Genomic DNA, 43263 nt, shown 5'->3' with positions numbered 1-43263 from the left:
CGGCCTTGTGTCGCGAACGGGCCGCGTAGCGGCCCCGGCTATTTATGCGGCGAAGCCGAAATCCTGGGGCCGCTGCGCGGCCCTATCGCGACACAAGGCCGCTCCTACACGCAACTCTGAGCCACAACTGTGCTGGTCCTCACGAAAGGAATAGCCTTATGCTGTAACGAAATATGTCTATAAAAGCCTGTAGAAGGAAGTCGCAATGCCGCTCAAGGACCTGCTCATCGCCCTGGTGGTGATTGTCGCCTGGGGAGTCAACTTCGTGGTCATCAAGGTTGGCCTCGACGGTTTGCCGCCGATGTTGCTGGGGGCATTGCGCTTCTTGTTGGTGGCGTTCCCGGCAATCTTGCTGGTCAAGCGGCCGAAACTGCCGTGGCGCTGGTTGATTGCCTACGGCGCAACCATCTCGCTGGGCCAGTTCGCCTTCCTGTTCCAGGCCATGTACAGCGGTATGCCGCCCGGGCTGGCCTCGCTGATCCTGCAGTCGCAAGCATTTTTCACCCTCGGTTTTGCCGCATTGTTCCTCGGTGAGCGGCTGCGCCTGGCCAGCGTGCTGGGGTTGCTGGTAGCGGCCAGTGGCCTGGCCCTGATCGGCAGCGAAGACGGCGGCCACGTGCCGATACTGGCGCTGGTGCTGACCTTGTGTGGCGGCGCCATGTGGGGAATGGGCAACATCATTACCCGGCGCTTTGGCTCGGTTGACCTGGTGGCGCTGGTGATCTGGGGCGGGCTGATCCCGCCACTGCCGTTCATGGCGTTGTCCTGGTGGCTGGAAGGGCCGGAGCGCATTGGCCATGCCCTGGCCAATATCAGCTGGAGCTCGGTGCTGGCGCTGGCCTACCTGGCTTTTGTCGCCACCATGTTGGGCTACAGCCTGTGGAGCAAGCTGCTGTCGCGCCACCCGGCTGGCAAAGTGGCACCGTTTTCGTTGCTGGTGCCGGTGATTGGCTTGAGCTCGTCGGCATTGCTGCTGGGCGAACGCCTGACTGCAACACAAGGCTGGGGCGCCTTGCTGGTGATGGCCGGTTTGCTGGTGAACGTGTTTGGCGCGCGTATCGGCCAGCGTTTGCGGGCAGCCAGCGCCTGATTTGACTATTACGCGGGCGATGACGGGATCTCTGTGGGAGCGGCTTTAGCCGCGAACACCGGCAAAGCCGGTGCCATCCAACGCATTGGATTCTTCGCGGGTAAACCCGCTCCCACAATGGCGAGGCATGTCCGTCGGAATCAGGCGCTCTGCTAGACTCGGCCTCTTTTTGTCACCAGGCCAACGGAGCACCCCCATGATCATTTCCACCACCAGCCAGCTCGAAGGCCGCCCGATTGCCGAATACCTGGGCGTGGTCAGCTCCGAATCGGTGCAGGGCATCAACTTCGTGCGCGATTTCTTCACACGTGTTCGCGATGTCTTCGGGGGCCGTTCGCAAACCCTGGAAAGCGCGCTGCGCGAGGCCCGCGAGCAAGCCACCGAAGAACTCAAGGCGCGGGCACGGCAGTTGCAAGCCGATGCGGTAGTGGGCGTGGATTTCGATATCAGCATGCCGTCGGTTCAAGGCGGCATGGTCGTAGTATTTGCCACTGGCACGGCAGTGCGCCTGAAGTAGAGCATTTAGCCACTGGTCGGCTATCTGCTTCTTGTCCGGGTGGTCCGCAAATGACCGGCTAGTCTCAGTCTCACGGGCCGCGTTTGTTGGGCAACTCTTCTGGTTGCCGGCGCGACCGCCACTGGAGGGACACAGGGCATGAGCGAATCCTTTTTCGAAGACCTGAACGATGCGTTCCCGATCAACAGCCAGGTGCGTTGCGGCCAGGCGGCATTTCGCCTGGGGTTCGCCCACATGACGCTGGATGATTCCGAACAGCTCCAGCCTGCACACCTGCAGCGCAGCAAAAAGGGCCGCTTCATGCCGCGGGTACCGCTGAAGAAGTGACCCCGCCCCAACATCACCCCGCCCAATGGCGGGGTTTTTATTGCCATTCGTTGATCCGCCTCATGGTAATGCCGGGTAGCACTCGCCGAATGGTCGAGGCTGTGGTTTTCTGGCGCGGCATTCCTGCAACGGAGGATTGAATGCTCATGCGAGTCAGGGAAGAGACCTATTGGCAGTGGGCTGACGCCCATTTGCACAGCCGCAGCCACGACGAAGCCCTCAGCGATGGCACCACACTGGATGTGCAGGTGCGCCTGTCGCGCCTGGGTGCAACGCAGTTGTTCCTGGGGCTGTACGGTGGGGATGGGCGGGCATTGCTGGAAGAGTATTACCCCGCACGGCCAGGCGAGACCATGACCCGCGCGCTGGTGTGGGGCGTCGACCGCGCCCGGGCCATGGCAACGGGGGCCTTGCCCTTGCCGGAAAGCCGCCAGCGGCGGCGTCAGGCATGAAAAAGCCCGGCCTATGCAGGCCGGGCTCTGGTAAGGGTGCGAACCCTCAGTTCAGCGGCTCGATCACCTTGACTGCCTGCTGCTCACGGGCAGCGGGCCATTCTTGTTGCAGGGTCTGCAGCACGCGGCCAACGAACTCGGTGTCGGCGGCGGCCTTCTTGCCGACGTAGCCCTGGCCACGGCGGTAGACCTTGAAGCGGGCACGCATGCTGGGCAGGTGCTCTTCAAATTCATCTTCGATGGTATTCGGTGGCAGGCGGTCGAGGCGCACTTCACCGGTTTGGCTAACCCACAGCAAATGGTCGTCAAGGCTGTCCTTGCGTACGGCGAACAGCTGGGCCAATTGGTCGAGAGTCGGATTGTTGTTCAAGTTCATCATAAAGCCCCCATTACCCATTCGTAGGTGATTTTCACAGTTGGCGCTACCACGGTGTAGCGCACTACCAAGGCTGCTACAGCAGCATCGCAACAGGGGCTTTCTCACGCTGCCTTTTGGACAGTTCCCTCTCCACGGACGGCCTGCGTTACCGCGCAGGCCGCCTGGAACACCCTTGCCACCGCTCCCGATCAGGGAGACGGCCTCATCATGCACAAGGGCGATGAACGGCGTCAACCATTTTGTAGTGAATATTTTTTGGCACTACAAAGTGTTGTTTTGTTCGACAATCAGCCTGCGCACTACAAGCCGGAGAGGATGTCGAAGGCCGCACGTACGCGTGCTTCGTTGGGGTAGTTTCGATTGGCCAGCAATACCACGGCCAGCTGTTCCTTGGGCACAAAAGCGGCATAGGCGCCGAAGCCGTTGGTGGAGCCGGTCTTGTTGTACCAGGCTGCCGCCAGTGCTGGCAGGGCAGGTTGCAGGCGTGTGGTTGCCTGCGGCTCACGGATCAACCGTGGGCTGTTGCCATCGACCAGCGTGCCCAGCGTGACCGGGTAGGGGTAGCGCTCCCAGCCCAAGCCTTGGGTCATGGCGCCGACCTGGAAGTAGCCTTGCCGGGTAATGGCCGTGGCTTTCACCAGCGCCGCGGGCAGACCCTGCGGCTGCATGTACAGGCGCACGTAGCGCAGCAGGTCGCTGGCGCTGGTCTTGATGCCGTAGGCCTCGTCGGCGTACGGGCCGGGGCCTACGCGCACTGGCTTGTCGGCGGCGTCGTAGCCCTGGGCATAAAGCCCTTGGGCACTGGCCGGAACCTGCAGGTAGGTGTTTTCCAGGCCCATTTGCGCCAGCAGCCCCTCGGTCATCAGCGTGGCAAACGGTTGATGCTGGGCGCGGGCGGCCAGGTCACCGAACAGGCCCAGGCTGGGGTTCGAGTAGCAACGCTGGGTGCCGGGTTTGGCGCGAGGTTGCCAGTGGCGAAAGAAATCAACCACTTGTTGCGGTGTCTGCACCGCATCCGGGAACTGCAGCGGCAGGCAGTCGGCGCTGTAGGCGCCCAGTTCCAGTACGGTTGCATCGCCGATGGGCGCCCCGGCCAGTGCCGGATGATAGCGCTTGGCCGGGGCTTCAAGGTCCAGCTTGCCTTCGGCGCTGGCCAGCGCGGCGAGGGTGGCGGTGTAGGTCTTGCTCAGCGAACCGATTTCGAACAGCGTGTCACGGCTTACCGGCACGTTGTCCGCCTTGCTGGCCACGCCATAACTGAAGTAGTGCGCGTGGTCGCGGGCATAGATGGCCACGGCCATGCCGGTGATGCCTTGTTCCTGCATCAGCGGGCGGATGATCCGGTCGACCTTGGCCTGCAATTGGTCGTCGGCCTGGACGCTGGCATGGCCCAGGGTGAGAGTGATGGCAGCTGCAAGAGCAGCCAGGCGGGAGCGGGGCATGGGCAGGTCCTTATGTGGCGCGTGTCCGTTGAGCGATACCGTCGGGAGTTCCGGCGTTAGCGGCGAAAAGCCGAAAACCTTATCGTCTGCCCTTGCACAATGACAAGACGGAAACTGTGATGAAGTATTTGCGCATGTTATTCGACAATTTCACGCTGGCCTTGCTCGGGGTGGTCTTTATCGCCACCGTGCTGCCTTGTTCGGGCGACGGCGCGGTGTATTTCGGCTGGCTGACCAACCTGGCCATTGGCCTGCTGTTCTTCCTGCACGGCGCCAAGCTGTCGCGCGAAGCGATTATCGCCGGTGCCGGGCACTGGCGCCTGCACCTGCTGGTGTTCTCCTGCACCTTCGTGCTGTTCCCGCTGCTGGGCCTGGCGTTCAAGCCGCTGTTCGTGCCGTTGGTGGGCAATGAACTGTACCTGGGCGTGCTCTACCTGTGCGCCTTGCCGGCTACCGTGCAGTCGGCCATTGCCTTTACTTCGCTGGCCCGCGGTAACGTGCCGGCTGCGATCTGCAGTGCGGCGGCCTCCAGCCTGCTGGGCATCTTCCTCACCCCGCTGCTGGTGATGATGTTGCTGGGTGCCAGTGGCGACACCGGCTCTGGTCTGGATGCGGTGCTGAAGATCACCCTGCAACTGCTGGTGCCGTTCGTGGCCGGGCAGATTGCGCGGCGCTGGATCGGTGCCTGGGTCAAGCGCAATGCCCGCTGGCTGAAAGTGGTGGACCAGGGTTCGATCCTGCTGGTGGTGTATACCGCCTTCAGCGAGGCGGTGGTGACCGGGCTGTGGCACACGGTCTCGGCGCAGCACCTGGCCGGGCTTTTCGTGGTGTGCGGTATTCTGCTGGCGGTGGTGCTGTTTGGCACGCGTCTGCTGGGCAGGGCGCTGGGCTTCGACCTTGAGGACCGCATCACCATCCTGTTTGCCGGCTCCAAGAAAAGCTTGGCGACTGGCGTACCCATGGCCCAGGTGTTGTTCGTGGGCAGTGGCATTGGCGCGATGATCCTGCCGTTGATGCTGTTCCACCAGATCCAGCTGATGGTCTGTGCGGTGCTGGCGCAGCGTTATGCCAGCCGTGAACAGGCGACAGAAGAGGCTTCGGCGGCATCCTGATCACACCAGTGGCCACTGGAGCGGTGCCCGTGTAGGAGCGGCCTTGTGTCGCGATAGGGCCGCACAGCGGCCCCAGCAGTGTTTGCGCTAACGCTGAGATCGTGGGGCTGCTATGCAGCCCTATCGCGACACAAGGCCGCTCCTACACGGGATCGTGCACTGGCTAGCCTATCGGGCCTGCCCAGAACCCCGCTCACGCAACGCCTTGCCCACTTCGGCCTCGATCTTGTAGGCCGGCCCCTCTAGGTCGTCGTAGTTGCGTGTATAGCGCCGGGCAAATTCCTCTACGCCCAACTGCTGATACTGCTGCACATGCTTGAGCTCATGCGCCCACAGCGCAACGTTGTCCTCGGCATCACTGCTGCGCCGGAAGATGATCGTGTCGATCAGCGTCACAGCGTTCACGTCAGGGTTCTGCAGCAGTGCATTGGCTGCGCTCATCTGCTGTTCGTCACCCACCCGAAAGCGAGCCGCATCCAGCACGGCAAAGTCATACCAGGGTTCGAGCTGCGCGCGGATATGCAACGGGATCGGCTGCACACCGCTGGCCGTCGCTTCGTCACGGGCCTGGCGCAAGGCGTAGGTCAGGCTGGAAGAGGCCATGACCTCGACATCCTTGAGGATCTGCCCGGCCTGGCCGGGGTCGATCGGGGCGCAAAAACAGCCCATCAGGCACACCTGGTATTGCCCGGGCGGGCAGGCTTGTTCGGCAAATGCCGGTACAGCCAGCAACAAGCCCAACAAGGCGCTAATCCGCTTCATGCAGCGCATGTTCGACAAAGGCGCGGCTAGCGTCCAGCACCTGCGCCTGCACGCTTTCGCTAGCGAGCATGCGCCCCACCAGCAATGCCCCTACGCACTGGCTGATCAGCACCCAGGCCAGTTGCTCATCCTCCAGGGTGGTGCTCCAGGCCTGATGCAGTTGCAGTAACCAGTGTTCGGCCACTTCACGCACCGGTGCTTCGGCGCGGGCGATTTCCACCCCAAGGGGCGGTAGCGGGCAGCCATGCTCGGCATTGTGCAGATGCGCCAGGCTCAGGTACTGCTGCAGGCAGCGGGCCAAGCGCTCGCGGCTGGCACCCTGGCTGGCCAGGCGCGCCAGCGGGCTGTTGCAGAGTTCCTGGCGCACCACTTCGGTGAACAGGTCGTCCTTGGACGGGAAGTGGTTGTAGAAGGCGCCGCCGGTCAGGCCGATCGCCTTCATCAGCCCGGCCACCCCGGTGCTGGCAAAGCCCCCGCGCTTGGCCAGCGCGCCGCTGCTGGCCAGCAACCGTTCGCGGGTTTGCTGCTTGTGTTCGTTCGAGTAGCGCATTCACATGCCTCTGCAGGCGGGCTTGACGATGACCGCGATCATAACATAGCGTTCGTTTACTAAACGATCATTCACCAATGGAGACAGGCATGGCAGAACAACAAAAAGTGGTGCTGGTGATCGGTGCAGGGGACGCCACCGGCGGCGAGATAGCCAAGCGCTTTGCCCGTGAGGGCTACACCGCCTGTGTCACCCGGCGCCAGGCGGGCAAACTGCAGCCGTTGCTTGAAGAGATACGCGCCGCTGGCGGCCAGGCCCACGGTTTTGGCTCTGATGCCCGCAAGGAAGACGAAGTGGCAGAATTGGTGGAAACCATCGAGCGCGATATCGGCCCGATCGAAGCGTTTGTCTTCAATATCGGCGCCAATGTGCCATGCAGCATCCTTGAGGAAACCCCACGCAAATACTTCAAGATCTGGGAAATGGCCTGCTTTGCCGGCTTTCTCACTGCCCAGGCGGTGGCCCGGCGTATGGTGCAGCGTGAGCGCGGCACGCTTTTGTTCACCGGGGCGACTGCCGGCACCCGTGGCGCGGCCGGTTTTGCCGCCTTCGCCGGGGCCAAGCACGGCTTGCGTGCTTTGGCCCAGAGCATGGCGCGCGAGTTGGGGCCACGCAACATTCATGTTGCCCATGTGGTGGTGGACGGCGCCATCGACACTGCCTTCATCCGTGACAGTTTCCCCGAGCGCTATGCCCTCAAGGACCAGGATGGCATCCTCGACCCGGCGCACATTGCCGACAGCTACTGGTATCTGCACGCCCAACCCCGCGACGCCTGGACTTTCGAGCTGGACCTGCGCCCGTGGATGGAACGTTGGTAAACCCTCATCACCACGCAAGGACCCTGAGCATGCACAAGACTGTCGACTTCCATTTTGACCTGGGCAGCCCGGCCAGTTACCTGGCCTGGACCCAACTGCCTGCGCTGTGTGCCCGCGAGGGTGCCACGCTGCGTTACTGCCCCATGTTGCTGGGCGGTGTGTTCCAGGCTACCGGCAATGCCTCGCCGGCAATGATCCCGGCCAAGGGGCGCTACCTGTTTACCGACCTGGCGCGGTTTGCGGCGCGCTATGGCGTGCCGTACGGTTTGCCGCCCGGCTTCCCGGTCAATACCTTGACCCTGATGCGCGGATTGGTAGGTACCCAGCTGCGCGCGCCGGAGCGCTTCGAGGCCTTGCTGGCGGTATTGTTCAATGGCCTGTTTGCGCAGCGCCGCAACCTGAGCGATAGCGCCGTGCTTGATCAGACACTTGTCGAGGGTGGCTTCGACCCCCAGCTATTCCGCGCACTGGCGGTGGATGATGAAGTAAAAGCAGCACTCAGGCAGGCGACCGAGGCGGCCGTGGCGCGCGGGGTGTTCGGCGCGCCCACCTGTTTTGTGGGCGATGAGATGTTCTTTGGCCAGGACCGCCTGGACTTTGTCGAGGCGGCACTGCGTCAGGGCGCCAGCAGCGTTTCCAGCTGAGTGCGTTCCCACAGGGACCGTGGCAATTCACGAACGCGGCGATCAACCCGTGGGAGCGGGCGCGCCCGCGAAGGGCTGCAAGGCAGCCCCATTCAATCAGAAGTTCGCCGGGGTATTGGCGCTGATGATCTCGGCCTCGTCCGGGCCGATATTCTTGAAACTGTGCGGCAGGGTAGTGGGGATGTAGTAACCATCGCCCGAGTTGAGTACGCTGACCTGGCCATCGACCCACAACTCGACTGTGCCACGGGTGACCAGGCCGCACTCTTCGCCTTCGGCATGCACGATCGGCTCGCCCGAGTCGGCACCCGGTGCATACAGTTCACGCAGCATGCGCATCTGCCGGCCTTCGACGCTGGCGCCTACCAGCAACATGCGCAGGCCGTTACGGCCCAGGTCTGGCTGTTCGCCGCCACGGAACACGTAGCGCTCTTCGCGCACCGGCTCGTCGAAGCTGAAAAACTCCGCCAGGCTCATGGGAATGCCTTCGAGCAGTTTTTTCAGGGAGCTGACCGAAGGGCTGACGCGATTCTGTTCGATCTGCGAAATCGTCGAATTGGTCAGCCCGCTGCGGCGGGCCAGTTCCCGTTGGGAGAGGTTGTTGCGTTCACGCACCAGTTTGAGTCGCGTCCCCGTGTCCATAGCCGCCTTGTAATCAGAGGTGTTTAAAATAATGAGCGATGCGCATTAAAACACACTCTGCACGGTTGCGCGCTGTGCTTCTCAAACCCTTTGTTCACGCGGCATTGGCCACAACCCTACCAGCAGCAACAGTGCCGCCACGGCCAGGAATGGCAGGCGCGGATCAACGGCATACACCAGGGTGCCGGCCAGCGGCCCGATCACCGCACCCATGCCCTGGGCGGCACCAATGGAGCCGGCGGTGGCGCCTTGCTCGGAAGCCTGCATGGCATTGGCCGCCAGTGCCGAGAACGCCGGGAACACAAACCCCATGCCCGCAGCTGCCACAAAGTAGCAAGCCCATAGCCAAGGGGCCGTGGTGGCCAGCGAGCCACACGCAAAGCCCAGCGCCGAGACCGTCGCGCCAACCCGGATCATCTTCAGCGGCGGCCATTCCAGCTGGCGCAAAATCACCTGTGCCAGTATCAGCGCCACGCCCACCGTGGTCAGGGCAATGCCGGCGGTCTGAGCGGCTTCGGCCGGCCCCAGGTGCAGGCGGTCAAGGGCGAAGAAGCCGACGATGATTTGCGAAACGGTCACGCTGAGCATGGCGCTGAATGCCACCAGCAATGGCCGGCGCAGGCGTGGGTCGTTCAGCCGTACCGGGCTGGGCGCATGGCTGTGGGGGAGCGCCTGGGGTTTCAGGGTGAACAGCAGCACAACGAAGGTGCAGGCCGGCAGCAGGGACATGATATGAAACGGCAGGCTCAGGCTATGCCGTGCCAACAGCGCAGCCAGGGCAGGGCCGACCACCAGGCCGATGGCGTTGGCCGCCCCGAGCGAGGCCATGGCCCGCGCGCGGCGTTGAGGCTCGACATGGTCGGCGATCAGCGCGTTGCAGCCCACCGGGATGGCGGCATAGAAGGCGCCGATGCAACCGCGTGCGACCATCAGGCCGATAAACGCCAGGGTCGCCCCCGGCATCCAGCGCAACGCGCCCTCGATGAACAGGCACAGTAGCCAGTAGGCCAGGGTGAAACCGGCGCTGCCCAGCAGCAGGATGCGCCGTCGGCCAAGGCGGTCTGCCGCACGGCCCCAGGGGCGGGCCAGCAGCACCCAGACCACGCCGGCCACGGTAACGGCAGCGCCCGCTTGCCAGGTGGCCATGCCAAGCTGGCGGGCGATCGGGCCGATGAGGGCGACGAAGGCCATCATCGACATGGTGCAGGCCATGTTGGCCAGCAACAGTGGACGCAAGTCCAGGGTGCTGGCGGGTAGAAGGGTTGCAGGATCCTTTGCGACGTTCATTGGTTAGTCCAGGGCAGTTCGGCAAATAGAAAGCCGATCTTATTAAGAATTATTATCGATTGTCGAACCCCTGGGCTGCTGCAGGTCATTCACTGCGGCGCAGGGGGCCAGGCCACATGCTACGCAACACGCCGTCCCGGCGCACCCATGCGTGCATCAATGCCGCGCCCACATGCACCAGCACGGTAGCGAACAACAGGTAGCCGGCCCAGCCATGGGCCTGGCGCAGCACGGCATACAGCTGCAGGTTGTGCGGGGCGATGGCGGGCAAGCCCAGCGGGCGTGGGTAATCGCCGGCCGACAGCATGGCCCAGCCCAGCAGCGGCATGGCCAGCATCAGGCCGTAGAGCACCAGGTGCGAGGCGCCGGCGGCCCAGCGTTGCAGCGCTGGCAGGTCTTGCGGCAGGGGTGGGTGGGGCACGGTCAGGCGCACGCCGATGCGCAGCACCACCAGCACCAGCAGGGCCAGGCCGGTGGCCTTGTGCAGGCTGATCAGCACGGGGTGGCGCGTTGACAGGTCGGCAACCATGCTCACACCAATGAACAGCATGGCCAGGATCAGTATTGCCATCAGCCAGTGCAGCAGGCGGGCGAAGGGGTGGAAGGCTTCGGGTTTCATGGGTGGGCTCCGGTGCTCAGCGACTCACGGCTGCGGCGGTTGAAGGATTCCGAATAGGCGGCGGAACGGGCGGCGAGGATCGGGTCGCCGGAGGCTTCGATGCCTTTTGGCAGGATCAGCGGGTCGAAGTTGATGTCACGGCAGGCCCCTTGTTCCGGGGCGTCGACCTGCTCCAGCACCAGGGTGCCGGCGTCGACGCTGCGCCGCTCGGCTGGCCAAGGGCGGGCAGGGTCATCCACGGCATCGCCCGGCTCGGCCAGTACCAGGCGCAAGGTCCAGCGTAACGGGCCTTGGGCCAGGCGTTGCTGCAGGTCGTGTTGCAGGAACTGCTTGTCATCCACCTGGCCAGGCAGCGCGGCAAACGCGGTTTGTGGCTCAAGCTGCCAGCGCACCGGGTGGGCTGCGCCGGTGGCATCGATCAGGCGAAACGCATTGATGCTGTGGTACTGCGTGCTGGCGAAGCTGTCGCTGGGCTTGTAGCTCGCTGCCCACTGGCGGAACGCCGCGCTTTCCGGGTGGGCGGCGAAAAACGCCTGCATTTTGGCCGGGTCCGGTTTGCCGGTGGCCGGCACCGGGGCGCCGGCCAGCACCTGCTCGTAGAAGCCTTGCGGCGTGCTGACCGCGAGCACTGGCGGGTTGTTCATGCCGGTGCGCCAGACTTGGCCATCGTCGGTGCTCAGCTGAATGGCCAGGCTACGTACTGGTATGCCGGTGTCCGGGGCGAAGGGGTTGGCGCCACCGATGGCGAAACGGCCGATCACAGGCACCCGTTGCTGGCTGAAGGCGCGTGCCGTGGACAGGTTGGCGGCCTGCCCGCTGGGCTGGAAGTAACCGCTGACACACAGGCCCTTGGCGTGGTTCTTGCGATAGCCCGGGTAGTGCCCGGCCTGGGCTTCGAAGGTATCAATGATGCGCTGAGGCGTCAGCCGGGGTTCGCCGAGCCAGCCGGCGGCATAGGCAAAGCCGGCGCCTGCGGCCAGCATCACGGCGCCGATGGCGGCCAGGCGCAAGGCCTTGGCCGGGCCGTGCAGAGGTGAGTTCATGGTCATCGTCCGGTTCAGTGAAGGTGCCAGTACGACGCGGCAGGTAAAAACTTATTCCCTCAGCGGGAATAGAATGTGTTCACAGGCGTCTGCCCCTTACACTGACAACCCCTTAGGCTGGGACCTCGCCATGCACGACCTGGACGACCACCAATGGCGCGAACTGCTTGCGCGCCTGCGCCGCTTTGCCGTGTGGCTGACCCGCGAGCCGGGCAGCGCCGACGACCTGGTGCAGGCCACTGTCGAGCGGGCGCTCAGCCGGCGCGACCAGCAGCGCGACGTCGATGCACTGCGCGCCTGGCTGTTCACCATTCTTTATCGGTTGTTTCTCGACGGTAAGCGTCGCGAGCGCCTGCATGCCCGCTGGTTGTCCTGGTTCGGCCGTGCCGAGCGCGATGACGAGCCGGTTGGCGACAACCTCGAAGCCATCGTCCTGGCCCAGGCCGACCTGCAGGCGTTTGCCCGGTTGACGGCCGAGCAGCGTGCCTTGTTGCTGCTGGTCAGCATCGAAGGTTTGAGCTACAAGGAGGCCGCCCAGGCCTTGGGTATTCCCATCGGCACTGTGATGTCGCGCCTGTCGCGCGCGCGCAATGCCTTGCGCGAACTGACCGAGGGCAATCCCCAGCCACCGGCCTTGCGGAGACTGAAATGACGCGCCTGATCCCCAGCGAAGACGAATTGCACGCTTACGTCGATGAGCGCCTGGAGCCTGTGCGCCGTGCCGAAGTGCACGCCTGGCTGGCTGCCAACCCGCAGGCGGCGGCACGGGTGGAGGGCTGGCGCGCCGATGCCCGTCGGCTGCGTGCGGCCTTGGCCGGGTTTGGCGAACTGCCCGGGGCCCCGCCACTGGAGCTTGGCCCGTTGCGCCGGCAGTTGCGCCAGCGCCGCCAGCGGCGCTGGGCGAGCGCTGCGGTGTTGGTGCTGGCGGTAGGTATCGGTGGCCTGGGCGGCTGGCAAATGCGCGATGCGGCGCTGGCGCAGGTCGATATGCCGATGGCCGATGCCGTGCAGGCGCACCGGCTGTTCGCCGCCAGCCAGGCGCTGGATATCCAGGCCAGCGACCCGGGGCAGTTGCGCGACTGGCTGGGCCGGCATTTCAGCCGAGTGGGCCAGTTGCCGGACCTGGCGGGCTATGGTTTCAAACCGGTGGGTGCGCGTTTGCTCAGCAACGAACAAGGGCCGGCGGCGTTGCTGGTTTTTGAGGATGGCAAGGGCCAGCGGATCAGCCTGTTCATGCGTTCACCTAGCGAGCAGTACCAGCGCATGCCGGACGGGCAGCGGGTCGATGGCCAGCTGGAGGCGAGGTATTGGTCGCATGGGGATTACAACTTTGCGTTGGTCAGCGCTGCGGACGATGCGCGCGGGGCGGGTTTGGGGCAGGCGTTGCGGTTGGGGTTGTGACCTGCAGGAGCGGGTTCATCGAGGTGTCGAACCGCCGCGAATGGTGGCGGTGGCAATGGTGAACGGCCGGTGGTACTTGGCCGGCAGGCCCGGCCCTTTCGCGGGTAAACCCGCTCCTACAACGAACGTACTGCCCTTGTAGGAGCGGGTTTACCCGCGAATAGGGTGGCAGCGGCAACGCTGAACGGCCGGTGGTACTTGGCCGGCAGGCCCGGCCTTTTCTGGCGCGCTGCCTGGCTCAGCTCAACTCCAACCAGATCGGTGCATGGTCCGACGGCTTTTCCATTCCGCGCAGCTCATAGTCCACACCCGCTGCCTTGATCCGCGGCACCAGTGCCTGCGAGGCCATGATCAGGTCGATGCGCAGGCCGCGCTTGGGGTCGTCTTCAAAGCCGCGGCTGCGGTAATCGAACCAGCTGAAGCGGTCGCTCACGTCCGGGTACAGGTGGCGGAAGCTGTCCACCAGGCCCCAGCCTTTCAAGCGTTCCATCCACTCACGCTCTTCCGGCAGGAAGCTGCACTTGCCGGTCTTCAGCCAGCGCTTGGCATTGTCCGGGCCGATGCCAATGTCGCAGTCCTGCGGCGAGATGTTCATGTCGCCCATCACCAGCACCGGCTGATCATTGCGGAACTGGCCCTCCAGCAGCGCTTGCAGGTCGCTGTAGAAGCGTTGCTTGGCCGGGAACTTGGTGGGGTGGTCGCGGCTTTCACCTTGGGGGAAATAGCCGTTCATGATGGTGATCGGGTTGCCATCGGCATCGGCGAACGTGCCCCAGATGAAGCGGCGCTGGGCGTCTTCCTCATCGCTGGCAAAGCCCTTGTGCAGGCTCAGCGGTGCCTGGCGCGACAGCAGGGCTACGCCGTAATGGCCCTTCTGGCCGTGATAGTGCACGTGGTAACCCAGTGCCTGCACATCGGCCAGCGGGAACTGATCGTCGCTGACCTTGGTTTCCTGCAGGCCGATCACGTCTGGCTGGTGCTTTTCGATCAGCGCCGCCAACTGGTGCGGGCGGGCACGCAGGCCGTTGATGTTGAAACAGACGATCTTCATGGAAAGACAATCCCGGTAAAAGGCGCGATGCTAGCCGACATTGCCCTGCATCACCAGCGTGGCGGGTTTGCAAGCCGGCTGCTAACGTGCTGTGGGGGGGAACGAAGCGCGGTGGCGAACCTCCAAGGCACAGTACGCCCATTCCAGGAGGTCTGCCCGCAATGCCCGAAACCACAGCCGCCCCGGCCCGTGTCTGCCTGCTCGATGATGGTTACAGCCGCGAGGCGCGTTCACTGCTGTACAACGCCTACCGCCACGAGCCTACCTTTGCCTATATCTTCGAGGGCCAGCGCCCTGGCTACGAGCGGCGCTTGCGGGTAATGGTGCGCGAATGGGTGCGGCAGCACTTCTACCTGCAACTGCCCGCCATCGGCCTGCTGGTGGACGATCGCCTGATCGCGGTGGCCCTGATCGTGCCGCCGCTGCGCCGCCTGGGTGTGGCCGACAGCTGGGCCTGGCGCCTGCGCATGGTCCTGGGTACCGGCCCGCGCTGTACCCGGCGCTACATGGACTACCAGGCCGCCCTGGCCACCTGCCTGCCTACCGATCAGGTACATGTACTGCCGTTGCTGGGGGTGCACCCGCAGTTTCAGGGCAAGCACTACGGCGAGCAATTGTTACAAGCTGTGCACGACTGGTGCGCAGAAGACCCCGGTACCCAAGGGGTGGTGCTGGACACGGGCAATGAGCACTATCTGGCGTTTTACCAACGTCAAGGCTATGAGGAAATTGGCGAAGTGGCTGTAGGACCAATCCGAGAGAGGGTGTTCTTTCATCCAAACCCGGTCTCTTCGAATTCCGCTTTTGCCTGAACAGGCCGCAAGGCGGCTCCCTTGAGCGTTCGGGTCTGGTAGCATTTGCCGCATGACGTATTCAGGAAGATTGACCTGGGGCCTGGTTTTCTGGGTCGCCAGTTTTGCAGCATGGGGCCAGAGCGAGTTGCTGGTGAAGGTAAAACCGGCCAACAAGGCGCTCAAGGCCAATGTCGAAGGCTATATAGGCACTCTGGGGGACCGCGATGAAGAAGCGCTGCTGCGCTTTAGTCGCGGGGCAGAGGAGCAGGCGCGCAAAGCCGCGCAGGCACTTGGCTACTATCAGGCGCAGATCGATACCGAGGTCAAGGCCGCCAAGGACGCTGACCATTCCCCCCAACTGATCATCAGCATCAACCCGGGCGAGCCCATTCGCCTGCGCAATGTGACCGTGCGCATCGAAGGCCCGGCCAGCGAAATGAAGGCCTTTCGCGTACCCGACAGCAAGGCGCTGCGCGCCGGCGAGCAACTCAACCACGGCCTGTACGAAGATGCCAAGCGGCTGATCCAGAACCAGGCATCGCGCTACGGCTTCTTCAGTGGCCGCTTCAGCAGCCAGCGCCTGGCGGTCGACCCTCAGGCGGGCGTGGCCGATATCGAACTGGTCTACCAGAGCGGCCCACGCTATCGCCTGGGCGCTGTCACCTTCGGCGGCGACACGCCGCTGGATGACGACCTGCTGCAGCGCATGGTGTCGTTCAAACCCGGTACCCCCTACGACTCGGAACTGATCGCTGAACTGAACAACGACCTGCAGTCGAGCGGCTATTTCGAAGGTGTGCGCGTCGATGCAGCCCCCACTGCCGCTGTCGGTGAAGAAGTGCCGGTGGATGTCCACCTGGAAACCCGCAAACCCCGTACCATGGGCTTGGGCCTGGGCTTCTCGACCGACGTCGGGCCGCGCGGCAAGGCCAACTGGACCCGTCACTGGGTCAACCCGCAGGGCCACAGCTATGGCTGGGAAACCGAACTGTCGGCGCCGCGGCAAAACGTCGGCCTGTGGTATGACATCCCCCTCGACCCGCCGCTGACCGACAAGCTGCGCTTTGCCGGTGGCTACCAGAATGAGGAGCTTGCCGGTACCGACACCCTCAGCAAATTGCTGACGGTTGGCCCCGAGTGGCACAGCAAGCTGCCCAGCGGCTGGCAGCGAGTCATTTCGCTCAAGTACCAGCGCGAAGAATATCGGTTGGGTGATGACTCCGGGTTAAGCAACCTGCTGATGCCCGGCATCAGTTACTCGTTCCTGCGCAGTGACAACCGCATCGACCCGCATAACGGCTACCGCCTGCAGTTCGACGCACAGGTGGCCAAGGAAGGGCTGGTCTCCGATACCAACCTGTTGCACGGCAACGTATTGCTCAAGGGCCTGACCACGCTCGGCCACAACCACCGCTTGCTTGGCCGCGTGCAGTTTGGCGGCAGCGCGACCAATGGCTTCAAGAACAACATTCCGCCGTCTCTGCGTTTCTTCGCCGGTGGCGACCAGAGTGTGCGCGGTTACGACTACCAGACCCTGTCGCCGAAAAACAGCGACGGCGACCGCATTGGCGGGCGCTACCTGGTGGCCGGCAGTGTCGAGTACCAGTATTCGCTGACCGAAAAGTGGCGGGTTGCAACCTTCGTTGACCAAGGCAACTCGTTCAACGACCTGGAACTGCCCACCCTCAAGACCGGCGTCGGTTTTGGTGTGCGCTGGGTGTCGCCGGTGGGGCCGCTGCGCCTCGACCTGGCCAAGGCACTGGATGACGACGGGGGCATTCGCCTGCACTTTTCCATGGGGCCTGAGCTGTGAAACGCGTGATCAAATACATTCTGCTGGGCCTGCTTGGGGTTGTCGCGAGCCTGGGCCTGGTGCTCGGCCTGCTGCTGGGCACAGAGGCCGGCAGCCGCTGGGCACTGGGCAAGGTGCCCGGGCTTGAAGTAACTGACTTTCAGGGGCGCCTGGCGGGCAGTTGGCAAGCCAGCCGGCTGAGCTGGGCCGATGCTGGCAGCAAGGTCGAGGTACAGGCGCCCCTGTTGGCCTGGTCACCCGCCTGCCTGCTGCGCGCCACCTTGTGCATCGACCGCTTGCAGGCACAACGCATCGACATGGCGTTTGCCCCGAGTGCCGAGCCGGCCGACAGTAGCCCGCTGCAATTACCGAGTCTGCGCCTGCCACTGGCCATCGAACTGGGTGAGGTCAAGGTTGGCCAACTGCGCCTGGATGGCAGCGACCTGCTGGGCGACGTGCAGCTGGCGGCGCACTGGACCAACAGCGGCATGCGCATCGACAGCCTGCACCTGCAGCGCGACGACCTGCAACTGAACCTTCAGGGCGATATCCGGCCTGAAGGTGACTGGCCGGTACAGCTTCAGGCTCAGTTGCAGCTGCCCGCGGTAGAGGGCAAAGCCTGGCAGCTGGCGTTGAATGCCGAAGGCGAACTGCAAAAGACCCTGAAGCTTGCCGGTACCAGCAGCGGTTACCTCGACGCCACGCTGAGCGGGCAATTGCAGGCGTTGGCCGAGCACCTGCCAGCGACCTTGCAGATCCGCTCGGAAGCATTCAAGCCGGCCGGTTCCCTGCCTGATACGTTGCAACTGAACCAGCTCAAGCTCGACGCCAAAGGCGACCTGCTCAAGGGCTACCAGTTGTCGGGCACGGCCAGCCTGCCGGCTGAACAATCGCCGATCGCCTTGGCGTTGTCAGGCCTGGTCGACAGCAAGGGCGCAAAGCTCGATGCCCTGGACCTCGCTGCCAGCGACACCCAGCGCGTCAAGCTGCAAGCCACGGCTGACTGGCAGCAAGGCCTGACGGCTGATGCGCAACTGGACTGGCAAGACTTTCCGTGGCTGCGCCTGTACCCCCTGGAAACGCCGCCGGAGGTCACCCTCAAACGCTTCAATACCCAGGTGCATTATCGCGATGGCAATTATACGGGCACCTTCAACGGCGACCTGGACGGCCCGGCCGGGGCGTTCAGCCTTGCCAGCCCGTTCGAGGGCGACTTGAGCCAGGTGAAACTGCCGCAACTGGCGCTGACGGCAGGCCAGGGCAAGGCTGCCGGTAGCGTTGCCGTACGTTTTGCCGACAACCTGGCCTGGGATGTCGACTTGCAGCTCTCTGCACTCGACCCGGCCTACTGGCTGGCCGAATTGCCCGGTTCGCTGGCAGGGCCGCTGCGCAGCAAAGGCGAAATGAAGGGGGATGTGCTCTCTCTTGAAGCCCAGCTTGACCTCAAGGGGCGCCTGCGCGGCCAGCCGGCCGTATTCAAGGCCGAGGCCCAAGGGGCAGGGCAGAGCTGGACCCTGGGCGCACTGGCGATCCAGTTGGGTGACAACCGCATCAACGGCAGTGGCAGCCTGCAGCAACGCCTGGCCGGGCGGATCGACCTCGACCTGCCGCGCCTGGGGCAGCTGTGGCCACGGCTGCAAGGCCAGGTCAAAGGCCGGCTGGATGTTGCCGGTACCTTACAGGCGCCACAAGGCACGCTCACCTTGCAGGGCCAGCGCTTGGCGCAGGCGGAAAACCGCTTGCAGCAGCTGGACCTGGATGCCCGCCTGGACAACGCCCAACGCGGCGTGATCGACCTCAAGGCTACCGGTATCCACTTGGGTGACACGGCACTGGGCACGTTGCAGGCCAATGGCAAAGGTGACATTCGCCAGCAGGCCCTGAGCCTGGCGCTGGACGGCCCGCAACTCAAGCTCGACCTCGGCCTGGATGGCCAGTTGAGCAAGGGCGACTGGCGCGGGCGCCTGGCCAGTGGGCGTATCCAGGCCGGCGGCCAGGACTGGCAGTTGCAGGCGCCGGCGCGGCTGCAGCGGCTGGCCAGCGGGCAACTCGACTTTGGCGCCCACTGCTGGCGCTCGGGGCAGGCCAGCCTGTGTGGTGATGACCAGCGCCTGGCGCCCGAGCCGCGCCTGCGCTACCACCTCAAGCAGTTCCCGCTGGAAAGCCTGGCGCAATGGTTGCCGAAGGACTTTGCCTGGCAAGGTCTGCTCAATGCCGACATCAACCTGGACATCCCGGCCAGTGGCCCCAAAGGTACGGTGGTGGTCGATGCCAGTGGCGGCACCCTGCGTGTGCGCGACAAGGGTCGCTGGATCGACTTCCCGTATCAGGCTTTGCGCCTGGACAGTACGCTGGCTCCTCGGCGTATCGATGCGCGCCTGGCGTTTCGGGGTGAGCGCCTGGGCGAGTTGAACGTCAATACCCGGCTCGATCCACTGGGCAAGAACAAACCGCTGTCGGGTGATTTCCGCCTGGCCGGGCTGGACCTGTCGGTGGCCAGGCCGTTTGTGCCGATGGTCGAGCGCCTGGGCGGGCAGCTCAATGGCAGTGGCCAGCTGTCGGGCACGTTGCTGGCGCCGCAGGTCAACGGCAACCTCATGCTCAGCGGTGGCGAAGTCAGCGGCGCCGAATTGCCTGCCAGCCTGCAGGACTTGTCATTGCAGGCGCAGATCGCCGGCGAGCAAGTGCAACTCAATGGCAACTGGCGCAGTGGCGAGGCAGGGCGTGGCCAGTTGAGCGGCAACCTGACCTGGGGCCAGGCGCTGGGCATGGACGTGCGCGTGCAGGGCCAGCAACTGCCGGTCACGGTCGAACCCTACGCCACGCTGGAGGTAGCCCCGGACCTGACCTTGCGCCTGATTGACGACAAGCTGGCGATCACCGGCAAGGTACAGGTGCCCAAGGGCAAGATCACTGTGCGTGAGCTGCCGCCGTCCACTGTCAAGGTGTCGGATGATACGGTAATCGTCGGTCACCAGACCGAAGAGGGCAAGCCACCCATGGCGATGGCCATGGATATCGATGTCGAAGTGGGCCGCGACAAGCTGTCGTTCAGTGGCTTTGGCCTTACCGCCAACCTGCTTGGCCATGTGCACATTGGCGATAACCTCGACACCCGCGGTGAACTGAGCCTGGCCGATGGGCGTTACCGTGCCTATGGCCAGCGCCTGACCATTCGCCGGGCGCGCCTGCTGTTTGCCGGGCCGATCGACCAGCCGTACCTGGACATCGAAGCGATTCGCCAGGTTGACGATGTGATTGCCGGTATTCGCCTGAGCGGCAGTGCCGAACAGCCAACCACCAAAGTATTCTCGGAGCCGGCAATGAGCCAGGAGCAGGCATTGTCGTACCTGGTATTGGGGCGGCCATTGGGCACTTCTGGCGAAGACAACAACATGCTTGCCGAAGCGGCATTGGGCCTGGGCCTGGCCGGTAGTGCCGGCATTACCGGCAGCCTGGCGTCGAGCCTGGGCATCGACGACTTCCAGCTGGATACCGAAGGCTCGGGCAATACCACCAGTGTGGTCGCCAGTGGCAACCTCACCGAGAAGTTGAGCCTGCGTTACGGGGTAGGGGTGTTCGAACCGGCGAACACCATCGCGTTGCGCTACAAGCTGAGCAAGAAGGTCTACCTGGAGGCGGCCAGCGGGCTGGCCAGCTCACTGGATATCTTCTACAAACGCGATTTCTAGATTGTCAGCGGGGCGGCAGTCAACGGACGGTGGCCGCCTCGATGAACTCATTGGTATCGGGCGAGGGTGACGTGGCGGGGGTACGTACGGGGACGATCAGGCTGGTGTACTCCTCGATCAGCCGGTTCAGTGCTTCGGGTGGTTCACTGGCCTGGAACTGCATGCGGATCTGGACTTCATCAGGGTCACGGCTGTCACCTTGGCGGCCCTGGCCTCCGATGGTGACCTTGAAGCTGGCGGCCTTGTTCTCGCTGGCAGTCAGCAGCGCCTGCTGCGCTTCGGTGCCTTTGACCCGCACCGACAGGTCGACCTGCATGCGCTCCAGGGCCAGGCCCTTGGGCGACACCAAGGCGAACAGGGGCACACGCATGATGTGCTGGCCATCCATTGCCACCTCGACCATCTTGGCTTTCATGGGCGCGCCCAACGCTTCGGTGTCACACTCGAAGAACTGGTCGAACAGGTTGATGTACTGCTGCGCGATCAGGCTGTTGGTGGCACTCGCGGCCTCTTGCAGGCCGCGGGTGATCTCACGCAGGTCGATGGAAGTCATGGGCGCGGGGGACTTGTCCATTGATTAGATTCCTCAGTCCGGCGGGGCCCCTCAGGCTGCTGGCCTGAAGGGCTGTTTCGGGGGGGGGGGGCGAATCAGCTCAAGACCTTGTAGGCGGCGCGTCGGCTGCCGGATCTTTCAAGGTGTCTTTCTGCGAAATCTCGTCCGGGCTCTCGAGTGTGGCGGAGCTGACGACGGTTGGTTTTGTCGCCGCGTCGGTCAGGAATTCAATCACGCGCATGATCGCCTCAGGTGGTTCCTGGCGGCGCAAGGTCGTGTTGAAAGCGTAACGTGCGCGGGTATCGGTCTTGCGGGTTTGCGTGGACTTGTGGCTGACGCTGCCTTTCACGTTCAGCCTGAAGGGGCCCCAGCCCAGTGAACCGGTGGCTTCTGCGCTCATGTCCTTGCTGGAGACATCTTCCGACATCTGGTTGATAACCAGCTCGAACTCGACATTGCCCTCTTCGATGGAGATGTTCGGGTGGGTGATAGCCGCCAGCAGCGGCACTTTCATGGTCTTGCTGACCACGCCCTTGTACTCGCCCTGTTCGTCGACGATGGTCTCGTCGTAGTCGAACTGGATGGCGACTGCCTTGCCGTCCTGCACGCACACCTGCATCAGGAAGTCGGCATACGATTTACTGGCGGTAACCTGCGCCTGGACCATGGCCTGCAACGGGCCGGCGATCATGCGGTCCATTGGCAGGGCATTGATGACGGAGCCAATAAGGCTGTTGTCTATCGACATATCGGAATGTTCTCTCTAGTGGGTAAGGGGCCGCCATGGCGGCCAGGGTGCCTGGTTGTCAGCGAGCGCAAGGCTCCTGGCGCCGGATGTTGCCGATCTGGCGCAGGCTCAGGCCGTACTTGTTGGCCAGCAGGCTGCGGGACAGGCCATTGGCGCTTTCTTTCTGGATCTGCTGGTTGCGCAATTGGCGCAGGAAGTGGTCAGCCTTGGGGATCTCCAGGGCGACGCCGGCAAAGCGCTTGATCAGTGCATCGAGTGCTTCGGCCGGTAGCACGTCGGCGAGCTTGGTACGCTCGCGGTGTTTGGGGATGTACTTGGGCCTGCCGCCGAAAGCGCAGGTCAACTGGTAGGCGTTGTCGATGCCGATGCAGTCGATCAGTGCCTGCAGCGAGTGGGGCAGTTGGCTGATATCGATCTGGCTCAAATCTGGCAGTTGCATATGGCGCTCCTTCGGGATGGGTGCGATGTGCGACCCGATCACCCGCGGCGTTATGTCGAAGGTGTGAGCAAATTCTGTGCGACAGCCAAGGTCCGTCGCTAGGCGGCATATGGGTTGGGCGTTGTAGCTTCGGCGAACAGGTTTTGCAGGCAACGATATCCACGCGTGTAGGAAACGGCGTCGACTGCTGGCTGCGCCCGGCGATTTCTCATCTGCTCACTCCCTTGTTTGTGTTCAGGGTTCAGAAACCCTTAGTCGCACGGATAGCTGTTCAGCAGGCTGGCGCTATGCAGGTAGGCCTGAGGCGTGGCGTGCATGCCTTGAGGCAATGTTCGCCAGTCAACCAGCAGGCACAGGGTATGCAAGGGTTGCCCGTTACGCTGGCCGATGACCTGCCCGGCAAAGCTGCGCCGGTACAGGGCCTGGGTCTGGCGTAATGCGTCTACCTTGTCAGCCTGGGCCAGGGTTTGCTTGGCCAGGTCAGGTAACCGGGCCACAGGCACGGTGAAGCTCACAGAGGCTCCACTGGCTTGCAGGTAGCCAGCTTGGCGTACGCGTTGCCACAATTGTTGCCACTGGCTGCTGCCAGCATGGGCCGCCAGTTCGCCGCCCAGTTCGAGCAAGTGCTCGGCAGGGGTCTGCTGGGTATCCAGTGCATGGGCGGTGAAGGGGGAAAGGATCAGCGATGCGAATAGCAGGGGTTTGTGCATGGTGCCTCCGGCATGGGTGCTTGGAAGCCCCATGCTTTCAGGCTGATGCCGCCTTACCCAGCAGGAAATGCAGCGCTGGCGCCAGTGGCCGTTGTATCATTGCCGCGGCTCGTTGCGAGCCATTTGCCCCTGATGTTGCAAGGAACTTTCGATGACACACGTGCAGCGCCTCAAATATTCACTTCTGATCATCCTGGTCGTACTGGGCCTGATGCTGGGCCTGTCCCACCTGCAGAAGCAGGGCACGATCAGTGAACAGACTTTCCAGATGCTGGCCATTGCCATCGCAGTGGTGGTCGTGGTGATCAACGGCATTCTGCGGCGCAAGGTCAAGCCCTGACCTGTGCGGGCCGGCCAGGCATGGCCGGCCATGCGCTCAGCGCGAAGGTGCCTGGTCCAGTATCGCGCGCGCCTGCGGGTCGAGGCTGTAGCACTTGTCGCTACCCAGCTGGATAACGCCTTCGGTGCACAGGCGTTTGAGTACTTCGCGCACGCTGAGGAACGACAGCGGAATGTCCAGCTGTTCCAGCTGTGCATGCACGCCGCGCACGCCAATGCTCCGGCCATTGCGGTCGGCGGCGTGCAAGGCGTCGATCACCTTCAGCCGGATCAGGCTGGTGCGCAGGCCGAAGGTGCGTAGCAGTTCGCGGATCTGCTCGTTGCCGATGCGTTCGTCAGCAAAAACGTCCTGTCCCTTGGGCGCTTTGCCTGGGGCACGCCCAGCCTGGGTTGAGGGTTGCGGGTTGTACATGTGAATGCTCCTTTTCGTGGACGAACCCGAAATGTGGGTGCCTCACTTACTAGGACGAATGAGAACGCAAAAACTGCAACCCATTCGTAAAAAATATGCCTGTTTCTCTTCAAGACGTTCCATCGCCTTGTAAACCGTAAAATTTTCATCTGGCCATTCGTCTGATCGGGATAACCCCCGAAGCCGAGGAGTGCCCGTGTTTCCACTTTCCCGTCCCCTGTCTTGCGCCGGCCTGGCCGCCGCCCTGGTGGCCTTCAGCGTCGGCGTACAGGCACAGCCCGTCGGCGTCGATGCCAGCGCACAGATTCGCCGCACCAGTTACGGGGTGCCACATATCGTCGCCAAGGATGAGCGCGGCCTGGGCTATGGCATCGGCTACGCCTACGCGCAAGACAACCTGTGCCTGCTGGCCAATGAAGTGCTGACCGTGAGTGGTGAGCGCTCACGCTACTTCGGTGCCAAGGGCAAGACCCTGGAGCAGCGCGATAACCTGGCCAGCGACCTGTTCTTCACCTGGCTCAACAGCCCGGCGGCGGTCGATGCGTTCCTGCAGGCGCAGCCGGCGCCGGTGCAGGCGCTGCTGGCCGGTTACGCCAGCGGCTACAACCGGGCGTTGGCCGAGCGTCGCAGCCAGGGGTTACCCGCTGAGTGCGGCAATGGCGAGTGGGTGCGCCCCATCAGCAGCCAGGACCTGGTCAAGCTGACCCGCCGTTTGCTGGCTGAAGGCGGTGTTGGGCAGTTCGTCGAGGCACTGGCAGGCGCGCAACCGCCAGCGCTGACTGGCCAACGCTCGACAGCTGGCTTTGCCACTGCGCTGGCCCGGCAGGAGCGCTTTGCTTCTGAGCGTGGCAGCAATGCCGTGGCCGTGGGCGCGCAACGCTCGGCCAATGGCCATGGCCTGTTGCTGGCCAACCCGCACTTCCCGTGGATGGGCGGCATGCGCTTTTACCAGATGCAATTGACCATACCCGGCCAGCTCAATGTGATGGGCGCGGCGTTGCCGGGCCTGCCAATGGTCAATATCGGCTTCAACCAGCACCTGGCCTGGACCCACACCGTTGACACCTCGAACCACTTCACCCTCTACCGCCTGCAACTCGACCCCAAGGACCCGACGCACTACCTGCTCGATGGCAAGTCGCTGCCGCTGGCCCGGCAAACCGTCAGCGTCATGGTCAAGGCCGAGGATGGCAGCCTGAGCCAGGTGCAGCGCCAGGTCTACAGCTCGCAGTTCGGCCCGGTGGTGCAATGGCCGGGCCGCCTGGATTGGGACACGCGTGCAGCCTACAGCCTGCGTGACGCCAACCTGGACAACACCCGGGTGTTGCAGCAGTGGTACCAGATCAACCGGGCCGACAGCCTGGCGGCATTGAAGGGCTCGGTCGAACAGCTGCAAGGTATCCCTTGGGTCAACACCCTGGCCGTTGATCAGGCTGGCCGCGCCTTGTACCTGAACCAGTCGGTAGTGCCGTATGTGGACCAACAGCTGCTCGACAGTTGCAGCAACCCAAAGGCGCAAGGGCGGCTGGTGGTGCTGGATGGCTCGCGCAGCGCCTGCCAGTGGAAGGTCGACGCGCAGGCGGCGCAAGCGGGTATCTTCCCGGCACGGTTGCTGCCAAGCCTTGAACGCCAGGACTTCGTGCAGAACTCCAACGACCCGGCCTGGATGGCCAACCCGGCACAACCGCTGACCGGTTATTCGCCACTGGTTAGCCGCAATGACCAGCCGTTGGGCATGCGCGGCCGTTTTGCCCTGCAGCGCCTGCAGGGCTCGGCCCGGTTGGGTGTCGATGACCTGCAGCGCATGGTTACCGATGACGAGGTTTATCTGGCCAGCCTGGTGCTGCCGGACCTGCTGCAGTGGTGCAAGGGCGCTGGGGCCGATGTGCAGGACGTGTGTGTCAGCCTGGCCGCCTGGAATGGCAAGGCCGACCTCGACAGCGGGATTGGCCTGGTGCATTTCCAGAACCTGTTCAATGCCCTGGCCGAGCACCCGCAAAGCTGGCGGGTGGCGTTCGACCCGGCCGACCCGCAACACACCCCGCGCGGCTTGGCGATCGAGCAGGCGTCGGTGAGCAAGCTTGTACACGCGGCGGCGCTCGCCTCGCTCAAGCAGGTTGCCAGCAGCGGTATAGCAGGGGAGGTGAAGTGGGGGCAAGTGCAGCAGGCACTTGATGGCACACCGGTCCCGGGCGGCCCGCAGGCATTGGGCGTATACAACGCGATCTACAGCGTGCCACACGGGCAGGGTAAGCGGTTGGTGGTCAGTGGTACCAGCTACCTGCAACTGGTCAGCTTTACCGACAGAGGGCCAGAGGCCCGTGGGTTGCTGGCGTTCTCGCAGTCGAGCGAAGCGGCATCGGCGCATGCCAGTGACCAGACCAAGGCCTTTGCGGCCAAGCAGCTGGCGGTGATTCCGTTTACCGAGGCACAGATCAAGGCTGACCCGGAGTACCGGGAGGTGGTGGTCAGTGAAGGGGACAAGGGGGCCGTAGTTCAGCAGTAAGGCACTGCGGCCTCTTCGCGGGTAAACCCGCTCCCACAGGTACTCCACAGAGGCTGGTATTGTGGTGTTCCTGTGGGAGCGGGTTCACCCGCGAAGAGGCCGGTCCTGCAAGCGCAACCCTTCAGGAAAACTCGAACGGCGCCAGTTGAAACCCTTGCTCATCAACCTGCAAGGCCCAACCCCGGCGGTCCCAGTCACCCAGCACGATGCGCCGTGCCGGCTTCCCGTCAACCACCAGCTTGTGAATCGCCGGTCGATGGGTATGGCCGTGCACCAGTGTGCGCACGCCATGCGCCGCCATCACCTTCGGTACTTCCTCCGGCGTGACGTCGACAATTTCAGTGGACTTCATCCGCGTTTGCGTGCGGCTTTCGCTGCGCAGCTTGCGTGCCAGCTTGTAGCGGGCCGACAGCGGCAGGTTGCGCAAAATCCACAAGCTCAGCGGGTTGCGCAGCAGGCGGCGCATTTTCATGTAGCCCAGATCACGGGTACACAAGGTGTCGCCATGCATCAGCAGCACCTGTTCACCGCCCAGTTCGATCACGCAGGGGTCGTTCAACAACGTGCAACCGGCGGCGTCGCAAAAGGCCTGGCCTATCAGGAAGTCACGGTTGCCGTGCATCAGGTAGATGGCCGTGCCGCTGTCGCTCAGCCGGCGCAGGGCCTGGCAGATCGACTGCTGGAAGGGCGTCATGGCGTCGTCGCCAATCCACGCTTCGAAGAAGTCGCCAAGAATGTACAGCGCCTTGGCGTGGCGTGCCCGGCCATCGAGCAGATCAAGAAACGCCCGGGAAATATCCGGGCGTTCTTCTTGCAGGTGCAGATCAGAGATCAGCAGAATCACTCAATGATCTCGGCTTTCTCGATGATCACGTCGTCTTTCGGTACGTCCTGGTGGCCAGCCTTGGAACCGGTGGCAACCTTTTCGATGGCATCAACCACTTCACGGCCTTCGATCACTTCGCCGAATACCGCGTAACCCCAGCCTTGCACGTTCTTGCCGCTGTGGTTGAGGAAGTCGTTGTCGGAAGCGTTGATGAAGAACTGTGCCGAAGCAGAGTGCGGCTCCATGGTACGGGCCATGGCGATGCTGTACTTGGTGTTTTTCAGGCCGTTGTCAGCTTCGTTCTGGATGCTGGCGCGGGTTTTTTTCTGGGTCATGCCTGGCTCGAAGCCGCCGCCCTGGATCATGAAGCCCTTGATCACACGGTGGAATACGGTGTTGGTGAAGTGGCCGTCTTTGACGTATTGAACGAAGTTCTCAACAGTTTGCGGAGCTTTCTCGGCGTTCAGTTGCAGGACGATGTCGCCGTGGTTGGTGCTCAGTTTGACTTTGGACATGCTGAAATTCGCTCTTTCAAGGCATACGGAAATTAGGGTGCGCTGGGCGCGTGTTATCACCTGACGCAGGATCAGGCGATCGCGACACATGGCGCGCACCGGCCATTTTGCCAGGCTGCGGCAAAAAGCCGTGATAAATCACGCCAGTTTGTCCGGGCCCGACTGTCAGCAGCTTGACTGCTTCGGCTATGATAGGCCCTTTGATTCAATCGGCCTACCCAGGCTGGACACATGCATTCAAGGATCCTATGAGCAAGCCCACTGCCGACAACGCGCCCAACGCCGCTGCCAAAGGCGCCCCCGCTGTCCCTGCGAACTTCCTGCGGCCGATCATCCAGGCCGACCTGGACTCGGGCAAGCACAGCAGCATCGTCACCCGTTTCCCGCCGGAGCCCAATGGTTACCTGCACATCGGCCATGCCAAGTCGATTTGCGTCAACTTCGGCCTGGCCAAGGAGTTCGGTGGTGTCTGCCACCTGCGTTTCGACGACACCAACCCGGCCAAGGAAGACCAGGAGTACATCGATGCCATCCAGAGCGATGTCAAGTGGTTGGGCTTCGACTGGGCCGGCGAAGTGCGCTACGCCTCCGACTACTTCGACCAGTTGCACGACTGGGCGGTGGAGCTGATCAAACGCGGCAAGGCCTATGTCTGCGACCTTACCCCCGAGCAGGCCAAGGAGTACCGTGGCAACCTCAAGGAGCCGGGCAAGAACAGCCCGTTCCGCGAGCGCAGCGTGGAAGAAAACCTCGAGCTGTTCGCCCGCATGAAGGCCGGCGAGTTCCAGGACGGTGAGCGCGTGCTGCGTGCCAAGATCGACATGGCCTCGCCGAACATGAACCTGCGCGACCCGATCCTGTATCGCATTCGTCATGCCCACCACCACCAGACCGGTGACAAGTGGTGCATCTACCCCAACTACGACTTTACCCACGGCCAGTCGGATGCCATCGAGGGCATTACCCACTCGATCTGCACCCTGGAATTCGAAGGGCATCGTCCGCTTTACGACTGGTTCCTCGACAACCTGCCGGTGCCGGCCCACCCGCGTCAGTACGAGTTCAGCCGCCTGAACCTGAACTACACCATCACCTCCAAGCGCAAGCTCAAGCAGTTGGTCGACGAGAAGCATGTCGACGCCTGGGATGATCCGCGCATGTCGACCCTGTCCGGCTTCCGTCGTCGCGGTTACACCCCGGCTTCTATCCGCAACTTCTGCGAAATGATCGGCACCAACCGCTCCGACGGCGTGGTCGACATGTCGATGCTCGAGTTCAGCATCCGTGACGACCTCGACCGTACCGCACCGCGCGCCATGTGCGTGCTGCGCCCGCTGAAAGTGGTCATTACCAACTACCCGGAAGGCCAGGTCGAGCAGCTCGAACTGCCGCGCCACCCGAAGGAAGACATGGGCGTGCGCGTGCTGCCGTTCTCCCGCGAGCTGTACATCGACCGTGACGACTTCATGGAAGAGCCGCCGAAGGGCTACAAGCGCCTGGAACCGGCCGGTGAAGTGCGCCTGCGTGGCAGCTACGTGATCCGCGCCGACGAGGCCATCAAGGACGCCGACGGCAACATCGTCGAGCTGCGGTGCTCGTACGACCCGCAAACCCTCGGCAAGAACCCGGAAGGCCGCAAGGTCAAAGGCGTGATCCACTGGGTACCGGCCGAAGGCAGCGTCGAGTGTGAAGTGCGCCTGTACGACCGCCTGTTCCGCTCCGCCAACCCGGAAAAAACCGAAGACGGCGGCAGCTTCCTCGACAACATCAACCCGGATTCGCTGCAAGTGCTGACCGGTTGCCGCGCCGAGCCATCGCTGGCCCAGGCGCAGCCTGAAGACCGTTTCCAGTTCGAGCGCGAAGGCTACTTCTGCGCCGACCTGAAAGACAGCCAGCCGGGTCGCCCGGTGTTCAACCGCACTGTCACCTTGCGTGACTCCTGGGGCAGCTAAGGAACCGCCGTGCTTAACATTTACAACACGCTGAGCAAAACCAAGGAAACCTTCAAGCCGCTGGATGGCAACAAGGTGCGCATGTACGTGTGCGGCATGACCGTGTACGACTATTGCCACCTTGGCCATGGCCGCAGCATGGTGGCGTTCGACCTGGTCACCCGCTGGCTGCGTAAAAGCGGCTACGAGCTGACCTATGTGCGCAACATCACCGACATCGATGACAAGATCATCAACCGGGCCAACGAGAACGGCGAAACCTTCGACGCACTCACGGCCCGCATGATCGACGCGATGCACGAAGACGAGCGCCGCCTGAACATCCTGCCGCCGGACCAGGAACCGCGTGCCACCGACCATATCGCCGGCATGCACGCGATGATCCAGACCCTGATCGACAAGGGTTACGCCTACGCCCCGGGCAACGGTGACGTTTACTACCGCGTCGGCAAGTTCGTCGGCTACGGCAAGCTGTCGCGCAAGAAGATCGAAGACCTGCGCATCGGTGCCCGCATCGAGGTCGACGAGGCCAAGCAGGACCCGCTGGACTTCGTGTTGTGGAAAGGCGTCAAGCCAGGCGAGCCAAGCTGGGAGTCGCCATGGGGCCCGGGCCGTCCAGGCTGGCACATCGAGTGCTCGGTGATGTCCACCTGCTGCCTGGGTGACAGCTTCGACATCCACGGTGGCGGCAGCGACCTGGAGTTCCCGCACCACGAGAACGAGATTGCCCAGAGCGAGGCGGCTACCGGCAAGCAGTACGCCAATGCCTGGATGCACTGCGGCATGATCCGTATCAATGGCGAGAAGATGTCCAAGTCGTTGAACAACTTTTTCACCATCCGCGACGTGCTCGAAAAGTACCACCCGGAAGTGGTGCGCTACCTGCTGGTGGCCAGCCACTACCGCAGTGCGATCAACTACTCGGAAGACAGCCTGCGCGACGCCAAGGGCGCACTGGAGCGCTTCTACCACGCCCTGCGCGGCTTGCCACGGGTGGCGGCCAAGGGCGGCGAGGCGTTTGTCGAGCGTTTCAGCGTTGCGATGAACGACGACTTCGGTACCCCCGAAGCCTGCGCCGTACTGTTCGACCTGGTGCGCGAGATCAACCGCCTGCGCGACAGTGACGTAGAGGCGGCTGCCGGCCTGGCCGGGCGCCTGCGTGAGCTGGGTGATGTGCTGGGTGTGCTGCAGCTGGAAGCCGATGACTTCCTGCGTGCCGGCGCTGAAGGCAAGGTGGATGCGGCAGAAGTCGAAGGCTTGATCCAGGCGCGCCTGCAGGCGCGTGCGGACAAGAACTGGGCCGAGTCGGACCGCATTCGCGACCAGCTGACCGCCATGGGCGTAGTGCTGGAAGACAGCAAGGGTGCGACTACCTGGCGTCTGGCTGACTGATCGGCTTGATGAGGGCGGGTTGTAGGAGCGGGTTTACCCGCGAAGCAGGCGCCACGGTGGCTGGCACCGGCTTTGCCGGTGTTCGCGGGTAAACCCGCTCCTACAAACGTAATAGGGCCGCAAAGCGGCCCCATTTCTACTTGGCTAGCCCAGCCAACGGACAATGCAAAACCAGCTTCGCCCCACCCAACGGGCTCTCGCCAATCTCCAACCCGAACCCGTGCAGGTCGACGATCGCCGCAACGATCGATAACCCCAGCCCGAACCCGGCATGGCGGTGGCCTTCATCGCTGCGATAGAAGCGCTTCAACACCGCGGTTCGTTCTTCTTCCGGAATACCCGGCCCACTGTCCTCGATCGCTACATGCACGCCGTGCTCGTCCTGCGTGGCGGTTACCTGCACCTGTCCGCCCTCGGGCGTGAACTTGATGGCATTGCCCACCAGGTTGGCAAGTGCTTCAAACAGCAGTTCGCGGTCGCCGTGCAGCGCCGGTAGCTGAGCAGGTTGGTGCAATTCCAGATGGATGCCGCCATCTTCGGCCAACGGCAGGTAAAAGTCGTGCAGCTCTACCAGCAGCCCATGCGGGTCTAGCTGCACGAAGCCGGCGCGTCGCTGACGGTCTTCCAGTTCGCTGATGCGCAGCAAACCACGAAAACGAGCCATCAGCGTGTCGGTTTCACCGATGGCCTGGTCCAGCGCCTCGGCCTGCGCTGAATCCACATCACTTTGCTGGCGAATACGGTACAGCTGTGCACGCAGGCGGGTTAGCGGGGTGCGCAGGTCATGGGCAATGTTGTCGCACACGCCCTTGACCTCGTGCATCAGCCGCTCGATGCGGTCGAGCATGGCATTGACGATGGCGGCCAGCATGTCCAGTTCGTCACGCCGGGCCGACAGCGGCAGGCGGTGGGTAAGGTCGCCGGCGACGATAAGCTCGGCCTGGGCCTGGATGGCGCGGATACGCTTGAGTGGCCGGCGGCGCAGCAGGTACCAGCCGGCAAAACCCGGGATCAGCGTCAGGGAAATACCCCAGAGCAGGGCATCGAGAATGATCCGGGTTACTACGAACAGTGAGCCGTTATCGCGGAACAACACCAGCCAGCGGCCGTCCTGCACCTTGATCGCCACCGCATCGCAGCTGTCGCGGGGCATGTGCGGGTCGTCGGCATCCAGGCAACGCTTCAATTCATGAATCTTGCCGTCCAGCCGCAGTTCCGGGGGCAGGGCGCGCACGCTGCCGCCAAGCGGGTTGAGCTGGGCGTCGAACAAACCATAGGCATCGAAGCTGCGTTCTTCGAAGGCCTGGCTGGCGATCAGGGCGTCGTCCAGCTGCTTGCCGCTCATGTGTGCGAACAGGTGCTGGCGCTGCAGCATGGAGTGGCGGGTGAGCTTGTTCAGGTAGCTGGACACCTCGAAGTACAGCACCCCCATGAGGATGCTGCTCCAGGCCACGAACAGGAAGCTGTACAGCGCCAGCAGGCGGCTGGTCGATGAACTCCAGCCTTTAGACGGGTTCAGCAATGGCATAGCCCGAACCCCGTACCGTACGGATCAGCGGCGACTGGCCGGGGGAGTCGATTTTCTTGCGCAGGCGGCCGATGTGCACGTCGATCAGGTTGGTGCCCGGGTCGAAGTGGTAGCCCCATACTTCCTCGAAGATCATCATCCGCGTGATCACCTGGCCACTGTGGCGCATCAGGTACTCCAGCAGCTTGTACTCGGTGGGCAGCAGGTTGAGGGTGTTGTCACCGCGGCGTGCTTCGTGGCTGATCAGGTCCAGTTGCAGGTCGGCGACCTGCAGGCGGGTCTGGGTCATGGGCACGCTGTTGCGGCGCAGCAGGACCTCTACCCGCGCGGCCATTTCATCGGAGGCGAACGGCTTGGTCAGGTAGTCGTCACCACCGGCCCGCAAGCCGCGTACCCGCTCGTCGACGTCGGAGAGGGCGCTGATCATCAGGATCGGCGTGGCGATCTTGAGGCTGCGCAGGGTCGTGACGATGGTCAGGCCATCGACCTCGGGCAGCATGCGGTCCAGGGTGATCAGGTCGTAGCCGCCGGCAATGGCCTTGGCCAGGCCTTCGCGGCCGTTATCGGCCCAATCCACCTCAAGGCCGTGGCTGGTAAGTTCGGCGACGATTTCCTGGCCGGTGACGGCGTCGTCTTCGATGGTCAGTACGCGAGGCATGCTGGTTCCTGGGCATCTAATAGAGACTTGATTGTGCCAAAGAATAGACAACCGGCGATTTAAGAAAAATTCATCTAGGGTGTTTTGCCTGCTCTGGCCTCTTCGCGGGTAAACCCGCTCCCACAGGTACAGCGACATCCTAAGGCAGAAGAGATCCCTGTAGGAGCGGGTTTACCCGCGAAGCAGGCGCCACGGTGTTTCAGCGGGCGCCTATCCCTTCTGCATGCATGATCTGCGCAATGATCGGCACCGGCGTCATCAGGTGCGAGCGCATCATGGCGCTGGCGCGCTTGGCGTCCCGAGCCAGGATCACCTCGACCAACGCCGCATGCTCCTGGCGCTTGAGTTCAAGCGCCTGTTCGGAAAACACCGTCTGCGTCAGCCACAGGTGGCGGTAGCGCTCAGCCTGGTCGAACAGGTAGGTGCGCGCCTGCAGCAGATGCTTGGAGCCGCAGCCCGAGGCAATGGCGGTATGAAAGGCCTTGTGCCGCTCATCCCACACATCCAGGCGCTGCTCGCGGGTTTTTACTTCCACCACCTTGGCCAGGGTGTGCGAATGGGCCAGCACCGACGCCTCCCAGGCGTCGTCGCCGCGCTCGATGGCCAGGGCAATGATCATGGCCTCCAGGTTGGCGCGGGCGTCGTAGATGTCGTTCATCTCGTCCAGTGACATGGGTGCCACCCGGTAGCCTTTCTGGCTGATGGCATTCACCAGGTGTTCGGCCACCAGTTGCGACAGTGCTTCGCGCAGCGGGCCGACGCCCAGGTCATAGCGTTCCTTCAGGGCACTCATCAGCAGCTTTTCGCCGGGCTTGAACACGCCGCGGATGATGTCCTTCTTGAGCCTCTCATACCCGCTGAATGCTGAGTTTTGTCGGGGGGCGAGCGCGTCCAAGATCCTGTTCCTCAAAACGTTTTGCCGATCATACCGAAACCCTCAGCCGACGAAAAACAATGGACAATCAATCCAAATATCGCCCAAACATAAAAATGTAGACATTTTGAGTTAGTGGCGATATTTTTACCTCGCCCGCACTGATCCAGGTCACCACCGGACGGCGCCACCCAACTTCTTAGCCAGGACACTGCCATGAACGCCTTTACGCAGATCGACGAACTTGCCATGCCGCTGCCGCTCGAGCCGCGTGGTTACACCATCGCCCCGTCGAAGCAATCGCCGCGCCTGCTGGAGCTGACCTTTGCCCGGGAAACCGTCGAAGCGTTCGTCCAGGCCGTTGCCCAATGGCCGGTGCAGGCGCTGGAGTACAAGTCGTTCCTGCGTTTTCGCGTAGGCGAAATCCTTGACGAGCTGTGCCAGGGCACCCTGCGCCCGGTGCTGCTCAACTCCATCCTCGACCGCGCCACCGGCGGTATGCTGATCACCCCGGTCGGCCTGGACGACGTGAGCCAGGCCGAGGATATGGTCAAGTTCACCACCGCCTGTGCGCACCTGATCGGCCGCTCCAACTACGACGCCATGAGCGGCCAGTTCTATGCGCGCTTCGTGGTGGTCAACAGCGACAACTCCGACAGCTACCTGCGCCAGCCGCACCGGGTCATGGAGCTGCACAACGACGGCACCTTCGTCAACCAGATCACCGACTACGTGCTGATGCTGAAGATCGACGAAAAGAACATGGAAGGCGGCAACTCGCTGCTGCTGCACCTGGATGACTGGGAGCAGTGCGAGGCTTTCTTCCGTCACCCGATGGCGCGCCGTGAAATGCGCTGGACCGCACCGCCAAGCAAGAAGGTGGCCGAAGATGTATTCCACCCGGTGTTCGATACCGATGGCGAAGGGCGCCCGACCATGCGCTACATTGACCAGTTCGTGCAGCCGGAAAACTACGAGGAAGGCATCTGGTTGAATGCGCTGTCCAATTCGCTGGAAGGCAGCGAGAAGAAGGTTTCGGTACCGGTGGGTGTCGGCAGCTTCCTGCTGATCAACAACCTGTTCTGGCTGCATGGCCGTGACCGCTTCACCCCGCACGAGGGCCTGCGCCGCGAGCTGATGCGCCAGCGTGGTTATGTGGCGTTCCCCAAACCGCTGTACCAGCGCGGGCAATAAAGACAGGACGCGGGGCGGGCGCCCGCCCACGCGTCTTTGCACAAAACGATGCCACCAGGGCCCGCGCTGGCCTTGGTGAGCCAGCCAGGCAATGCCTGCGTGTGAGGTAAGGCTGTGTACGATTTCATCATTATTGGCGGTGGCATTGTGGGCATGTCCACGGCCATGCACCTGGTCAAGGTTTACCCGGACGCGAAGATTCTCCTGCTGGAAAAAGAGTCCGGCCCGGCCCGCCACCAGACCGGCCACAACAGCGGCGTGATTCACGCCGGCGTGTATTACACCCCCGGCAGCCTCAAGGCGCGCTTCTGCCTGGAAGGCAACAAGGCCACCAAGGCTTTCTGCACCGAGCACGGCATCCGCTTTGATGAATGCGGCAAGTTGCTGGTCGCGACCAACGACCTTGAAATGCAACGCATGAAGGCGCTGTGGGAGCGCACCGAGGCCAACGGCCTGGAGCGCTACTGGCTGTCGGCTGACGAGTTGCGCGAGCGCGAACCCAATATCGTTGGCATGGGTGGCATCTTCGTGCCGTCCAGTGGCATCGTCAATTACGCGCAGGTAACCGCGGCCATGGGCGCCGAATTCCAGCGTGCCGGTGGCGAAATCCGCTACGGTGCCGAGGTAGTCGGCCTGCAGGAACTGGCCAGCGAAGTGGTCGTGCGCACCCCGCGGGACGAGTTCCGCAGCCGTTTCCTGGTGACCTGCTCTGGGCTGATGGCCGACCGTGTGGTCAGCATGCTGGGCCTGCGCACCGAGTTCGTCATTTGCCCGTTCCGTGGCGAGTACTACCTGCTGCCCAAGCAGCACAACCAGATCGTCAACCACCTGATCTACCCGATCCCCGACCCGTCGATGCCGTTTTTGGGTGTGCATCTGACCCGCATGATCGACGGTACCGTCACCGTTGGCCCCAACGCGGTACTGGCGATGAAGCGCGAGGGTTACCGCAAGACCGACGTCAGCCCCGGCGACCTGCTGCAGACCCTGACCACCCCCGGTATTCTCAAGGTGCTGGCGAAGAACTTCCGCCCGGGCTTGATCGAGATGAAGAACTCGCTGTTCAAGGGTGGCTACCTCAAGCAAGTGCAGAAGTACTGCCCGAGCATCACCAAGGCCGACCTCACGCCATACCCGGCCGGCGTGCGCGCCCAGGCGGTGTCGCGCGACGGCAAGCTGATCGACGACTTCCTGTTCGTCAACACCGCGCGCAGCGTCAACGTGTGCAACGCACCATCCCCGGCCGCCACCTCGGCCATTCCGATCGGCGCCTACATCGTCGACAAGGTGCGTGAACAGGTCAGCCTGCAGGGTGGCAGCTTCCCCAAGGCAGATCTGGCGGCCAGCCAGCGGGCGGCCGGCTGACACCTTCGTAACACCTTCTGCGGTTTCGCTTTACTCAACCCGAACTGCCCTACTCACCATTTAGGGCAGGGCGGGCTTTTTCGCGCCCGCGTCGGTGACGTGCAGCCCGCGGGCATGACAAAAACAACAAGGTAGTGCCATGCAAACCCACAAGAACAATTTGAGTCATGGATTGAAATCACGGCATGTGACCATGCTGTCCATTGCCGGCGTGATCGGCGCCGGCCTGTTTGTCGGCTCTGGTCGCGCCATCGCCGAAGCCGGGCCGGCCACCATCCTGGCCTATATCCTCGCGGGTGGCCTGGTGGTGCTGGTGATGCGCATGCTGGCGGAAATGGCCGTCGCCTCACCGGATACCGGTTCGTTTTCCACCTATGCCGACCTCGCCATCGGCAAGTGGGCCGGCTACACCATCGGCTGGCTTTACTGGTGGTTCTGGGTCTTGATCATTCCGATCGAGGCCAATATTGCCGCCACCATCATCAATTCCTGGGTGCCGCAGCTGGAGATCTGGGTCCTGTCGCTGGTGATCACCTTGCTGCTGACCGCCACCAACCTGTTCAGCGTAAAGAACTACGGCGAATTCGAGTTCTGGCTGGCACTGGTCAAGGTGGTGGCTATCGTCAGCTTTATCGCCCTGGGTGCCTGTGCCATTTTTGGCCTGTTGCCAGGCTCTGGCGTCAGCGGCGTTTCGCGGCTGTGGGACACCGGCGGTTTCATGCCCAACGGCTTTGGTGCGGTACTCAGCGCCATGCTGATCACCATGTTTTCATTTCTGGGGGCTGAGGTGGTGACCATTGCGGCGGCCGAGTCGGACGAGGCCGGCAAGCATATTTCCAAGGCCACCAATTCGGTGATCTGGCGGATTGCGCTGTTCTATATCCTGTCAATTTTCATCGTCATTGCGCTGGTGCCGTGGACCGACCCGCGCCTGTCTACCGAGGGCTCTTATGTCACGGTGCTGGACACCCTCGGCGTGGCCAACGCCAAGGCGATCATCGATTTCGTGGTGCTGACTTCGGTCACCAGCTGCCTCAACTCGTCGCTGTACACCGCCTCGCGCATGGTCTATTCGCTGAGCCGGCGTGGTGATGCCCCGGCCTGTGCCCAGGTCACCAGCCGCAGTGGTACGCCGGTGGTGGCAGTGTTGCTGTCTACCGGTGCGGCATTCCTGGCGGTGATCGCCAATTACCTGGTGCCGGCCCAGGTGTTCGGCTTTCTCATGGCCAGCTCGGGCGCCATTGCCCTGCTGGTGTACCTGGTGATTGCCATTAGCCAGCTGCGCCTGCGTCAGCGCCTGACCGCACAGGGCAAAACCTTGAGTTACCGCATGTGGCTGTTCCCATGGCTGACCTGGGCGGTGATCCTGTTCATCAGTAGCGTGCTGGTGCTGATGTTGTTCCGCCCGGATCACCGTATTGAAGTGGTGTCGACTATGGTGCTGGCGGTGCTGGTGGTGTGTTCCGGCCTGCTGGTCACTCGCCGCCGCTCGCGCGGGGTGGCAGTGAGCGCAGCCTGACGGCTCGAGTTCTGGCCTGTGCGCTCCTACAAGGGGCGCGTCAACTTATCGACCAGACAGACGAGCAAGTCGCATCAGGCTGTGAGAGGATGTCCAGCATTACAGCCAGGACCCTGAACGCAGCCTGATGAAGACACCCAAAAGAATCGAACCCCTGATCGAGGACGGCCTGGTCGACGAAGTACTGCGACCGTTGATGAGTGGCAAGGAAGCCGCCGTGTATGTGGTGCGCTGCGGCAACCAGGTGCGCTGCGCCAAAGTCTATAAAGAAGCCAACAAGCGCAGTTTTCGCCAGGCCGCCGAGTACCAGGAAGGCCGCAAGGTGCGTAACAGCCGCCAGGCCCGGGCCATGGCCAAGGGCAGCAAGTACGGCCGTAAAGAAGCCGAAGACGCCTGGCAGAACGCCGAAGTGGCGGCATTGTTCCGTTTGGCCGGTGCTGGTGTACGGGTACCCAAGCCCTACGACTTCCAGGACGGCGTATTGCTGATGGAGTTGGTGACCGACGCCGACGGCGATGCGGCCCCGCGCCTGAACGACGTGCACCTCGAAGCCGAAGAGGCCCGCACGTTCCACGCCTTTGTCATTCGCCAGATCGTGCTGATGCTGTGTGCCGGGCTGGTGCATGGCGACCTATCCGAGTTCAACGTGCTGCTCGGCCCGGACGGGCCGGTGATCATCGACTTGCCGCAGGCGGTGGATGCCGCAGCCAACAACCATGCCTTCAGCATGCTGCAGCGTGACGTGGACAACATGGCCCACTACTTCGGGCGTTTTGCCCCGGAGCTGAAAAGCACGCGGTTTGCGCAGGAAATGTGGGCGTTGTATGAGGCCGGCAAGCTGCTGCCTGATACCGCGTTGACCGGGGTGTTCGAGGAAGACGAGCATGAAGCTGACGTGGGCGGGGTAATGCGCGAAATCGACGCCGCCCGGCTGGATGACGCCCGCCGCCGTGCGGCCAGGGCCGAAGCCGAGCATGGCCCGGCCAAGGCAGAAGAGCCGACGCCGCCCTGGCTGCAGTAATCTGTTGCCTGTACCGGCCTCTTCGCGGGTAAACCCGCTCCCACAGGGATCACACAGTATTCGAGCCTGAGGTAATCCTGTGGGAGCGGGTTTACCCGCGAAGAGGCCAGCACAGGATAATCAGACCCCAGGCCAGTCATTGTCTTTGACGCAAGGCAATATCTAGTCAATTGGCCTTTTCACTGGCGCCCGACAGGCATAAGGTATACGCCGTTCAAATTCCCTGGAGCAGTCATGTCCAACCAATTCCCGTCCGTTCGTCCCCGCCGCCTGCGCCAGAACGAGTCCCTGCGCACGATCTTCCAGGAAACCGAGTTCCGCCTTGAAGACCTGATCCTGCCGATCTTCGTCGAAGAAGGTATCGACGACTTCGTGCCGATCACCAGCATGCCGGGCGTCAACCGTATTCCCGAGAAGCTGCTGGCCCAGGAAATCGAGCGCTATGCCCGCGCCGGCATCAAGTCGGTGATGACCTTTGGTGTATCGCATAACCTGGATGCCGTTGGCAGCGACACCTGGAACGAAAATGGCCTGGTGGCGCGCATGTCGCGTATCTGCAAGGACACCGTGCCGGAAATGGTGGTGATGTCCGACACCTGTTTCTGCGAGTACACCAGCCATGGCCACTGCGGTGTCATGCATGACCATGGTGTGGACAACGATGCAACCCTGGCCAACCTGGGCAAGCAGGCGGTGATTGCCGCTGCTGCCGGTGCCGATTTCATTGCCCCGTCGGCAGCGATGGACGGCCAGGTGCAGGCGATCCGTAGCGCGCTGGATGGCGCTGGCTTCCACGACACCGCGATCATGGCCTATTCCACCAAGTTTGCCTCGTCGCTGTATGGCCCGTTCCGTGAAGCCGGCGGCACTGCCCTGAAGGGCGACCGCAAGAGCTACCAGATGAACCCGATGAACCGCCGCGAAGCCGTGCGCGAGTCGCTGCTCGACGAGCAGGAAGGGGCGGACGTGCTGATGGTCAAGCCGGCCGGTGCCTACCTGGACGTGATCGCCGACATCCGCGCTGCCTCGCGCCTGCCGCTGGCGGCGTACCAGGTAAGTGGCGAGTACGCGATGATCAAGTTCGGTGGCCTGGCCGGTGCCATCGATGAAGGCCGCGTGGTGCGCGAGAGCATTGGCGCGATCAAGCGCGCCGGTGCCGACCTGATCCTTACTTACTTCGCCATGGACCTGGCCCGCGAAGGTATCTGATCTTCCAAGGCATGCACAGGCCGCTCTCATTGAACTGCACATAACTCATTGAGTTAGCAGGGACACTGTGGGAGCGGCTTTAGCCGCGAACACCGGCGCAGCCGGTGCCATGCAGCGCATTGGATTCTTCGCGGCTAAAGCCGCTCCCAAAGGGTATGCGGACCGCTTGCAAACTCAGTTCTCTGCGCGATCTCCTATAGCGCCGCCGCTTCCTGCAGGGTCATCGACCGGGTCTCCGGCGCCAGCACCAGCGACACGGCCAGCCCCAGCATGGTAATGGCCGTTGCCGCAAACAGGGTGTTGGCAATGCCCAACTGCTCCAGCGAAATCGGAACCAGCCAGGTACCGATGGCCGAGCTGAACGCCGCCAACGATGCCCCCATACCGACCGCGAATGCGCGGATTTCGGTTGGGAACAGCTCGTTGGGGTAGACGAACTCCAGCACTTGCGCGCCGCCGATGAACAGTGCGTAGGCGCCAAACAGCGTCAAAACCACCCAGCCCTCGGCATCCGGGAACAGCCCCAGCCCCAGCAGTGCCAACCCCGACCACAGAAAACTGTGGATGATGATGGTGCGCCGCCCCAGGTAGTTGATCAACCAGGTGGCGACGCAGCAGCCAAGCACCAGGATCAGGGTGATGCCCACCGAGCCATAGGCAGCCAGGTTGCCGGTCAGTTGCAGGGCCTGGAACAGCTTGGGCACGAAAGCATACACGGCGAACAGGGGGATCACCGCACAGGCCCAGAACAGCACCACGAACAGGATGCGCTTGCCGTAGCCCGCACGCAGTGCGCCGATGAACGTCATGGCGTTGCCCGAGGCTCTGTCATCGCGGATGTTGCGCAGCGAAAAATCCCGCCCATACACCTTGCGGATCACCTGCTCGGCCTCTTTGCGGCGGCCCTTGCTCAGCAGCCAGCGCGGCGATTCCGGGGTGCCCAGGCGGGCCATCAGCAGCAGGCCGGCAATGATCGCCGGGCTGGCCATGACGGCACGCCATTGCTCGGGGCCGGCATCGGCGAGCATGAAGTTGCCGGTGATGTAGGCCAGCGCGGCACCGACAAACCACAGCACGGTCAGCAGCGACAGCCGCGAACCCCGGGATCTTTGTGGCAGGAACTCGGTCAGCAGCGAGCCGGCGGCGGTGTACTCGATGCCGACGGCCAGACCGCACAGCAGGCGCAACAGCGACAGGGTCAGCGGGTCCTGGACCCAGAGCATGCCCACCGACGACAGCATGACAATGGCCGGGGCGACGAAGAACAGCTTCTGTCGGCCCACGCGGTCGGTCAGCCAGCCGCCAAAAAAGCCGCCGGCAAACACCCCGAGCAGGGCCATGGCGGCGATCACGCCTTGCCAGAAGCCGCTCAGTTGCAGCGCGGCCGACATCGGCAGGGTCGCCACGCCAATGATGCTGAGGATATAACCGACCATCACCCAGCCCAGCCCGGTACGCAGGGTGAGCAGTTGATGGAAGCTGTTGATTTCAACGTCGTCGATCATGACGGGTGGTGCAGTGGAACGCATGATTCTCTCTTGGTCTGTGGGTGATGCGGTGTCGCAAAGGCGGGCACAAGGCCCGCAGTGTCAGACTTCCAGGCCGGCGCGGAACTGGCCCCACTTGAGCACCGAATTAACGCCAATGGACAGGAACGGTTGCGGTGGGGTCTTGTTCGGCCCAGGGGACGCCAGCAGGAAGTCGATATGTTCGTTGCGCTCGCCGGCCAGCCAGTCGGCCAGCAGCTTGCCGGTGGCGGTACCACGGGTAATGCCCAGGCCGTTGCAGCACAGCGCGCCGTATACGTTAGGGGCCAGTTGGCCGAAGAAACCCTCGTGGTTATCCGACAGGCAAATGGCGCCGCTCCAGGAGTATTCGAACTCGACATTGCCGAGCATCGGGAAGCGCCGCTCGAACGACTTGCGGTGGGTGGGCAGGTGGCTTTGCAGGGCATTGGCGCGTGGGCGGCCGTCCGGGTAGAAGTTGAAACTGTTGCGGATCAGGATGCGGTTGTCGGCGGTGCGGCGCACGGTACTGCCGAACGGGTGCGCAGGGATCACCCCCCATACCGGCTGGCCGCCGAGACGGGCCTGTTCTTCGTCCGTCAGTTGGCGGCTCAGGCTGGCGTAGAGGAAGGTCGGCAACAGGCGGCCCTTGAGGAAGCCGAATGCCGAGGCGAAGCCGTTGTTGGCCAGGATCAGCTTGTCGGTGACGATAGTGCCGCGGTCATGCACCAGGGTGATCTTGTCGCCGTGGTCGATCGAAGTGATCGGGGTGTGTTCGTACAGGGTAACGTTGGCTGGCAGGTTGTCGGCCAGGCCCTTGACCAGTGCCGAGGGCTGCAGCAGCAGGGTGCCGGGGATGTGCAGGGCTTTTTTGTAGTACGACGTGCCGATGTGCGCGGGCAGGTCCTGCTCGTTGATCAGGGTGGAGCTGCAGCCGATCTTCTCCAGGCCGCTGCGGTAGGCCTCGAGAATCGCAATGCCCTTGGCACCGACCGCAGCCTGGTACTTGCCGGAATCGGACATCTGGCAGTCGATGCCATTGCGTTCGACGATGTCGCGCAGGTATGCCTGGCCCAGGGTGTTCAGGCGCAGCACTTTGGTGGCGGTGGTGACGTCGCCGATGTAGTCCTTGGCGCCGATGTCGTGCGGTACGTCGATGGCGAAGCCGGCATTACGGCCAGCGGAGCCAAAGCCGACTTCCTGGGCTTCGACCAGCACGATTTCCTCGTCGGGGAAGTTCAGCGCCAGTTGGCGCGCTGCTGCCAAACCGGTCAAGCCAGCGCCGACAATGGTCCAGCGTGCTTCCTTGCGCCCCGAATGGCCCGGGCGCGGTGCACGTTTGGGGCTGGTGTGGTACCAGCCCGGACGGGCGTCATCGCCAGGCAACGAAGTGATTTTTTGCATTTTTATACTCCGATAAACGAACTAGCACGGCATGCCGCCAGTGGCACCTGGGCCGTAGCAGTGCGGCATATTGTCATTGTCTATCGGTGTTATACATATTGTCTACTATGCGTTTGGGCGGTGTGATCCCCTGTAGGAGCGGGGGGGGGGGGGGGGGGGGGGGGGGGGGGGGGGGGG

The 43263-nt window shown here is 63.1% G+C and carries 42 protein-coding genes; 21 read left to right on the top strand and 21 right to left on the bottom strand.

All coding sequences use genetic code 11. The features are described 5' to 3' along the window. The first annotated feature begins 205 nt into the window (after window positions 1–205). The 4 genes from IAE39_RS15620 to IAE39_RS15605 all read left to right on the top strand — a co-directional run bounded on the left by IAE39_RS15620 (window position 206) and on the right by IAE39_RS15605 (window position 2386). Window positions 206–1090 (top strand): EamA family transporter, encoded by an 885-nt coding sequence (locus IAE39_RS15620; RefSeq protein ID WP_201203913.1) that lies wholly within the window; start codon window positions 206–208, stop codon window positions 1088–1090. Window positions 1091–1286: 196 nt separating this feature from the next. Next, complete coding sequence (locus IAE39_RS15615) at window positions 1287–1607, top strand: YbjQ family protein (RefSeq protein WP_201203911.1); 321 nt, start codon at window positions 1287–1289, stop codon at window positions 1605–1607. Between the two features lie 138 nt (window positions 1608–1745). Continuing rightward, a complete protein-coding gene (locus IAE39_RS15610) occupies window positions 1746–1934 on the top strand; it encodes a hypothetical protein (protein ID WP_003253897.1) in 189 nt (62 codons plus the stop codon). 140 nt (window positions 1935–2074) lie between these two features. Continuing rightward, window positions 2075–2386 (top strand): hypothetical protein, encoded by a 312-nt coding sequence (locus tag IAE39_RS15605; RefSeq protein ID WP_201203909.1) that lies wholly within the window; start codon window positions 2075–2077, stop codon window positions 2384–2386. Between the two features lie 46 nt (window positions 2387–2432). On the opposite strand, the gene IAE39_RS15600 is transcribed toward IAE39_RS15605, so the two are convergent. Both IAE39_RS15600 and ampC read right to left on the bottom strand, forming a co-directional pair. Beyond that, window positions 2433–2765, bottom strand: a complete 333-nt coding sequence (locus IAE39_RS15600; protein ID WP_201203907.1) for a hypothetical protein — start codon at window positions 2763–2765, stop codon at window positions 2433–2435. Window positions 2766–3064: 299 nt separating this feature from the next. Further along, a complete protein-coding gene (ampC, locus tag IAE39_RS15595) occupies window positions 3065–4207 on the bottom strand; it encodes a class C beta-lactamase (RefSeq protein WP_201203905.1) in 1143 nt (380 codons plus the stop codon). Between the two features lie 119 nt (window positions 4208–4326). Here ampC and IAE39_RS15590 point away from each other — a divergent pair, with 119 nt between their 5' ends. Next, window positions 4327–5319, top strand: a complete 993-nt coding sequence (locus IAE39_RS15590) for a bile acid:sodium symporter family protein (protein WP_201203904.1) — start codon at window positions 4327–4329, stop codon at window positions 5317–5319. Between the two features lie 168 nt (window positions 5320–5487). On the opposite strand, the gene IAE39_RS15585 is transcribed toward IAE39_RS15590, so the two are convergent. Together IAE39_RS15585 and IAE39_RS15580 are read right to left on the bottom strand one after the other, a co-directional pair. Next, window positions 5488–6081 carry an eCIS core domain-containing protein gene (locus tag IAE39_RS15585; protein WP_201203902.1) on the bottom strand — a complete coding sequence of 198 codons (594 nt, stop codon included), beginning with the start codon at window positions 6079–6081 and terminating at the stop codon, window positions 5488–5490. Beyond that, window positions 6068–6631 carry a TetR/AcrR family transcriptional regulator gene (locus IAE39_RS15580; protein WP_201203896.1) on the bottom strand — a complete coding sequence of 188 codons (564 nt, stop codon included), beginning with the start codon at window positions 6629–6631 and terminating at the stop codon, window positions 6068–6070. The genes IAE39_RS15585 and IAE39_RS15580 overlap by 14 nt, the downstream gene beginning before the upstream one ends. An 89-nt stretch (window positions 6632–6720) precedes the next feature. Between IAE39_RS15580 and IAE39_RS15575 the strand changes: the two genes are divergently transcribed. After that, window positions 6721–7452 carry an SDR family oxidoreductase gene (locus IAE39_RS15575; RefSeq protein ID WP_201203894.1) on the top strand — a complete coding sequence of 244 codons (732 nt, stop codon included), beginning with the start codon at window positions 6721–6723 and terminating at the stop codon, window positions 7450–7452. A 29-nt stretch (window positions 7453–7481) separates the two neighbouring features. Beyond that, window positions 7482–8096: a 2-hydroxychromene-2-carboxylate isomerase gene (locus tag IAE39_RS15570; protein WP_201203892.1), complete on the top strand. Its 615-nt coding sequence runs from the start codon at window positions 7482–7484 to the stop codon at window positions 8094–8096. A 96-nt stretch (window positions 8097–8192) separates the two neighbouring features. Here IAE39_RS15570 and IAE39_RS15565 read toward each other — a convergent pair whose 3' ends face one another. From IAE39_RS15565 to IAE39_RS15550, 4 genes are all read right to left on the bottom strand, one after another. Next, window positions 8193–8738, bottom strand: a complete 546-nt coding sequence (locus tag IAE39_RS15565) for a cupin domain-containing protein (RefSeq protein ID WP_003248033.1) — start codon at window positions 8736–8738, stop codon at window positions 8193–8195. Window positions 8739–8819: 81 nt separating this feature from the next. Continuing rightward, a complete protein-coding gene (locus IAE39_RS15560; protein WP_201203890.1) occupies window positions 8820–10025 on the bottom strand; it encodes an MFS transporter in 1206 nt (401 codons plus the stop codon). A gap of 85 nt (window positions 10026–10110) precedes the next feature. Beyond that, window positions 10111–10644: a cytochrome b gene (locus IAE39_RS15555; RefSeq protein WP_201203888.1), complete on the bottom strand. Its 534-nt coding sequence runs from the start codon at window positions 10642–10644 to the stop codon at window positions 10111–10113. Beyond that, entirely contained in the window at window positions 10641–11693 is a 1053-nt protein-coding gene (locus IAE39_RS15550; RefSeq protein WP_201203886.1) for a catalase family peroxidase, read from the bottom strand. Before IAE39_RS15550 ends, IAE39_RS15555 begins: the two co-directional genes overlap by 4 nt. Before the next feature lie 124 nt (window positions 11694–11817). Between IAE39_RS15550 and IAE39_RS15545 the strand changes: the two genes are divergently transcribed. Both IAE39_RS15545 and IAE39_RS15540 read left to right on the top strand, forming a co-directional pair. After that, window positions 11818–12339 (top strand): sigma-70 family RNA polymerase sigma factor, encoded by a 522-nt coding sequence (locus IAE39_RS15545; RefSeq protein ID WP_201203885.1) that lies wholly within the window; start codon window positions 11818–11820, stop codon window positions 12337–12339. Then, window positions 12336–13088, top strand: coding sequence for an anti-sigma factor family protein (locus IAE39_RS15540; RefSeq protein ID WP_201203883.1), 753 nt, complete (start codon window positions 12336–12338; stop codon window positions 13086–13088). Before IAE39_RS15545 ends, IAE39_RS15540 begins: the two co-directional genes overlap by 4 nt. Window positions 13089–13326: 238 nt before the next feature. Here IAE39_RS15540 and xthA read toward each other — a convergent pair whose 3' ends face one another. Continuing rightward, window positions 13327–14139, bottom strand: coding sequence for an exodeoxyribonuclease III (gene xthA / locus IAE39_RS15535; protein WP_201203882.1), 813 nt, complete (start codon window positions 14137–14139; stop codon window positions 13327–13329). 161 nt (window positions 14140–14300) lie between these two features. Here xthA and IAE39_RS15530 point away from each other — a divergent pair, with 161 nt between their 5' ends. The 3 genes from IAE39_RS15530 to IAE39_RS15520 are packed head-to-tail and all read left to right on the top strand — an operon-like array spanning window position 14301 to window position 20417. Beyond that, window positions 14301–14951 (top strand): GNAT family N-acetyltransferase, encoded by a 651-nt coding sequence (locus IAE39_RS15530; RefSeq protein ID WP_201203879.1) that lies wholly within the window; start codon window positions 14301–14303, stop codon window positions 14949–14951. A 52-nt stretch (window positions 14952–15003) separates the two neighbouring features. Continuing rightward, window positions 15004–16746 (top strand): autotransporter assembly complex protein TamA, encoded by a 1743-nt coding sequence (locus IAE39_RS15525; RefSeq protein ID WP_201203877.1) that lies wholly within the window; start codon window positions 15004–15006, stop codon window positions 16744–16746. Continuing rightward, window positions 16743–20417, top strand: a complete 3675-nt coding sequence (locus IAE39_RS15520; protein ID WP_201203875.1) for a translocation/assembly module TamB domain-containing protein — start codon at window positions 16743–16745, stop codon at window positions 20415–20417. Before IAE39_RS15525 ends, IAE39_RS15520 begins: the two co-directional genes overlap by 4 nt. Before the next feature lie 19 nt (window positions 20418–20436). Here IAE39_RS15520 and IAE39_RS15515 read toward each other — a convergent pair whose 3' ends face one another. The 4 genes from IAE39_RS15515 to IAE39_RS15500 form a co-directional block, all read right to left on the bottom strand. Beyond that, window positions 20437–20991, bottom strand: a complete 555-nt coding sequence (locus tag IAE39_RS15515) for a DUF2589 domain-containing protein (protein WP_201203873.1) — start codon at window positions 20989–20991, stop codon at window positions 20437–20439. Between the two features lie 79 nt (window positions 20992–21070). Then, a complete protein-coding gene (locus IAE39_RS15510; RefSeq protein WP_201203871.1) occupies window positions 21071–21718 on the bottom strand; it encodes a DUF2589 domain-containing protein in 648 nt (215 codons plus the stop codon). A gap of 58 nt (window positions 21719–21776) precedes the next feature. Continuing rightward, complete coding sequence (locus IAE39_RS15505) at window positions 21777–22157, bottom strand: Mor transcription activator family protein (protein WP_201203870.1); 381 nt, start codon at window positions 22155–22157, stop codon at window positions 21777–21779. A 251-nt stretch (window positions 22158–22408) separates the two neighbouring features. After that, window positions 22409–22867, bottom strand: a complete 459-nt coding sequence (locus IAE39_RS15500) for a hypothetical protein (RefSeq protein WP_201203868.1) — start codon at window positions 22865–22867, stop codon at window positions 22409–22411. Window positions 22868–23018: 151 nt separating this feature from the next. Between IAE39_RS15500 and IAE39_RS15495 the strand changes: the two genes are divergently transcribed. Continuing rightward, window positions 23019–23207, top strand: a complete 189-nt coding sequence (locus IAE39_RS15495) for a hypothetical protein (protein ID WP_003248064.1) — start codon at window positions 23019–23021, stop codon at window positions 23205–23207. A 36-nt stretch (window positions 23208–23243) separates the two neighbouring features. Here IAE39_RS15495 and IAE39_RS15490 read toward each other — a convergent pair whose 3' ends face one another. After that, complete coding sequence (locus IAE39_RS15490; RefSeq protein WP_201203866.1) at window positions 23244–23618, bottom strand: fe2+ zn2+ uptake regulation protein; 375 nt, start codon at window positions 23616–23618, stop codon at window positions 23244–23246. 196 nt (window positions 23619–23814) lie between these two features. On the opposite strand from IAE39_RS15490, the gene pvdQ reads away from it, so the two are divergent. After that, the gene (gene pvdQ, locus IAE39_RS15485) at window positions 23815–26124 is read left to right on the top strand and encodes a bifunctional acylase PvdQ (RefSeq protein ID WP_201203864.1); all 2310 of its coding nucleotides are present in this window, start codon (window positions 23815–23817) and stop codon (window positions 26122–26124) included. A gap of 121 nt (window positions 26125–26245) precedes the next feature. Here pvdQ and IAE39_RS15480 read toward each other — a convergent pair whose 3' ends face one another. Both IAE39_RS15480 and IAE39_RS15475 read right to left on the bottom strand, forming a co-directional pair. Next, window positions 26246–26968 carry a UDP-2,3-diacylglucosamine diphosphatase gene (locus IAE39_RS15480; RefSeq protein WP_201203863.1) on the bottom strand — a complete coding sequence of 241 codons (723 nt, stop codon included), beginning with the start codon at window positions 26966–26968 and terminating at the stop codon, window positions 26246–26248. Then, window positions 26965–27465 carry a peptidylprolyl isomerase gene (locus IAE39_RS15475; protein ID WP_201203862.1) on the bottom strand — a complete coding sequence of 167 codons (501 nt, stop codon included), beginning with the start codon at window positions 27463–27465 and terminating at the stop codon, window positions 26965–26967. Before IAE39_RS15475 ends, IAE39_RS15480 begins: the two co-directional genes overlap by 4 nt. Window positions 27466–27713: 248 nt before the next feature. Here IAE39_RS15475 and IAE39_RS15470 point away from each other — a divergent pair, with 248 nt between their 5' ends. Both IAE39_RS15470 and cysS read left to right on the top strand, forming a co-directional pair. Continuing rightward, the gene (locus IAE39_RS15470; protein WP_201203861.1) at window positions 27714–29417 is read left to right on the top strand and encodes a glutamine--tRNA ligase/YqeY domain fusion protein; all 1704 of its coding nucleotides are present in this window, start codon (window positions 27714–27716) and stop codon (window positions 29415–29417) included. A 9-nt stretch (window positions 29418–29426) separates the two neighbouring features. Beyond that, window positions 29427–30809 (top strand): cysteine--tRNA ligase, encoded by a 1383-nt coding sequence (cysS, locus tag IAE39_RS15465; RefSeq protein WP_201203860.1) that lies wholly within the window; start codon window positions 29427–29429, stop codon window positions 30807–30809. Window positions 30810–30945: 136 nt separating this feature from the next. Here the strand turns inward: cysS and IAE39_RS15460 are convergent, their stop codons facing one another. From IAE39_RS15460 to csiR, 3 genes are all read right to left on the bottom strand, one after another. Then, entirely contained in the window at window positions 30946–32337 is a 1392-nt protein-coding gene (locus tag IAE39_RS15460; RefSeq protein WP_201203859.1) for a sensor histidine kinase, read from the bottom strand. Then, entirely contained in the window at window positions 32315–32995 is a 681-nt protein-coding gene (locus tag IAE39_RS15455) for a response regulator transcription factor (protein WP_012272507.1), read from the bottom strand. The genes IAE39_RS15460 and IAE39_RS15455 overlap by 23 nt, the downstream gene beginning before the upstream one ends. Window positions 32996–33194: 199 nt before the next feature. Beyond that, window positions 33195–33890 carry a DNA-binding transcriptional regulator CsiR gene (csiR, locus tag IAE39_RS15450; RefSeq protein WP_201203857.1) on the bottom strand — a complete coding sequence of 232 codons (696 nt, stop codon included), beginning with the start codon at window positions 33888–33890 and terminating at the stop codon, window positions 33195–33197. Between the two features lie 195 nt (window positions 33891–34085). Here csiR and glaH point away from each other — a divergent pair, with 195 nt between their 5' ends. From glaH to hemB, 5 genes are all read left to right on the top strand, one after another. Then, window positions 34086–35063 carry a glutarate dioxygenase GlaH gene (glaH, locus tag IAE39_RS15445; protein ID WP_201203855.1) on the top strand — a complete coding sequence of 326 codons (978 nt, stop codon included), beginning with the start codon at window positions 34086–34088 and terminating at the stop codon, window positions 35061–35063. A 114-nt stretch (window positions 35064–35177) separates the two neighbouring features. Beyond that, on the top strand, window positions 35178–36428 hold the full coding sequence (gene lhgO / locus IAE39_RS15440; protein ID WP_201203853.1) for an L-2-hydroxyglutarate oxidase: 1251 nt from the start codon (window positions 35178–35180) through the stop codon (window positions 36426–36428). A gap of 139 nt (window positions 36429–36567) precedes the next feature. Next, a complete protein-coding gene (gene gabP, locus IAE39_RS15435) occupies window positions 36568–37947 on the top strand; it encodes a GABA permease (protein ID WP_201203851.1) in 1380 nt (459 codons plus the stop codon). Between the two features lie 127 nt (window positions 37948–38074). Beyond that, on the top strand, window positions 38075–38968 hold the full coding sequence (locus tag IAE39_RS15430; protein ID WP_201203841.1) for a PA4780 family RIO1-like protein kinase: 894 nt from the start codon (window positions 38075–38077) through the stop codon (window positions 38966–38968). Between the two features lie 234 nt (window positions 38969–39202). Next, window positions 39203–40177, top strand: a complete 975-nt coding sequence (gene hemB, locus IAE39_RS15425; RefSeq protein WP_201203840.1) for a porphobilinogen synthase — start codon at window positions 39203–39205, stop codon at window positions 40175–40177. A 194-nt stretch (window positions 40178–40371) separates the two neighbouring features. Here the strand turns inward: hemB and IAE39_RS15420 are convergent, their stop codons facing one another. After that, window positions 40372–41706 carry an MFS transporter gene (locus tag IAE39_RS15420; RefSeq protein WP_201203838.1) on the bottom strand — a complete coding sequence of 445 codons (1335 nt, stop codon included), beginning with the start codon at window positions 41704–41706 and terminating at the stop codon, window positions 40372–40374. Window positions 41707–41766: 60 nt separating this feature from the next. After that, entirely contained in the window at window positions 41767–43086 is a 1320-nt protein-coding gene (locus tag IAE39_RS15415) for an NAD(P)/FAD-dependent oxidoreductase (RefSeq protein ID WP_201203836.1), read from the bottom strand. Window positions 43087–43263: the final 177 nt, after the last annotated feature.

The sequence above is a fragment of the Pseudomonas sp. S37 genome (genome assembly GCF_016658545.1).
Taxonomy (GTDB): domain Bacteria; phylum Pseudomonadota; class Gammaproteobacteria; order Pseudomonadales; family Pseudomonadaceae; genus Aquipseudomonas.
The sequence above is the reverse complement of the archived record's forward strand: the minus strand, read 5'-3'. Positions and strand labels throughout refer to the sequence as shown.

Coding starts and splice junctions, on each gene's coding strand:
- IAE39_RS15620 (WP_201203913.1), top strand. CDS start 206: ATGCCGCTCAAGGACCTGCTCATCGCCCTGGTGGTGATTGTCGCCTGG.
- IAE39_RS15615 (WP_201203911.1), top strand. CDS start 1,287: ATGATCATTTCCACCACCAGCCAGCTCGAAGGCCGCCCGATTGCCGAA.
- IAE39_RS15610 (WP_003253897.1), top strand. CDS start 1,746: ATGAGCGAATCCTTTTTCGAAGACCTGAACGATGCGTTCCCGATCAAC.
- IAE39_RS15605 (WP_201203909.1), top strand. CDS start 2,075: ATGCTCATGCGAGTCAGGGAAGAGACCTATTGGCAGTGGGCTGACGCC.
- IAE39_RS15600 (WP_201203907.1), bottom strand. CDS start 2,765: ATGATGAACTTGAACAACAATCCGACTCTCGACCAATTGGCCCAGCTG.
- ampC (WP_201203905.1), bottom strand. CDS start 4,207: ATGCCCCGCTCCCGCCTGGCTGCTCTTGCAGCTGCCATCACTCTCACC.
- IAE39_RS15590 (WP_201203904.1), top strand. CDS start 4,327: ATGAAGTATTTGCGCATGTTATTCGACAATTTCACGCTGGCCTTGCTC.
- IAE39_RS15585 (WP_201203902.1), bottom strand. CDS start 6,081: ATGAAGCGGATTAGCGCCTTGTTGGGCTTGTTGCTGGCTGTACCGGCA.
- IAE39_RS15580 (WP_201203896.1), bottom strand. CDS start 6,631: ATGCGCTACTCGAACGAACACAAGCAGCAAACCCGCGAACGGTTGCTG.
- IAE39_RS15575 (WP_201203894.1), top strand. CDS start 6,721: ATGGCAGAACAACAAAAAGTGGTGCTGGTGATCGGTGCAGGGGACGCC.
- IAE39_RS15570 (WP_201203892.1), top strand. CDS start 7,482: ATGCACAAGACTGTCGACTTCCATTTTGACCTGGGCAGCCCGGCCAGT.
- IAE39_RS15565 (WP_003248033.1), bottom strand. CDS start 8,738: ATGGACACGGGGACGCGACTCAAACTGGTGCGTGAACGCAACAACCTC.
- IAE39_RS15560 (WP_201203890.1), bottom strand. CDS start 10,025: ATGAACGTCGCAAAGGATCCTGCAACCCTTCTACCCGCCAGCACCCTG.
- IAE39_RS15555 (WP_201203888.1), bottom strand. CDS start 10,644: ATGAAACCCGAAGCCTTCCACCCCTTCGCCCGCCTGCTGCACTGGCTG.
- IAE39_RS15550 (WP_201203886.1), bottom strand. CDS start 11,693: ATGACCATGAACTCACCTCTGCACGGCCCGGCCAAGGCCTTGCGCCTG.
- IAE39_RS15545 (WP_201203885.1), top strand. CDS start 11,818: ATGCACGACCTGGACGACCACCAATGGCGCGAACTGCTTGCGCGCCTG.
- IAE39_RS15540 (WP_201203883.1), top strand. CDS start 12,336: ATGACGCGCCTGATCCCCAGCGAAGACGAATTGCACGCTTACGTCGAT.
- xthA (WP_201203882.1), bottom strand. CDS start 14,139: ATGAAGATCGTCTGTTTCAACATCAACGGCCTGCGTGCCCGCCCGCAC.
- IAE39_RS15530 (WP_201203879.1), top strand. CDS start 14,301: ATGCCCGAAACCACAGCCGCCCCGGCCCGTGTCTGCCTGCTCGATGAT.
- IAE39_RS15525 (WP_201203877.1), top strand. CDS start 15,004: ATGACGTATTCAGGAAGATTGACCTGGGGCCTGGTTTTCTGGGTCGCC.
- IAE39_RS15515 (WP_201203873.1), bottom strand. CDS start 20,991: ATGGACAAGTCCCCCGCGCCCATGACTTCCATCGACCTGCGTGAGATC.
- IAE39_RS15510 (WP_201203871.1), bottom strand. CDS start 21,718: ATGTCGATAGACAACAGCCTTATTGGCTCCGTCATCAATGCCCTGCCA.
- IAE39_RS15505 (WP_201203870.1), bottom strand. CDS start 22,157: ATGCAACTGCCAGATTTGAGCCAGATCGATATCAGCCAACTGCCCCAC.
- IAE39_RS15500 (WP_201203868.1), bottom strand. CDS start 22,867: ATGCACAAACCCCTGCTATTCGCATCGCTGATCCTTTCCCCCTTCACC.
- IAE39_RS15495 (WP_003248064.1), top strand. CDS start 23,019: ATGACACACGTGCAGCGCCTCAAATATTCACTTCTGATCATCCTGGTC.
- IAE39_RS15490 (WP_201203866.1), bottom strand. CDS start 23,618: ATGTACAACCCGCAACCCTCAACCCAGGCTGGGCGTGCCCCAGGCAAA.
- IAE39_RS15475 (WP_201203862.1), bottom strand. CDS start 27,465: ATGTCCAAAGTCAAACTGAGCACCAACCACGGCGACATCGTCCTGCAA.
- IAE39_RS15470 (WP_201203861.1), top strand. CDS start 27,714: ATGAGCAAGCCCACTGCCGACAACGCGCCCAACGCCGCTGCCAAAGGC.
- IAE39_RS15460 (WP_201203859.1), bottom strand. CDS start 32,337: ATGCCATTGCTGAACCCGTCTAAAGGCTGGAGTTCATCGACCAGCCGC.
- IAE39_RS15455 (WP_012272507.1), bottom strand. CDS start 32,995: ATGCCTCGCGTACTGACCATCGAAGACGACGCCGTCACCGGCCAGGAA.
- glaH (WP_201203855.1), top strand. CDS start 34,086: ATGAACGCCTTTACGCAGATCGACGAACTTGCCATGCCGCTGCCGCTC.
- gabP (WP_201203851.1), top strand. CDS start 36,568: ATGCAAACCCACAAGAACAATTTGAGTCATGGATTGAAATCACGGCAT.
- IAE39_RS15430 (WP_201203841.1), top strand. CDS start 38,075: ATGAAGACACCCAAAAGAATCGAACCCCTGATCGAGGACGGCCTGGTC.
- hemB (WP_201203840.1), top strand. CDS start 39,203: ATGTCCAACCAATTCCCGTCCGTTCGTCCCCGCCGCCTGCGCCAGAAC.
- IAE39_RS15420 (WP_201203838.1), bottom strand. CDS start 41,706: ATGCGTTCCACTGCACCACCCGTCATGATCGACGACGTTGAAATCAAC.
- IAE39_RS15415 (WP_201203836.1), bottom strand. CDS start 43,086: ATGCAAAAAATCACTTCGTTGCCTGGCGATGACGCCCGTCCGGGCTGG.